This window comes from Arthrobacter sp. Soil761 (assembly GCF_001428325.1).
In the GTDB taxonomy this organism is placed as follows: Bacteria; Actinomycetota; Actinomycetes; order Actinomycetales; family Micrococcaceae; genus Arthrobacter.
This window is the reverse complement of sequence record NZ_LMSF01000023.1, coordinates 396,796-454,466: the sequence shown is the minus strand read 5'-3', so window position 1 is coordinate 454,466 and position 57,671 is coordinate 396,796. Positions and strand designations below refer to the sequence as shown.

Genomic DNA, 57,671 nt, shown 5'->3' with positions numbered 1-57,671 from the left:
TCGGCCAAAGGAGCCCGCATGACCGAATTATCCCGTCGCACTTTCGTACAGGCCGCCTCAGCGGCCTTGGCCACAGCGACCATCTGGACTTTGACCGATGCGGGAGCAGCCAAGGCTGCACCCGGTGGGTCTCTTCCCTTGGACCGTCTCGGATTGGGCAACCCCGCTTCGGAAACTGCCCACGGTGTGGGCAGCTCCCTGTCGTCCTCTTTGACCGGTGCTTTGTCTCAGCCGGCACGGGTCCTCAACCCGACCGAACCGGCGGGTTCCTGGGGTGGCACGCTGCGTTTCCGCATGATGGTGGATCCGGAGAAAACCACGTACCTTTCGCTCAAGCTTTGGGGCGAGGACTTTGCTGCACAGGAGCAGGAGTGGCGCCTCCAGCTCTTCATTGACGGGAAGTCTGCCGGATGGCTGGATCAGGGACCTGTGGATGGTTTGGATCAGATGAGCCTGGCACCTCGGACAGCCGGGATGTTCTATCTCCACACCATCCCGCTGCCCGAAAAGCTCACCAGCGGTCGGACGGAACTGGAGGTGGAGATCCGCTCCCTGGGCAGGATTTGGGCCTACGGCGACGGAACAAGCTTCTACAAGCCCATGACCAGTCCGTCCCGTCCCATCTACGCCGCTTATACGCATACCGATCCCTTCTTCGTTCCGGCGCCCGATGACCCTTTCGGGACACCGTCGCAACGCGGTGTCCGCCCGGACGATTCGGAAGATGCCATCCAACGTGTCCGCGAGCGGGTGCTGGCAGACCAGAACGCCCTGTTTTACGCCAAGCCACCGGCGTCCCTCGATCCCTGGGCGTGGATGACACTCGTCCATGGGTACCAGTGGAAAGAGAGCCCCGCCTTCAACTCGCCGCTGACGCTCACCAAGATCTGTGAAGCAATTGACGCCACCTACTTGGCGTGGAAAGCGAATAATGCTGTCCTCACTGCGTCCGGCCAGCAGTGGCTTGGGTTCGGACGCGTCGCGCTTGCACTGGACACACTCTGGGGAGACATCCAACCGTTGTTGGACAAACAGGTCACGCCGGGAAGCACCTTGGTCCCGAACCCCGGATTCGAGGCCGGAACAGCAGGCTGGACTGTCACCACATGGCGGGGGAGTGGCTCCGTCGTTGCGGACCCTTCCGTTGGAAGGTCCGGCAAGAGCTCGCTCAAGGCCACAGCGAACCCGAACGGCTCAACCGGCAGCGTCGTGGGCGTCACCCTTGCCGGTAACAGCCGGCCCCTTGTAGGAAGCGGAACCTACCGTATCTCTGCCTGGTGCAAGACAGCAGACGCCACCGCCCCCGGCGCCTACATGAATGTCCTCTTCTACAACTCTGCCGGCGCCGTGGTGCAGTCCGACCGTAAGTTCTTCGCAACCACCGGCACTCACGACTGGGAACAGATCACGGCGGAGCTACCCACCCCGGCAGGGGCAGCCCGCATCCGCATCGACCTTAGGGTCGAGGGAACCGGAACAGCGTGGTTCGATGACGTCGCCCTTGAGTTGGTCAACGGTACGCCCCCAACGTCGGGCACACTCCCGCTGAGGAAGGCTGCGTACCGCGAGATGCTCGTCGAAAGCCGGGAGTACTGGCGGCAAAACCAGCGGCATTACACCAACCAGGTCCAGTTCACGAGCTTGGGAGTCTATCTCTGCAACAAGGGCCTGGAACTGCTCTCACCGGCGGACGCGTGGCCGGAGCAACGCGCCCGCGAGTGGATCTATGAGGCCGTTGGGCTGCTTCCCTTGTCCAGTGGAGAAAACGCCGACGGCAGCAAGAAGTGGAAGTTGGGAAGGCAGTATTACATCTACAGCGAGCAGGGCCTGAGTCGCGAGCTTGGCTATGTTGGGGGCTACGGCGAGATCACTGCCGATCTGCTCGTGGCCATGTATGAAGCCGTCACCACGGGCGCCATCAAGCGGGACGATGAAAAGCTGCGGGCCCGGGTGGAGCAGCTCTTCCTTGCCCGTGGATGGTTCAGGCACGAAGGTTTCGATGAGGAAGGCCACCGGGTCATGCGGCTCGAATCCATCATCGGCTGGCGCAACGAACACTACCCCGGTGAAGTGGTTTATGTGACTCCTACAGACAAGGATGTCACCCCGCTACAGGCAACGGCCGCGTTCCCAAGCGCCAAACTAGTCGGCTGGGCCCAGCAAATGGTCAAAGATGGACAACTTGGGCCTGCACTCGCCCTCCTGCACACCGATACATCGGCGAGGATCGGGCTCACGGCCGCCCGGTTCGTCATGCACGACCTTCCCGCTTTCCAGGCTGCAGCCCCGAGCAGTGAGCGGCTCCCCGCGGGATGGGGACGTCCCGATTTTGCTTTCGCCGACCCAACCACGGGTGTGATTGCAGTGAAGCGCGGCGACGAGGTTCTGTACGCATCACTCTATTGGCGGGCGCGGCAGGCGGTGAACCGGTGGTCACGGGTCCACCTGTTGCGGCCTGATACCGAGAAAAGTGCAACCGTCCGTTGCGACGTTGAGTTTGGGTCCGCAAATCCGGTGGGGACGTTCACCATCCAGGATTGGGTCTGCTGGGACTACACCATCAACGACAGCGACGGTAACGGTATCCGGCCCGGTGGGTTCGCCCCTCCCGGTCCTGCCCTCCACCAGGCGTACGCCGGCGAGGAGCTTCCGATCGCCCGGACGCCGGAAGGCATGGACCCGAAACTCGGCGCCACCGCCCTCGGTGTGGAGGCCATCGAATCGGGGCGTGCCCCCTTCTATCGGCTCTCCTACGCCGGTTACCACGTTGCTATGAACACCACCAGCGACCAGAGCTTCGACTATAAGTGCCCAGCAACAGGAACCGGAATCGACTGCATCACCGGACAAAAGACAGCACTCCCGAAGATGCGACGGATTGGTCCCGGGGAAACCGTCGTATTGTTCGATCCGGCGTCCCGCCCATGACCTGCACCGAAGCGGCCCAACCAATGCAGGCCAGACGAATATCAGCAACAGACGTAGCAGAACTCGAAGCTGCGCTGACCGCTGCCGTCGACGCCACCATCCCTGAGGCCCTGGCAACGCGTCAAGGTATCAGAATCAGACGGTTGGCCCCCGGCGAGTTCGCGGTACAGGCCGATCCGGAAGTCCCCTGTGGGTACACCATATGTGAGTCCTAATTAGTCGATCATCCGGTCACATTCACCAGGGACAGCCCCGACTCGAAGGGGCACGCGCCAGTGGAACCAGATGGGTGCCCCCCGTTTGCATGGGTGGGCACCCATCAAGCCACGCCAGACCGCCTCATGCGGAGGCAGGCCGCAACCCGTGTTATTCACAGACCCATAGAGCTTTCTGTACCGGAAGGCCCGCAACAGCGCAGTTCTTCCACGGCTGCGTGACGAGCTCGACGTCACGCTTGTACGTTCCCGAGGGCTGATACCGCGCCCCGGTACCGGAATCGCATCCAAACTAGAGACCGAAAGACTGAGATGCCAACAGCCCCCACCCCGAGCCCGTTCATCAGCATGTGGTTTGGAAACTTCTTCGAGCCCTTCTACTCCGACGCGGACGCAGTTCGTAAGGGTATCGCAGACGTCGCGGGTCTCGGGTTCAACTCCGTGAACCTCGACTCTAAGCCGTGGGAGGACTTCTTCGCGCGGTACAAAGGCGACCCACCCAGCCAGTACGTAGCCACGCAGGAACTCATGATGAGCGAGGCCGCAAAGCACGGCCTGGACTACACGTGCCTCGCACTCTACCTTTGCGGCGACAACCTCTACCCCAATATCCGCGACGTGCCCCCCGTACGGGGAGAACAAGCAGTTCTACCCAACGGTCAACCGATGGGTACATACAAGTACTGGTCACCCGTCGCTCAAGCAACGATGGTGGACCACGTTGCCGGACTCCTGCGCCTCTATGGAGCGGGCATGCGTCGCAGGAGCGACGGCCGGATCGCGATGCAGACGATGTTCGACCCGATCGCCAAGCCAAGCTTCGACGAAGAAGGCAGAAAGCACTACCTGGATTGGCTCAGCCAGCGTTACAACGGTGACCTGGCCGAGCTGTCTCGCCGCTATGACGTGATCGCCGGGAGTTTCGACGGCTTGCTTCCCGCGGACTACTGGCTCCGACCAGACGAACTGAACTGGGTTGGGTGCGCCCTGCCGACGGCCAACGATTTCCTCGCGCAAACCCCGGACTACTATCGCTGGGTCGATAACCAGACATATCTAGGTGACGTGATGGTCAACTACTTCGCGACGATGCGCGAGCACTGGCGGGGCATGGATCCGCAGCTATTCGTCGAACCCGTGCTGCACCAGTGGGGATACTTCTTCAACCCTCCTTCGCAACCAGACTGGCAAACTGGACAACGTGCTCTGGACGTCTACCGGCTGGCTCGGCACGTTGACAGCGTACTGTTCATTGCAGCGCCGCTGAATGCCGAAAACCGTCCCGACGCCAGCGTTCTCAGTGTCGAGGGCGCAATTGCCCGTACAGCCAATGAGGGGCGTCCGTTCACTGGCGGGCTTTACATGGGCCGCCACATCAACGAGGACGTCTACCGAACCGTGCCGCCGGCAGAAGCGATCGCTACACAGGTCGCTGCCGGTGCGAAGCGGTTGCACGTATACGGCTACAGTGGCCTCGACGATGGCGGCGTCTTGTTCCGCATGGACGACGTTTTCAAGGACTCCCTATGCAATGGCACACGCTGGGCGGCTGAAGTGATACCCCTTCTGGAAGAGCCCCGGCCACAAGAGGTGGCAGTTCTCTTTCCGGCGGCGATGAGCTTTTACGAACCTCTAGAGCTCGACGACGGTGGACGTCACCGAATGGACATCCTCGGTTGGTACCAGCAAATGACCGACCTGGGCTGGCACGTCGATATCGTCCATCCCGACCAAGTAGCCGCCGGCGCCCTGCAGAACTACCAACATCTGGTCGTCCCGACCGACTCGCTGTACGGCCTCACAGACACCGGCGCCGCAGAAGCGGCGATTCGCGCCTTTGTGGAAGCGGGCGGAACAATGATGCACGGAGCTGGATGCGCACTCGCCAATCGCGTGTTCGGAATCACTGAGGAGGCCGTGGACTTCGACTGCATACGCTGGCAAGAAGATCTCATCCCGCACGGGTGGTCGACCTCGGCCTTTACATCCGCAGGTGAGAATATCGGCTCGTACATAGGCTCGGATCGACCGGGCATCTTGCGCACATCCATCGGTCGTGGCCGGGTGTTGTCATTCGGGTTCGAGTACGGCTACGCGTACTCCCGCCGCACAATGCCGATCGTCCCTCCCGCCTACGGGCGGAGCGAGATGCATCCCTTAGCGCTGCTTAAGCGCACACCCATCGATGACGAGATCGGTATCTCCCCATCCGCCCTCATGCATCCCACTCGAGGGGTTGAGACCGCAATTTTCGGAAGCCGGGCAGTGATCGTGAACCATCGCGCATCGCCGATAGATATCAGCGGAATCCACGCGCGACGCCTAATCCCGCTGACTCCTTCCGCGCCCGGATGGCTTGCTGCCCACTCGGCGGTTTATGTCGAACTCTAAAGCCCCTATACGCTTTACCTGATCCAAGACGGCGGCTTCGTGCGACAATAGCCCGCTACCCACAGACAAGGACCCGGACCGCCAACGGTCCGGGTCCTTCCATCGCCAAGCAGAGCGGATTTTCTATTGCTGCATAGCTTTGCGGCACAGAGCGAGGCCCAGCGAACCCTCTTATTCCTGCAGCTCGGCCCGTCATTCTAGAACGCCGATAATGAAGTTTCGTAAAGCTGCGGAAGTGCGGCCCGGAGAGGAGCCCCTTCTTGCGGACGGTGCACTTTATGGAAACGCGCCTAGTCCTCCATCACCGCAGCAGTTGCCGGCCGCCAGCTGATGATCATCTGAGTGCTCAGAGTCGCAAGCAAATCCCTCTTCTATTGTCAGCTCAGGTCGAACGCCGAGAACTATGGCATCAATCGGCCACGTCTCTTGGTTCTTCGCCCCGAGAGGCAAATGCCCGCAGCGCCTCAGGCATCAATGAGTCGTCCGCCCCGTGTAGTATCACCGTGAACAGCTCGCTGATGGCGGCCATCCTTATCGGAGTGGGTTCCATTTTCGGCAGGGTTTTCTCTGGCGGAAAGATTCGCTTCAGTCCGACTCGAGCAACGGCTTGGTCAAGGCGCCGGTCATGATCATCTCCAGAGCTGTAGCTTGAGCCAACGAGCATCACTACCCGGCCCAGCCTGATTGATTCTGAAGCGTTGATTGGACCCTCACGGAGACTAAACCCGATGGGTACGCCATTCTCATTGAGCAGGACCCTGGAATCCCCCTTCAGAGCAAGAACGTAGGGGGTGCCTTCTGAATCCATAGGCTCGACCGAGTCGTCGACAAGCGCAGCGTAAACCCGGACACCTTTCGGTGTGCCGGCGTGGTGCGTGTCGAAGCGGCGAAGGAGCAGTCGTCGACTTGCCTCTACACCTAGAACCCCCCTGCCGCGTGCAAGGCTAAGCAGCAACGTTATCCAAACGATCCAGTCACCGAGATGCTGCAGGGTCTTTTTGGTGACGGGAGAACCTGTCTCGATGAGATCCATCATCTCCGATCGTTGATGGAGAACGCTGGTGGCCTGGTTGTGTGTCAAGCAAAGATCGGTCCGGAAACGCGCGAGGTCATCGTGATCCGGATCGAGTCCAAAGCGACTCCAGAGGGCCTGAGGAATGATGTGCTCGACGGTGGGCTCTTCAAGACTTCCACACAGCAGGCACGGCCTGCCCTCGTCGTTCCCAGCCTGGGAAATTTCAGCCACTCGTCATCCTCCGCCGTGCTTGCGAGGCCATCTGGCCAACCGGAAACCAATACCTGATATTCAAGCACGGCCAGCCCGGACGACAGGGAGTCCGAGCCGCGGGTATCTCGGACTGCTAGTAGTGCGTCTGACTTAAATGTCGCACCCTTCCGGTCTACTATCAGAAGACATAAGGAGGAGAACGCATGGCACCCACAATTGCTCTGACACGACACGATCTGAAAGCGCAACGCCGGCACGTTCTGCGGGACCTGGGGGTCTCCATTGACGAGTTTACGAACACTGTTCGGACCAACACCCTGAGCGGGGCCGAATGGGAAGCTAAGGACCGGTTAGAGGAGATCTACTTCTTGCTAGACGAACGCGCGCCTTGGTCAGTTGAGTGACCTAACGCTTGAGCAGCGTTCAGCACTGTTCGCATCAGAAATTCAAGAAACGCTAGACGGTTCCCTCCCTGGGGACCGTCTAGTTGCGTCATACAAGGCACCCTCGGGAAACAAGTTCGTTGTCAGGCTTGAAGAGGCAAAGATGCCGCTTACGGTCGCTGGAAAGACGGTTGCCTATCTCGGGTGCTCGATGGATCAGGAGCTGGATAGGGCCGGGAGGTATCTGAAAACCACGGGATCGAAAGTAACGGTTTGGTCGAAAATCGATAGAACACCACTAATTCGGCTTGAGTACGACGCGACGATGAGGGGAGCGCCCATCTCCCATTGGCAGATACACGCTGAGCGCGGTGCGATGAGCCATCTGCTGGGCCATGCATATGGCCTTCCCGGAGCGGCTGTCAGCCGTCCGCATGATTTCAGTTCGCTTCATTTTCCGCTGGGCGGCGAAAGATTCGGTCCTTGTTTGGAGGATGTAATCCAATTTCTCATCGAAGAGTGCGGAATTGATTCCAAGGACAACTGGCGGACTGTGATCGAAGCGGGACGTGAAAAATGGCGCCGCATACAGCTTAGGTCAGCCGTCAGGGATGCCCCAGAGGAAGCCGCATCCGTGCTGCGCCACCTCGGATACACCGTTGAATCGCCCTCAGAAGAAGTGGCAGATCGGCTGACGCCCCTGCGGAAATGGTAACCGGTCGCGTGATCACCGGGCGAACGCCACGAGATCTCGAGCAAACACGGCAGGTCATATTGCCCCGGCAAGTCGACCATGAGGTCCGCTAGCCGAATCTAGGCGATTTACCTGACCGGCCCGCTGGCCGACGTAACCAGGGCCCAGACAGCATCATCCTGAGCATGATGCCAACGCAACCTCTGATCTGGGCTACGAAAGCGCCCCATTTCGTCCAAGGGCGCCACTTCTACTCGTCCCACTCGAAGGCCGATAATCGGCATTTTGTTTGGGGGTAGCTCAGCTAAAGGAGTTGGGTAGGAGGAACGGACTTTGAGTTCGCTCCGTTGGCGATGCGAATGTATTGGTAAACCGTTTCTCGGCTGATTCCGTAGTCGCGGGCGAGGACGACTTTCGGGATTCCGCTGCCGGCGCGTTGGACCAGTTCGGCAGCCCGTTCCGGCGTCAGGGTCTTCTTGCGTCCCTTGTATGCGCCGCGTTGCTGGGCAAGGGCAATACCTTCCCGTTGGCGTTCCCTTATGAGAGAGCGTTCGAACTCAGCGAAGGCGCCCATGACCGAGAGCATGAGATTGGCCATGGGGGAGTCCTCTCCGGTGAAGACGAGCTGCTCTTTGATGAACTCGACCCGTACCCCTCGTCGGGTGAGTCCTTGGACGAGTGCACGCAGGTCATCGAGGTTTCGGGCTAGGCGGTCCATGCTGTGCACAACGACGGTGTCGCCATCGCGGGCGAACCTCAGCAGTTCTGTCAGTTGCGGCCGAGCCATGTCTTTGCCCGAGGCCTTGTCCGTGAAGACCCGGTCCAGTATCTGGCCTTCGAGCTGGCGCTTCTCGTTCTGGTCGAGTGTGCTGACCCGTACGTACCCTATCCGCTGACCAACCATGGCCGCCTCCAACCCTTGATGCGTGGAATTGAGTGTCCGGGCATCCGGGAGGATCGTCAAGACCGTTTCTGTTCTGGTGGCTAGGTGCGGTGAGTTCTCTGACTTTCCGCCATCAAGGAATCAATTCTCACGTTGCGCGTTGCAGTTCCTCCAAGAGGAACAACCGCTCGAAGTGATGCATCTGATGCAAAACGCAGACCTCGGCTTTACATAACCTCGGTTACCGGCATGGATGACTCGTTGCTCTCTGGGAGTATTGGGGGAGTAGCTGCCCTTCCGATCCAAGTCGGGAAAGGCAATAGATGAGGCCCTCCACGCTTGGTGGCGACACCGAGTGAGCGTGGGCGCGTTGCTGCTGCACAAGAACGTCCGCCCGCCAGCGGTGGCCCAGCAGGCGGGACCTCCGGCTGGCAATTACGACCTGGATCGAAGGACCTACCACCGGCGGCGACGGCAAAGACGGGTGGGAAAACTCACGCCCATCGAATATGAAACAATCAACCGGACAGCGCTCACAATGGCCTAAGACCCCGAGTCAACAAAAGCCAGGGGAGTCTCGCGAGGGAATAGTCGAGGGTAGGGCAATCAGTAGGTGACCCGGTCACCGGTAGGGGGTTTCCACCAAGTGATGTCACCAAGTCTGGGCGTGACACGTCGTCACTACGGCAGGGGTTGGCGCTGTCGGTTCCGTGCGGAGTGTTGAGGTGTGGCTACGGCGAAGAGCGCTTCCACTGGGACAGAGCGAGTACGAGCCTCACGTGACGGTGACCGATTCCACTACACCTGGGCTGCAGCTCGCCTGCTAGAGCTCCTGAGCCCCGCGTCCGATCTCCAGCAGGTATCGATCGAGGGACTAGGATCCGCTCCTTCGGAAGAAGAGCCAGACGGTGCTGAGGTCATAGACCTTGTTGAGTTCTATGGGCTTCCAAACGAAGGGTTCACGTCCCTAGAAGTGCGTCAATTCAAGCACTCGACCCTGCGCTCAAACGAGAATGTCACCCTTGGTGAGATCCGCAAGATCGTCAGCAAGTTCGCTCAGCTCGACGACACCTTGCGTATGCAGTACCCGCAGGCCAAGATTCGCTTCTCTATAGTCACCAACAAGCCGATTTCCTCTGACGCTGTCAGTGCAGTGCGCGATTTGGCGGAAGGTCAGCCGGCGCCCGTGGGATCGTCAGCCGCCAAGCTGATGGACGCCGCGAATCTCAGCGCCGATGATGCGGCGTCCCTATGCTCGCGGCTCGACCTCCGAGGCCGTGAGTCCGGGGTTACCGTTCTTCGACGCGGGCTTGACCGAGAAGTCGGCGGACTCACTGCTGACACCGATCTCCGCGTGTCCGCCTCTCTTGTTGACCTTGTCGCATCGAGAGCGAGCACTGAGTCTAGCGGCCCAATCCTGAAGGCAGATGTCCTCACTGCTTTTGGCTGCCGGGAGGACGAGCTTGCTCCAGCGCCGTGCCAGCTTGAAACTGCACCGTTCTTTGTACGAGACGCATATGTGGAACTCGCGGATCGGATTCTTGGAACTTCTGGTTCGATAGTCGTAACGGCCGAGGGCGGAGCTGGAAAGAGCACGTTCGCTCGGGCGCTACCGGGTCTTTTAGAAGGTCAAGCCGACGTCATCATCTATGACTGCTTCGGAAATGGGTCCTACCGCAGACCAGACCGTCCTAGGCATCGTCACCGCGATGGCCTAGTTCAGCTTGCAACTGAGATCGCAGGGTTAGGGCTAGGTCTCCCGATAGTTCACACCGGTAACCTCGCTCCCGAGGAATACACGAAAGCTTTCATTCGTCGCCTGGATGCTGCGAGCGAGATTCTCATGCAGAGTGGAAGTCGCCAGTTGGTGATAGTGGTGGACGCCGCCGATAACGCAGTGATGGCTGCTGAGGACAACGCGGATTACAGAGCCTTTGTGAGGGACTTGCTGAGGCTAGACGACGCTATTCCAACGAACGTTCACATTGTGCTGACTTGTCGACCAGAGCGTGTCCATTTCCTTGAACCTCCGGCGGGTATGGTCGCGTTCGAGTTGCCGACCTTCACACTTGAAGAGACGGCGAAGGTCGTTCTAAGTTCACATCCATCGGCGACGACCCTGGACGTTGCAGAGATTCACGATCGAACCGCGGGCAATCCGCGAGTCGTGTCGACTGTGTTGTCTGAAACGAAAACGATTCAAGTGGCTCTTGGTCGACTCGCTGGTTTTACGAGCAGCACTTCTCCGCTTGATGCTCTCATGCGAGAGCAGGTCACCAAGGCTTTCAACAATGCTGGTAGATCGCGATTAGAACTCGAACGTGCTGCGCAGCTCCTCACATTATTACGTCCAAGTGTTCCATTGGACGTGCTTGCGGAACTTGCGGGCACGCAGGCTGCTAACGTTCGCAGTTTCATATCCGACCTGGGTCGAGGCTTGATCCTGAGCGGGCAAAGCGTCCAGTTTCTCGATGAGCCGACGGAAACTTATTTCCGCACCCGGCACCGTGCAACACCTGATGTCGCGGCCCACGTCGCGTCTCAGCTTCGAACGCTCAGTGGCTCATCTGCTTACGCCGCATCTTCTCTCCCTGAGGTCCTCTGGAGCGCTAATCTCCACGACGAACTCCTGGCCCTCGTTGCCACGGACGATGCCTTGCCCTCAACGAGCGACGTCGAGCGTACGCAGGTCGAGCACTTACGCGTAGAGTTCGGTCTTCGCGCAGCTGTCCAGCTGCGACGTCCGGATTCGATCGTCCAGCTGGCTCTGCGCGCTGGAGCTGGACGCGCTGGGAAGGGCCGGCAGTTCACGATCATCAGAGACAACCCTGACCTGGCGGGTTCGCGGATGGACGCTCGGGTTCTTAATGAGCTGATTGCGTCGCGAGAGCTCCCACAGAGTTGGCCCGGGTCTACGATCGGCGCCGAGGCGGCGATGCTTGCTCATTCCTCCGGAGAGACGAGTACAGCCAGGAGCAGGTCTCGGCAAGCAGCTTCCGCCATCAGTGCCTGGGTACGCGCACCGAGAGAGCGGTACTCGCGCGACGAGAATGTCACCCCGGAACAAGTGGCACACATCGCACTTGCGATTCTACGAACCGATGGATCTGCTACGGCTGTCCAATACCTGACGCGTTGGCGCCCAGCTCGATTCGTCCTCGAATCGAGCGCAGCGCTTACGCGGATGCTCCTTTCGTGTGCCACAGAGGAGGACGTAACCGGCCTGATCGTGAGTTCCACTCATCCTGCAGTACTGCTCGGCGTCTTTGGCGAGATGCAGCACGTTGGCATGGCAGTGGGTGCTGATGTCGTCGGCGGCGCGTGGACCACAATGAAGCAATTCCGGGCTCGCCTCCTTGCCGAAGAATACGATCACCGGAAAGCCGAAGATATCGCACTCCGTGGAGCCTCGTGGCTCTGCGCACTTGCGGTACGTCACTCAGTCACCAGTGCAACGGTAGCCGCAGAGCGACTTCTCGATTGCCTTCCGGCGTCGCTGCCCACCGGTCTTGGTGACCGGCATGGCTCAGGCCGGCCAGGCGTCCTCCTAGCTGTCGCGTTGCGCGTGGAGCTCACGGGCGAGGTCCTCGATGTGGGTCATTACCGGCCCGTTGAAGTCGTGGCGAAGCGTGGAAAGTACGATCCTATAAAGTCCAACGACGAGGATCTAGATCGATATCTGCGCCCCGCCCTTAGCTGGCTTAGCGCCTGGGCAAAGTACGCTCGCGGTGACCTTAATCCGCAGGCCGCTGTTGAAGTAATCGCGAGTTATCCCGGACGCCACTCACGAGATGACACGTGGTCGATGAGCCTCCGGATTGCCCGACAGGTCTTGCCATTGCTCGGCTCTGCCTTTGAAGAAGAGTCGGTCACGGCCGCTTGCGTTCAAACGATCCAGACGATCGCTGTTGATACGCCGATTCCCGGGGCATTAGATCTGATACCGGGTCTTCATGGCGATACCCGTTTCGGATCGGCAGTTCTCGAACTTTCCAACGCGGCACGTCTTGCCCTTGCCCATACCGCCGAGCCAGCCGATAGCAAGGCCGAAACGCTTGTGCGCATTGCTCGGGGACTACACCCTTTTAGCCAGGCTGAAGCTGGAAGCTATTTCGACCAGGCTGTGAAGGCCGCCGCCGGGGTAGGCGATGACGCGATCCATCGATGGGATGCAATAGTCGCGCTGACGCGAGCGGCTGCTGGAGTAGATCTCACCGACGCGATCGCCCTCGTCGAACGCGTCGCTCGCCTGGGCGAGGCCGTGGAACCGATCCTGTATGACGGATTCAACCAACACCAGCTCGTCGCTGCACTCGCACTGGTCTCGGGCACGGAGGTTCTCCGAATTCTCGGGCAGTGGCGGGATCGTCGGTTCGGGACGCTCGACTGGCAATTCAGTGGACTAGTTGAGGGGGATGATGCCTTGTTCGCAGGACGGCCGGACCTCATGACAGTTCTGGCGCCTTTCTCAAGAAATTTCGACCTAAACACAGCGCTCCGTAGACTTGACACGTCCGGCGGCCGCAGCGCAATGGCCTTGTCCGCCGCAATCAGACTTGCGGCCCGACTTGGATACTCCCTCGATGCTGAGTTCTCGCAATCATCACTTCCTGACCCCCATCGTGCCAAGGACCCTGAGGAGTTCCGGAGCACCACCTTCGATCTCACCCCGGACGAACAAGCAGAACGCTTGGTTCAACTAGAGAAGTGTAAAGCACAGATCGCGGCACTTAACCTGGCTCAGGCAAGTGGCGTGGACGCGGCGGTTCGACTTCAGAAGGAGGCTCGTACGTCCAGCGACAGTCTCTTCGTCGCTGAAGTCTTTACGCGTCCACAGCTTCAGTGGGGTCCGATCCTGGACGCCGCGTTGACTTCGGACGCCCTCAGCCATTACGAGCTAGCCAAGCTCTTGAACGCGGCCCTTGTGCGTCCTCGAACGGCTCAGTCGTTCGTCGACTCGCTGAAGAAAGCGGTCAGCACCTACGTCGATCGACACGGTGCCCAGCTGCTTCACCACAACTGGATGTCTTTTGACCTCCCTGCGGCGGCCGACCTTTTGGGGGTGCGCACGACCGATCTCCTTCAACGCGCCCTCGACCATTTGAATCTTGAGGAAGCGTTGACCGACTCAGACCACTGTTACATGCTCGCAGCTGGAGCTGCAGCAGTGCTCGGCCCTTCCACGGCTGCGCGCGTGCTCGGCGAAGCGGTCGCCTCCTTCGAGGAAGAACTTGGTATTGACCCGAGAACAGCTACCGGGCGGACGGAAGCGGATCCAATCGAAGTCGCCGTCGCAAACTTCCTTTGGGCTGCGCTCGGCGACCCGCGCTCGGCAGTTCGTTGGCAGGCTGCCCACGCGGTGCGTACCGCCATCGAAATTGGCGTGCGCGATGTGATCGCCGCACTTGGCGCGGCAGTCCTTCGCAGTGATACAGCTGGGTATAGCGATGAAAGATTCCCTTTCTACCAGATGAGCGCTGCAGAGTGGTTTCTGGTGGCTGTCGAGCGAGTGGCACGCGACGATCCCTCTGCCATCGACGCGCTCATTCCTGCAGTGACCGAACTAAGTGATCGCTATCCAGATCACGCCGCGATTCAACGGCATTGCTCTTCAGTTGCACGACTAGCCGCCGCTCCGGCTTACCGTTCAATGGGGACAGAGTGGGAGGCCACACTCGCGAAGCCTGTGGTGCTCGAAAGCTGGCGTCGCCCCACCCGCCCCGACCCCATGATGAAGGGAGCACCGCAAGCTGAGTACCGATTCCATTCCGACTTCGACGAGTACGTCCTCGGGATGCTAACGAAAACACTTGTCGTCACACACCAAGAGGTGCTCGATGCTGCTAGCGCTCTTATCCTCGACGAATGGGGATGGCGAGGCAACGGTAAGCGCCTAGAGGACCCGAGGCGGACGGCTGCTGTATACGAGGACGGCGAAACCTACGGATACAAGTGGGAGGTACCCAAAGCCGAGGATCTCGATTACTATCTGGAACGTCATTCGGCACTGACTATCGCAGGAAGGCTCATGCGGACTGCTGCTCCGTACCGCGACCCGGATTCAGAGCAGCCGGACGTGTTGGGTTGGCTCGCCCAATTTGACATCGCACGCCACGACGGGAGATGGATTACTGATCAGCGAAGCCTGGTTCCTGGTTCATTGGCTACTGTCGGACCGCAGGGGAAAAGCGGAGTCGACGAGTCCGAGTTCCTGGCCGCCCTCAAACCCGCCGACGGCTGGGTAACAGTCTGGCAGTCAGCCTCTGTCACTGAATACGACCGATCCCTGAGCATCGACATCGCGTCAGCTCTGGTCAATCGGGAAGCCAGCGGAGCGCTTGTACGTGCCCTCCAGACTGGTGGCGGCTATTGGAGCTTCCGAATCCCATCAGCTGACCTCGATGATGAGGATTTCCAGTTCTCCTCACCACCGTTCCAGCTTCGAGGTTGGGTGTCTATGCCGCATGCTGAGGATGGTGTTGATCGGCTGGATTCCCTCGCGACTGAACTGACGTCCGAACTCCCTCGCCCTTCCGTAGAGATTGCAGAAGCCCTCAACATCACGCCGGGGGACGGCGGTGTCCGCTGGGAGAATGACGATGGCGATGTCGTTTTGACGTCTGAGAACTGGGCAGAGATCAGCGCCGGCCGTGAACCATACGGCCCATCAGGTAATCGGCTCCGGATCACGACCGGAGCGCTCGACCAGCTGCTGGGACGCCTTGATGTAGCGCTCATTGTGGAGGTACGCGTGAGGCGCAAGGATCGTCGTGCTCTCTATGCTGACGTCTCAGACAACGACGATGAGGGAGGTGACCGCGATCGTGGCAACGACTTCCGGGTCTTTTCCTACGAACCAGGGGCAGGATGGAGCGATTTCTACGGCCGTGTTGGAACTAGGAACGATGCTGGCGTCTGAGCTTGAGGTGACCGACACGCTCGGACGCTGGATGGCTCACTATATTGCGGAGCGTATGGCCCGCCTTGAACAGAAGTCTGGATCTGAAAGAGCCATTGCCGAGGCAGAGGTTGCCGACCTGATCCTTCGCCTCTGGTCGCTTCGCCGCCAGCTTCCCGGCAGTCGGTTACCCCTTGCTGAAGTGGATGAGGTGGAGGCGGCAATCGAAAGGTTGGCACCCGGACGACGACCATGGGCATACTTCGGCGCGTTCTCCGCTGACACTGAGCCAAGCATGGAGGAGACTGAGGCAAGCACCACTCTGAAAGCCGCACTGCTCGTCGATCGACTCTCCGGAGATCTCGTTCACGGGCTGATCCGCCTCGCTGCCGAAATTGCCGAGGAAGACGACGCGGTTTGGGTCAAGCAAGCGGAGAAGATCGGGGATGGGGCGCTGCGGACAGTCCGTCGCATTCAGTTTGCCGATAATGACAGCGAAGAGGCTGATGAGAGTCCGGGCTGCAACAGTGACGTTAAGAGGAGAGCAACAGCGCTGTCATCGGTGGTGTCGGCCTTGGTCGCTGCGCTTGAAGCAGAGGAATCGGAGCTTTCGGACGAGAGCCGCGGATGACCTTTCGCCCGCCGGCCTACCTTGGGGCTGGAGAGGATGTTCCTGGAAGCCTTTGGGAGCCACTCTCAGCAGTAGCTTTACATAAGGTCCATTATCGGCCCCGAATTAGGGCGGGGAAAGGCTCGGAGAAGGACGCGCCTGGGTCTTCTCGCACTTGCCAGCGCGTGACAGCTTCATCCCTGCGCAATGCCGACGTTTTGCCCTCAGCCGCTGGCGCCTGCCATCACCCTTGGCGGAGTGGTGCATCAGGGGTAGCCCACGGCGGCCATCCGGAGCCATGATGGCACCATGACTGATCCTCAACGGAAGCTGTCCGCCGCCGAGCTCGCCGAGGCGGGGCTTAGCGGCTGGCGCGTTACCGGCGAGGTCCTCGCCGCCACCTTCGGGACCCGGAATTTCTCCACCGGGCTGGAGCTCGTGAACCGAATTGGCGCCTCCGCCGAGGAGGCCAACCACCACCCCGACCTCACGCTCACCTACCGCGAGGTCGGCGTCACGCTCACGAGCCACGATGTCAGCGGGATCACCATCCGTGACATCGACCTGGCCCGCACCATCAGCGGCCACGCCGCGGACCTCGGGGTCGCCGCCGAGGAGTGAGTCCGCGCCGTCGGGCACGGCGCGAACGGATCGTCGAGGCGCTAAGCGGATACGCCAAGACCCGCGGTCGGTGTAAGCGCCATCGGGGCCGCTGACACCCCGATGCCCCTGTGCACGCGGGTGCCAAATTCTTGGAAGTCTCGGAGTCACCGTCGCCCTGCTCACTCATATGCTGTCGCTGGCCGTTCCGGCACTTCCGTGCGTGTATTTCTTCAACCTGCTGTAGCCGGAATGATGGCTACTTTGGCCTCAGCGCCTAGGCAGCCACGAATGTTGAAGATGTGACTCCTGCCTTGGGGGGCCCTACGGTAGCGCCAAGACTGCCAGTTCCGCGCCTCGGCGGACTGGCAGAATCTTCATTATCGGGAGCAGTTAAACCTGCTATCACTTGCTCGTTAGACGGCGACCGCGATGCCGTGGACAAGCCGATGCATAGCCGCACGGAGCCCCCCGTCGTAGCACACTGACATACGAAGCAATGTTTCGGCGTGTCGCACGTAACCTGTTTAGATGCCTCGTTTTGCGCTTGATATTGAGTCCGTGCCCCGCCCTGCCCGTTCGCAGGAGCTCCTGGACGCCGTGAACCACCGCGTGGTCATTGCCGACGGCGCCATGGGCACCATGCTTCAGGGCCGGGACCTGCAGCTCGAAACGGACTTCCAAAACCTCGAGGGCTGCAACGAGATCCTCAACGACACCCGCCCGGACGTCATCGCGGACATCCACGACGCCTACTTCGCCACCGGCATCGACGCCGTCGAAACCAACACCTTCGGCGCCAACTGGTCCAACCTCTCCGACTACGGCATCGATGACCGCATCGAGGAACTGGCGAGAAAAGGCGCCCGCATCGCCCGCGAACGCGCCGAGGCGGCAGAGCAGACAGACGGCCGCATGCGCTGGGTCCTCGGCTCGATGGGACCCGGCACGAAGCTTCCCAGCCTCGGCCACACCAGCTACGACTACCTCAAGCAGACCTTCGCCCTGCAGGCCGAGGGCCTGATCGACGGCGGCGCGGACGCCTTCCTCATCGAAACCAGCCAGGACCTCCTGCAGACCAAGGCCGCCGTCAACGGTTGCAAGCAGGCCATCGTCTCCCGCGGCGTCCGGCTCCCCATCTTCGTGGAGGTGACGGTGGAAACCACCGGAACCATGCTCATGGGCTCCGAAATCGGCGCCGCGCTCACTGCCCTCGAACCGCTCGGCGTGGACGCCATCGGCCTGAACTGCGCCACCGGCCCGGACGAGATGAGCGAGCACCTGCGCCACCTCTCCAAGCAGTCCTCCGTCGCCATCGCCTGCATGCCCAACGCCGGCCTGCCTGTCCTCGGCGCCAACGGCGCCCACTACCCGCTCTCACCCTCCGAACTCGCCACCGCGCACGAGCAGTTCGTGCGCGAATTCGGCCTGGGCCTGGTGGGCGGCTGCTGCGGTACGACGCCGGAGCACATGGCCGCCGTCGTCGAACGTCTTGCCCCCTTCCGCACCAAAGCCGTGGAGACCAAGGAAGACAACGCGCCGGCGAGAATCCCCGAAGAACGCGAGGCCGGCGTCGCCTCCCTCTACCAGCACGTGAACTTCGACCAGGAGTCCGCGTACCTGGCCATCGGCGAACGTACCAACGCGAACGGCTCCAAGGCCTTCCGCCAGGCCATGCTCGAGGAACGCTGGGACGACTGCGTGGATATCGCCCGCGAACAGATCCGCGTCGGCGCCCACCTGCTGGACGTCTGCGTCGACTACGTGGGCCGCGACGGCGTCGCGGACATCAAAGAGGTCGTCAGCCGCTTCGCCTCCGCCTCCACCCTCCCGCTGGTCATCGACTCCACGGAGCCGCCCGTCCTGCAGGCCGGCCTGGAACTCATCGGCGGCCGCCCCGTGGTCAACTCCGTCAACTACGAGGACGGCGACGGCCCCAACAGCCGCTTCGCCCGCATCATGCCCCTGGTCAAGGAACACGGCACCGCCGTCATCGCCCTGACCATCAACGAAGAGGGCCAGGCCCGCACCACCGAGGGCAAGGTGGCCATCGCCTCCCGCCTGGTGGACGCCCTGGTGGGCGAATGGGGCATGCGCGTCGAGGACATCATCGTCGACTGCCTCACCTTCCCCGTGGCCACCGGCCAGGAGGAAACCCGCCGGGACGGCATCGAAACCATCGAGGCCATCCGCCAGATCACCGCCAAGTACCCCGGCATCAACACCACGCTCGGCGTCTCCAACGTCTCCTTCGGCCTGAACCCCGCAGCGCGCATCGTCCTGAACTCCGTGTTCCTGCACGAGGCCGTCCAGGCCGGCCTGACCAGCGGCATCATCGACGCCGCCAAGATCGTCCCGCTCGCCTCCCTCCCGGAAGAGCAGCGCAAGGTGGCCCTGGACCTGGTCTGGGACCGCCGCGAATACGACGCCGACGGCAACGTCACGTACGACCCCCTGGCCAGCATGCTGGACCTCTTCGCCGGCGTCGACACCGCAGCGCTCAAGGACCAGCGCGCCGCCGAACTCGCGGCGCTGCCCACCGGCGCGCGCCTGGAGCGGCGCATCATCGACGGAGAAGGCAAGGGCCTCGAAGAGGACCTGGACCTGGCCCGCAGCGAGGGCATGACCCCGCTGGGCATCATCAACGACCACCTGCTCGAGGGCATGAAGGTGGTGGGCGAGCGCTTCGGCGCCGGCGAGATGCAGTTGCCGTTCGTGCTGCAGTCCGCCGAGGTGATGAAGAATGCCGTCGCCCTGCTGGAGCCGCACATGGAGAAGTCGGATTCGTCCGGCAAGGGCACCATGGTGATCGCCACCGTCCGCGGTGACGTACACGACATCGGCAAGAACCTGGTGGACATCATCCTCACCAACAACGGCTACAAGGTCATCAACATCGGCATCAAGCAGGGCATCGCCGAGATCATCGCCGCAGCCGAGCAGCACAACGCCGACGTGATCGGCATGTCCGGCCTGCTGGTGAAGTCCACCGTGGTGATGAAGGAAAACCTCGCGGAGCTGCAGTCCCGCGGCCTGGCCAAGAAATGGCCGGTCATCCTGGGCGGTGCAGCCCTCACCCGTGCCTACGTGGAGCAGGACCTGGCGGAGCAGTTCGACGGCGTGGTCCGCTACGCCAAGGACGCCTTCGAGGGCCTCTCCCTCATGGAGCCGCTGGTGCGCGTGGCCCGTGGCGAGTCGCCGGACGACGTCGGCCTGCCGCCGTTGAAGAAGCGCATCCACAAGGGCGGCGCGAAGTTCACGGTGACCGAGCCCGAGGCCATGCCCGGCCGGTCCGACGTCGCCACCGACAACCCCGTTCCCGTGCCGCCGTTCTGGGGCACCCGCATTGTCCGCGGCGTCTCGCTCCACGAGTACGCCGCGTTCCTCGACGAGCGCGCCACCTTCATGGGGCAGTGGGGCCTCAAGCCCGGCCGCGGCGAGGACGGTGCCTCCTACGAGGAACTGGTGGAACGCGAGGGCCGGCCGCGCCTGCGGTACTGGCTGGACCGCATCCTGGGCGAGGGCATGCTGGACGCGTCCGTCGCCTACGGCTACTTCCCCGTGGTCTCCGAAGGGGAGCAGGTAGTGGTGCTTCACCACGGCGAGGATCCCGACGGCGTCCTGGGCCAGGCCGGTCTGCTCGCCCCGGACGGCGGTTCAGGCGGCCCGATCGGCACCGACCGCCTGCGGTTCGACTTCCCGCGTCAGCGCCGCGACCGGCACCTGTGCCTGGCCGACTTCGTGAAGTCCCGCGAGTCCGGGCAGATCGACGTGCTGCCCGTGCAGCTGGTCACCGCCGGCTCCAAGATCGAAGAGTTCACGTCCAAGATGTTCGCGGCCAACCAGTACCGCGACTATTACGAGCTCAACGGCCTGGTCATGCAGCTCACCGAGGCGCTTGCCGAGTTCTGGCATGCCCGGATCCGGAAGGAGCTGGGCTTCGCGTCCGAGGAGCCCAAGGACACGGCAGGGTACTTCAGGCTGGACTACCGCGGTGCCCGGTTCTCGCTGGGCTACCCCGCCTGCCCGGACATGGAGGACCGCCGCAAGGTCACCGAGCTGCTGAAGCCCGAGCGGATGGGCGTGGTCCTGAGCGATGAGCTGATGCTGCACCCCGAACAGTCCACCGACGCGTTCGTGTTCCACCACCCGGAGGCGAAGTACTTCAAGGTGTGAGGTGAAGCCGGTCGTTGGCCGGGCATGGGATCGCCCTCGACCAGGTCTCGGTCGAGGGCGATCCCCGAAGTGCGGGGCGTTGCATGGTTACGAGGGCACCAGAAGGACGCCTATGGCTTGGAATTGTGCGCCTGGATCCCGCCGTGTGGAGTCTCGAAGAGCAGGTGCTCTCCCTCCAGCACTTCGCGGTCTGCCGGGGCGACGGTGGCACGCGGGCCCTTGCTGCCAGTTTCCGGAAGCGTGAAGTAGGCGATGAGGGAGAGGGCGACAATGGCGATCATGTAGTACGCGACGAACATGGGCTGTCCGGCGCCGACGAATGCAGCGGCAATCAGTGGTGCAGTGCCTCCGAAGACGGCGATCACGATCTGGTGTGCAAAGCCGATTCCGGAGACCCGGACAGAAGCCGGGAACAGCTCGGCCTGGATTGTCGGATAGACCGACTGCCAGATTCCAAGAACCACCCATCCCGACGCTGAGACCAGAACGTACACGCCGAAGCCTGGCTGGTTCAGCAGCAGAAGCAGTGGGTAGAAGAGCACGATCATGCCGATGGCACCGATGATGGGGAAGATCTTTCGTCGGCCGAGGCGGTCGGAAAGGTATCCGCAGACCGGCACGATGACCACCAGCAAGGCAAGGCCGATAACGCTTCCGGCAAGAGTGGAGGACAGGTCGCGGCCGGTGGTCAGCTTGGCATAGGTGGGAAGGAAGGTGGCCCAGGTGTAGTAGGCCACGGCCGGAGCAGACAGCGCAGCTGCCTGCAGCAGAGCCTTCGGGTGTTCGCGCAGCAGGTCCATCAGGCGCGCCGCCGCGGACTTTTGGTCGACAAGGGCAGTCGCCTCAAACTCAGGGGTCTCGTCAGAGCGAGCCCGCAGGATAAGCCCGACTACGCCAAGGACACCGCCTATGAGGAACGGGATGCGCCATCCCCAGGCGGCGAGGTCGCCGGGAGCAAAAGAGGAGGTCACGATCGCGGCGGCACCGGTCGCGGCGAGGGTCGCCAGGCCGCTTGCCATATTGGAGAACGAGCCAAACAGGCCCCTCCGGTTCGCGGGAGCGTGTTCGACCATGAAAGCGATTGCGCTCTGCTGCTCGCTGCCGGCCGAGATGCCTTGAAGAATGCGTGCAACCAGGAAAAGAACTGGCGCTGCGTACCCGATTGTCGCAAATGACGGCGTGAGACCGATGATCAAGGCGCCGAGCGCCATTCCGGAGATGGAGAGCGTCAGGACGAGCCTGCGGCCGAAACGGTCGGCCAGTGGTGAAATGATGATTCCGCTGAGCGGGCGGACGACAAACCCGATTGCGTAGGTCAGCAGTGCTGCGACCAGGGACGCAAACGGGGAGTCGCCGGGGAAAATCTGCGATGAGAATACTGCTGCCAGCAGCCCGTAGATGTACCAGTCGTACCACTCCACGAAGTGGCCGATCGTGCCTGCCACCATGTTGACGGAGCGCCTGCGTGGCTCCGGCACTTCCGGAAATCCCGAAGGGCCCGAGCTGTCGAGCGCATCTTTTGAGGTCTTCATTGAACTCTCCATACTTCCACGTTTGCTGAGGAGGGGTTAGGGGTTGAGCCGGGGCGGTCAATGCTCCGGCTGCAGCTGCCGTTACCGCCTTGGCGGATCAGCAAAACCAATAAGATCGGTTGCTGAGATCGGTTGCTGAGATCGGTTGCAATCAGATTACGGACGACAGAACAGACTTGTCAACGTTTTTTGTGAGCCTCGTCGCAGATTCTGGTGTCGCCCCTCTAGGAGGGGCAACCGCTTTGCGGCAGTGGGTGCAGCGGTGGGGCCATTACCCCTCTGCCGGAAGGGGTGTCTCGTTGTTGAAGTCCAGGTACTGCACGCCGGACCAGGCGCATTCCAGGTCTCCGTAGACCGACCAATACTCATTCCAGTGGGTGAGCTTCCATTGGTCCCGTTCCAGGCCGCGGAGGGTGAGCCGTTCGCGTAGAAGGTCCTGCGGGACCCTCACCCGGACCACCGTGGTTTGGGAAGGTGGCCAATCGAACTTCTTCGCAGCGTTGGTCAGAAAATCCGGGTCTTCGAAGTAGGCCCCGAAGGGGGCGTCGAGCACGACGGACCGGCCCAGGCGCAGGTTAGCCCCGGCCACGTCCATGAGGGTCTCGTACTCGAGGGGAAGCAGGTTTTCGCGGTAGTACTCGTTGGACTCCCGGTCGGTGGGGTCGTGTCCGGTTGCCTTCAGTGCGAACTCGACAAAGCGTCCGCATACCCGGTCCTTGTCCAGGTAGGCCGCGTTGTTTTCTCTTGCTGTTTTCTGTGCGACCGTTGTTTTCCCCGAGCCGGCCGGTCCGATCACGACAAAGACGCTAGGGGTCGTCATCGGCGGGCCTCTGCCACTGCTGACAGGAACTCCTTGGCGGCTTTGGTGACGCGGTTGAAGTCGCCGTCGGGCTGCCATGCTTTGGTGACGTAACTGCCGACGCCGACGCCGGCTACGCCCGCGGCGAACCATTCGCCTACGTTCTCCAGGGTGACGCCGCCGGCCGGCATGATCGGCAGGTGGGCGAGTGGAGCGAGAACGGATTTTGCGTAGGGGATACCGCCGGCTTCGGTGGGGAAGAGCTTGAGGATGTCAGCGCCTGCCTCGGCGGAGTTAACAAGCTCGGTCGGCGTGTAGGCTCCGCTAACGGTGGGCACCTGGTACCGGTTTGCTGTCCGGATCATCGCCGGGTTGAGCTGGGGACTGACCAGGAATTCAGCCCCGGCCCGGATGCACTCATAGGCTGCGTGCTCGTCCAGCACCGTTCCGGCGCCGATCGCGACTCCATTGGCAGCATGTTTGGCGGCGAGGCGGCGGATTACCTCGACGGCGCCTGGGATCGAAAGTGTGATTTCAAGGGCGCGGAAGCCTCCGGCGATGGCAGCTTCGGCAACACGTTCTGCGACGTCGGCGTTCTCGAGACGGACGATGAGGACGGCGCCTGATTCGTCGATGGTCTGCAGGGTGCGGAGTTTCTTGTACATGGTGGCCTTTCTTGGGGCCGAGGCTTGGGATGATCCTTTGTTGCCTGGGCCACTGTTGAAGTGTCGTTGACAAACTTTCCCACCATCCATACTGTTATTGCAACCGATCTCAGCAACCGATCTCATGCTGAGTGGACAGCAAGACCCATACCTAGCAAAGGAGCTGTGAGGGTGAGCAAAACACGCACGATCATTCTTGGTGCTTCACACTGGCACGTTCCGTTGTATGCCCGGGCAATCGGCGAAGAACACCAGGTCGTCGGCATCAGTGACGAGGACGTGTCACTCGTTCAGGGACTGGCAAAGACTTGGGCCGCTCCCGTTGAGGCGGACTGGCGGAGCCTGCTCGATCTGCCCGGGGTGGGGCTCGCCTATGTTTTCGGCCCGCACGATGGAATGGCCGAAAAGTGTCTTGCCCTGATCGAGCGTGGCATCCCCATTGTGGTGGAGAAGCCGCTGGGAACGTCCTTGACGGAACTTTCGCAGGTGCGCAAGGCGGCTGAGGCAGCCGGCGTCCCGGTCACCGTCCCGCTGGTCCAGCGGGGTGGTCCGACGGACCGTTGGCTGGCCAAGGCTGGCCGGCCTACGTACCAGAGGATCTCCTTTATTGCCGGTCCGCCTTCGCGTTACCTGGCTAACGGCAACCCTTGGATGCTGGACCCTTCCACCGCCGGGGGAGGGTGCCTGGCAAACCTGGGACCGCATTTCGTGGACCTGTTCCTGCAGGCCTGTGACGAGTCAGCGGCGAGTGTCGAGTCGCGGCTGTCGGCGGCGCTGCATGGCGGGGCTGTTGAGGACCATGCCAGTCTCATCATCACCACCCCGAGCGGGTGTGAAGCCATTGTGGAGGTGGGGTACGCCTTCCCGGGTTCGCCGTTGAAGCGGTACTGCAGCTACACGTCGGCGGGCGGGGCAGGATTCGCCTCCGTCAACTCGGATGGTTCTGCCACGTTCACCGCGTTGGACGGGACAACGGAGTCTGCCGTGATCGACGTGGACAGTGACCCTCTCTATGATCCGTTCGTGCGCCGTGTCGCCCAGACACTGGAAGATGGATTCAAGGGGCTGCCAACATTGGCCCAGCTCGAAGATGTGATGCGCCCGATCTGGCAGGCGTATGACGACCAGCGCGGAGGAAAAGAAGATGGCTGACCTAAGTATTGACGTTGTCGCGAAGGCGGCCGGTGTCCACCGCTCAACGGTTTCCCGGGCATTCTCCCGGCCGGAAGCGGTGAAGAGCGAAACCCGCGAGCACATCCTCCGGGTTGCCGAGGGCCTTGGCTACACAATGAGTCCACTCGCCCAGGCACTCCGCCGAAAGACCAGCACCTTCATCCCGCTGATCGTCCCTGACATCACCAACCCGTTCTTTGCAGAACTGGCCAAGACGATGACGCAGGCGGCGGATGAGCGCGGCTACCAGCTGCTGCTCTGCGTCACCAATGGGGACCCCGCTAAAACTGAGGGATACTTCGTCGCCATGCAGGCCATGTATGCCCCCTTTGGTATCGTCGCGCCCTCCACGAAGGTCGATACCGAGGCGTTGAAGCGCTTCGATTTCGGCCACAAGGTGGTGGTGATCGACCGGGTGGAAGGCGATGATACGGTTCCCACTGTCACCGTCGACAGCCGCCGCGGAATTAAGCTTGCGCTGGACCACCTGCACTCACTGGGGCACACTTCCATTGGCTATGTTTCCGGCATCGCCGGTACGCACACCGCCCAGGACCGGATGGACGCGTATCTGGAGCTGTCCGCCGAGAGCGGCAGTGCACCTGTTGTGCTGGACAGCGGGTCGGATCTGGATGCGGGTACGCGTGGGGCAGAGCATTTCCTAGAGATGGAGAATCCGCCGACGGCCATCATCGCCGCGAATGACATGGTGGCCTTTGCGGTCATCTCGGCCCTAGGTAGAAGCGGCGTGCGTGTACCGGAGGACGTGTCGGTCATCGGTTTCGACGGTCTGGCTTTGGGGGCCCGGTTCAACCCGGCCCTGACCACCATCCGGCAGCCTATCTCCGACATGGGACACCTCGCCATCGAACTGGCCGAGAAGCAGAACGCGGACGGTTCCGTGGACCACATCGTGCTCGAACCTGAGCTTCTTGTCCGTGCCTCCACTGCAGGACCGCGCAAATGACCGCGCAAAGGTACGATGCCACAGCAGGCTCACTGCGGCGTTTGCCGGGGCTCCAGCATGCGGACCACATCGGCCTGACCGTTCCCAACCTCGAGGAGGGCGTCCGGTTCTTCGTCGACGTGCTCGGGGCCGAGGAACTGTACCGCTCCGAACGTGGGCCTGACGAAGAATTCATGCCCACAAACTTCGACGTCCCGGCCGATGCGAAACTCACGCTCGCCATGCTTCGCCTGCCCCCGAATCTGAACATTGAGCTGTTCGAATGGAGCAGCGCCGAGCGGCGCGAGACCCCGCCACGGCATTGCGACTCGGGCGGACACCACCTGTGCTTTGTCGTGGACGACGTTGACGAAGCGATCGCCGTACTGCAGGAAACCCCGGGAGTCCGCGTGCTCGGGGAGCGCAAAGAAGTCGCCGGCGACAGCCCGCGCGTGGCCGGCAACCGCTGGACCTACTTCATCACCCCTTGGGGCCTGCTGATGGAGATCGTCGACCGATCCCGGGTCGCGTCCCCACCCAGGCTCGTCGGTCCAGCGGACTGGACGGCAACACAACACACTTCCAGGAAGGACAATCAACAATGAGGTTTGCAGGTCACACACTAGGCACTCCGCACCATACGGTCCCCCAAGCGCTAAAGCTCTTCCGGGACGCAGGGCTTGATGCCGCGGAAGTCATCTACCAAAACGGCTACACCTCAGGGTTGCCGCTGGGGGACCGCCGCGCCGCCATGGAGGCACTGACGGCGGCAGACGGCGAGGGCCTTCCGATCCTTGGCCTCACGCCCTACACCACGGCCATCAACTCCCTTGACGAGAGTCAGTGGCGCGGGGGAGTTGACGAATTCCGCGGCGCAATTGAGACCGCCCACCTGCTTGGCGCCGACCGGGTGCGTGTATACGCGGGAGCGTGGCATCCCGGTGACACCGATCGTGACCGGCGATGGGCGAAACTGCGGGAGGCCCTGCAGACCCTGGCACCCGAGGCTGAACAGGCCGGCGTGCGGCTGTGTGTGGAGAACCACTTCGGCACCATGACCCAGACCGCGGCAGAAACCGCTGCGCTCGTCCGGGAGGTTGCCCACCCGGCCGTTCGTGTTCTTTACGACCAGGCCAACCTCACCTTCACCCATGACGAGACGTTCGAGGAAGCCTTTGCCGTCCAGGGCGACCTGATCGGTCACGTGCACGTGAAGGACCTCGTGTTCACCGATCCGAACGCAGCTTTCCGTGCCACGGAAACAGCGCGCGTCGACGCGTCCGAGCGCGCCGTCCGATCAAGGGTCATCGGTACCGGTGTTCTTCCCTGGCCCCAGATCCTCGCTGCGCTGCTGCGCCACGGCTACGATGACCTGCTGAGTATCGAGTATGAGTACCGCTGGCACCCGCAAGACCTCCCCACCCCTGAGGACGGATTCCGGGAATCCGTGACCGCACTGCGCGGAATGCTCACTGATCTGGCTGAAATGGAGAACGCCCGATGACCGGGCAGCGCCTCCGCGTCGGCGTCATCGGCGCAGGCAATATCGCCACCATCGCCCAACTACCCACACTCGTCCAGCGCGATGATGTGGAGCTGGCAGCCCTGGTATCCCGCCGCGAGGACCCGGGCAACCTGGTTCGGCGCTGGGGATTCGGCGCCGCCTACCGGTCAGTGGAGGACATGCTGGACGCGCAGGACCTGGATGCCGTCTTCGTCCTCACACCCCGATCCGAACACGCGCACGCGGTCCAGTTGTGCCTCAACAACGACGTCGATGTGTTCTGCGAAAAACCTCTTGCCCCGGCAACCGAGGAAGCAGAACGTTTGGCGGACCTGGCCGACGAGCGCGGCCGCATCCTCATGGTGGATTTCAACCGCCGCTACGCACCCGTCTATGCCGCCGGCCGTGAGCTGTTCGGCGCAAAAGGCGCTACCTTCTGCGTCGCGCAGAAGAACCGCCCCGGATCCGAATACCGTGCAACGTTCGAGAACGCCATTCACATGGTTGACCTGCTCCGCTGGTATTGCGGCGGCGATCCCGTGGACGTTGCCGCACACGCAGCCGGTGACGACCCCTGGGAAGAAGACGGCGTCGCAGCCATGATCCGCTTCAGCACCGGCAACACTGGAGTGCTGATGGCTGCCCGGACAGCAGGTGCCTGGAATGAGAAACTCGACGCCTACGGCGATGGCAAGACCGTGGAAGTCAGGGCGCCGGAGACCGTGTCGACCACCGTCAAGGGAGTCACAACCTCACGGGAGCTCAGCTCTGAGGCGTATGGCTGGGCAACGGCGACCGACACACTCGGATTCTCCGCCGCCGTCCACCACTTCCTGGACCGGGTGGCCGACAGGGAACAGCCACTGACCTCCGGTCGCGAAGCCGTCCATACCCAGCGGCTGCTTGACCAGGTCCTCGCCGCCTCCGGACTGCCCACACAAGAACAAGAAGGCCGGCAATGGGCAAGCCACGCCGTTAGCGGCAACAGCTAGGCAGCACGGGCAGGTGCACCACCCTGGTCCGCGCCCGGAGTGACGGCTCACCCCCATAGAACCTCAAGTAAGGAGCTGGAAAGATGAAACGAGCAGCCCACCAGCCAGCCGCAGGGCAGCAACAGATAAGCGGAGAAATCAGATGAGCCTCAAAGACCAAGTCGTTCTGGTGACCGGATCAAGCGGCGGAATCGGTAATGCAGTCGTCGAGGCACTCACAGCCGAAGGGGCACTCGTCATAGGTGCCGACCGCGGCCCGAAGGATGGCCAGGAACTGGCCGGCTTCTTCCCGCTGGACATCACCTCCGAAGAACAATGCGCCACAGTCGTCCGTGATGTCACAACCACGCACGGGCGCATCGACGCTCTCGTCCACGCAGCTGGAGTCCTGGGTGCCACGCCGGACATCATGAAAACAACGACCGAAGAATTCGACTCCATCATGCGGATCAACGGTTCCGGAACCTTCACGATGGTCCGCGAAACCGCACAATCAATGATTGGGACCGGCACTGCCGGCGCCATCGTGATCCTGTCCTCCGTTGCAGCCAAAGAAGCCCGCCTCAACTACTTGCCCTACAACGCAAGCAAACTCGCAGTACTCCACATCATGTGGTCCTTCGCCGAGCTGCTCGGCCCCAACGGCATCTCGGTCAACGCCATCGCGCCCGGCCCGGTAAACACTCCCATGTGGGCGCAATTCGCCAAAGACTCTGGCCCTGATGCAGCCGCAAACCGCGCCAAGCGCGCCGCCCAGCTTCCAATGCGCCGGTTCGCCGAACCAGAGGAAGTCGCCCGCGCCATCCTTTTCCTTGCCGACCCGGACAACCGCTACATCACGGGCGTATCCCTCGATGTGGCAGGCGGAGCCCACCTGGGAATAGGAACCTGATCCGGGGCTTAGGGCTTAGGGCTGGTGCCGGATGGCCTGTGCAGTCACTGGCATGGGACAGCTCTTCATGCCTCTCATGATCGAAGAGCTTGTAGTGATGAGATCAGGGTCACAGGAGCTGCAACAAAAGCGCGAGATTTTGAAGATAACCATGCGGAAGGATGCATGATTCATCCACAGCTCATGCCAACGCAACTATCTTTCGGCGGGTCCTCAGGCCCTGAGTTGTAGCGGGTCCACGACGTGGGTGGGCCGGGGCCGCGCGGCCTGCCCACCCTCGCTGGAGACCGGCTTTACCCGCCGCAGCGCGGCGAGGATGGCGCGGCCCACCACGGCGATCCCGAGCACTGTGGTGACGGCGCGCAGGGTGTCCCAGCCCGCCGTCGACGTCAACAGCGAGTAGAGCAGGAAGCTGCTGAGGTTGGTGGCCAGCGGCGCGCCTGGAACGTAGGAGATGCCGGTGCCGGCGCCCACGGCGAAGGGCCAGAACCACAGGTTGGTCAGCAGCCCGAACAGGTACGATGCCACCACGCCGTAGCCTGCCAGCATCCACAGCTCGGCCCTGCCCCGCACCCGGCGGGGGAGCAGCCCGGCACCGGCGCCCACCCAGGCGCAGGCGAACATCTGGAACGGCGTCCACGGCCCGATCCCACCCCACAGCACGCTGGAGACGGCGATGGTGGCGGCGCCGAGGAGCAGGCCAAACCGTGGACCGAACGCCCGGCCCGCCAGGATCAGCAGGATGAAGACCGCCTCCACGCCGCCGACGCCGGTGCTCGCCACCCGGACAGCGGAACCGACGGCCGCCAGCACGCCCAGCAGTGCCACCGTGTGTGCCGAGCGGACCGACCCGTCCAGGGACACCACGACGGCGACCGCGGCCACGGGTGCGATGGCCAGCGCAGCGTAGGGGAGGGCAGCGGTGGCATCCTGCGGCACGGCGGCGGCGAGCAGCGGCCAGGAGAAGGCCGCGAGGGCCAGCAGGTTTGCGGCCGCGAGGACTGCCAGTTCGAGCGCCCGCGGCATCCGGGGGCGCCGGGGCTTTGCAGCGTCCCGTGGGCCTGCCTGCTCGTTGAGGGTCGCTGGCTGTGGCCTCGTTGCTGCTGGCCGCGATGGGAGGACAAGCGGTTCGGGGCTGATGGCTGCTTTGGCTGCAGGCGCCACGCCGTCCCGCATCGGCAGGATCCGGGCGCCCAGGCCGCGGGCAAACTCAAGGTCGTGGGTGGCAATCAGGACTGCGGCGCCGTCATCCGCCGCCGCCCGCAAAGCCGCCGAGACAGCCGTCCGCGCCGCGGGATCCAGGCCGCGCGTGGGCTCATCGATCAGGAGGACCTGCGGGCTGTCCATGGTCTGCAGCGCGATGGCGAGGATCCTGCGCTCACCGGCAGAGAGGTCCCGGGGATGCTCGTGGCCAATGGGAATCTGCACGCCTCCCCGCAGCCGGGCCAGGCGTGCCGCCGCAAAGCCGGGGGCGGGCTGTCCGCCCTTCTTCCCACGGGCACCACTCTTCCCACGAGCGCCACTCTTTCCACGGGCCAGGCGCCGCTCGGCCGCACGGAGCTCTCCGGACACGGTGTCGCTGGTGAAGAGGTCGTCCGACGCGTCCGGCACCAGGGCCACCCGGCCGCCGTCGAGCACTCCTTCGTCAGCAGCTCCCTCACCCAGGGCCAGCGCCACCAGGAGGGAGGACTTGCCGGCTCCGTTCGGCCCCACCAGTGCCACCACTTCACCGGGGTGGAGGGCCAGGGACGCGTCGCGCACCAGCGGCGTACCTTTGTGGTGCACGGCGAGGTGGGCCGCCGTCAGCACCGGCACGGAGCCGGCCACCTCCCGCGCCGGACTGTCACCGGAAGGCACCGGCGCCGCGGGCGGCGCAGAACCCTGCACCAGCGCGCCACCATCAATGGTCCACCATGCATCGGCGACGGGGGCGAGTGCTGACGCCCGGTGCTCCGCCACGATGACGCAGACGCCGTCGCCGGCGAGTGCGTTGAGCACTGCGATGACGCGTGCGCGGGCTGCCGTATCAAGATCCGCCAGGGGCTCGTCCGCCAGGAGAAGCTTTGGATGGTCCACGACGGCGGCGGCGATGGCCACCAGCGTCGCCTCACCGGCCGAGAGGGTGCTGACATTCCGGTCCAGCAGTGCCGGGATTCCGATCCGCCCGGCCACCTCCAGCACCCGCGCCTGCGCAGCGGCGGTCGGCACGCCGCGCAGCTCAAGGGCCAGGGCAATTTCATCCCGGACCCGGGTGGTGGCGAAGGCAGCCCGGGGATTCTGGAGCACGGTGCCGATGAGGCGGGCGGTGTCCCGCGGCGGTGTGGCGGCGCGGTCCAGTCCGCCGGCGAGAACGGTGCCGGAAACCGCTCCGCCGTCAACGTGGGAGAGCAGGCCGGCGATGCCCCGCAGGATGGTGGACTTTCCGGAACCCGTGGGCCCGGTGATCACGGTGACGGAGCCGGGCATCGGCGCGAACCCGTCAACCCTTACGCAGGTGTCCCCAATCCGGAACTGTGCGTTCCGGACGATAAGCGGCAGGCCGCCGTCGAGCCCTGGCTGGTGCGCTGCCCGGCTCCCGAAACCGCGCAGCTCCAAAGCTGCGGCAACCCGCCCGGCGTGCTCCAGGGTGCGCTCCAGTATGGGGACCAGGGCGCGGGGGCCGAAGCGTTCGCCCCGCAGCCGGAACGCCAGGCGCACGGAGGCGACGGCGTCGGACAGGGCGGGGAGGGCCGCCCATGCCACCACCAGCATCCGGGCCACGCCCTGCAGCGGGCCGCCGCGGGCCAGCCGCACGAAGCCGCGGGACACATCAACCCACGCGTTGAGCAGGCCGAAGCCGAGGATGGTCGCCGCAATGGGCAGGGCGGACAGCACCGCCTGCCAGAGGCCCGGCGCGGTGACCGGACCGAGGAAGACTACATGGGCATACGGGGCGGGAAGCCGCAGCGGCGGCAGGTCGAGCAGGACCGGGCTGCCGGTGCCCGCCCCATTGAAAAGGACGCGGTAAATGACCCGCGCCGCGATGAACACAGCGGCGAGGACTGCCGCTGCGCGCAACGGCGCGGGCCGGAAGGTCATGCCGCGGGCGCGGCCGGCTCGCCGTCGACCGTGAAGAGCAGTTCCAGGCTCTCACCGGGGCTCACCTTCAAGGTGGCGAGGCCTTCCTGTGCGTAGGCCCATTCACCGGAGGCGGGCTTGACCCAGAGACCCCAGTAGGCGAAAGCGGCGGGCATGCCCTTGCACTCTTCGCGGTAGGTGCCGTCCTTGTGCTTGATGTCGAAGTCGGCGGCGGGCACGCCGTTCACGCGGCACACGATTTCGTTGGGGTACTGGGTGGTGCCCTCGGTCTTGACCTTTGCCTCGTCGAGCACCTTGGACGCCACGGTGGGTCCGTCCACGGACACGCAGGTGGAGGTGTCCGCAGCGGCCTGCTTCAGGGCGCCGGAATCGACGATGACCTTAACCCCGGCGCAGGGGCCGGCTGTGGTGGACGCGGCGCTGGCAGAAGCTGAGGAAGCGGGCGCAGAGGCGCTTGGCTGGGTGGCGGCCGGGGTGGAACAGCCGGCGAGGGTCAACAGGAGACCGGCGGCGGCGAGGGAGCCCGCGGCGGCGGTACGAATCTTAGTCAAAGTCACCTGTCAAGGGTAGGGCGTTGCCGCTCCGGATCAGGAGGCCGCTTCCTTGTGTGACGACGGGCCTCAACATGGCGGTGGCCGGAGGCGCAGAAAAGGCCGACGACGGCACTCACGTGAGTGCCGCCGTCGGCCCCTTCCTTTGTATGCGCTGCTGCAGCGGACCCTGCTGCAGCAGCAGCCCTATGGCACCTGCACGTCCACCAGGTGGTGCTCCCCGGAAGCGGCGCGTGTGGCGCTCGACGACGGGTGGGCAGCCACGGCTGCGGCGTGCTCGGCCAGTACCCCTGTCTGGTGGCGGATCTTCAGGCGGTAGAGGAGGGTCCCGCCAATGATGACGGCGGCCACGAACATCACGCCGCCCCACTGCAGGTACCACTCGAACGGCGGCACCGAGTTGTAGATTTCCGGGCGGGGCCACACCAGGTTCACCGTCATGGCAGCGCCCCACAGGACGGCCAGGATGTTCACGGGAACGCCCCACTTGCCCATGCAGAACCCGGGCTCGGAAACGTCATCGGCCAGCGGCCATTTCCTCAGGAACCGCTTGCGCAGCAGGGGAACCGTGACCAGGAGGTAGGACAGGTAGATCAGCACGATGCTGATGCTGGACAGGATGGTGAAGATGGCCGGCTGCATCACGTTGACCAGCAGCGGGATGACGGCCATGATTCCGATGACGATGGCGGCGACAGTGGGGGTCCGGCGGACCGGATCCACCTTGCTGAGCTGCCGGCTGAAGGGCAGGTTGTTGTCGCGGGCCATGGCGAACATCATGCGGATGGCGGCGGCGTGGACGGCCAGGGTGCAGACCACCACGGCCACCACGATGCAGGCCAGGAAGGCCTTGCCGAACGGGCCGCCCAGGACGGAGAGCACGATGTGCTGCAGCCCGCCGTCGGCCGCTCCCACCTGGGGGTCGCCGAGGTCCGGCGCGGCCAGGATGCCGAAGAGCAGGATTCCCCCGCCCAGCAGGAACGATGCCGTAACGGCGCGCAGGATGGCCTTGGGAGCGGTCTTCTTGGGATCCTTGGTTTCCTCGCCCAGCGAACTGGCAGTATCGAAGCCGTACATGACGTAGCCGGAGGCCATGGCGCCGATCAGGAAGACGCCGAAGAAGCCCAGGTCGTGGCCTTCGCCGAAGCCGTTGGTCTGGAAGAAGACCTCCGGGCCGCGCACCACATGCCAGCCCAGCGCGAGGATCAGCAGCACGGCCGCGATCAGCTCCACGAAGACACCGATGCTGTTGATCCTGGTCATCAGCTTCACGCCGAACGCGTTGATGAGGGTGGAGATGGTGATCATGATGGTGGCCAGCACCACGCCGTTCATGGCGAAGTCGTAGGGGCCTGTGCCGTCACCCACGAACTGGAAGCCGGACCAGAGCTGGGGCAGGGTGATCTGCAGGGCCAGTGCCACGGAGCCCAGCGCCATGATGGAGGACAACAGCAGCAGCCAGCCGGCCAGCCAGGACGAGGTCCCGGACGCCAGGCGCTTGGCCCAGTTGTAGACCGAACCCGCCACGGGGTAGCGGCCGGCCAGTTCGGCAAAACACAGGGCCACCATCAGCTGGCCGACGAACACGATGGGCCAGGACCAGGCGTACGCCGGGCCGGCCATGGAAAAACCAAAGTAGAACAGTTGGAAAACACCGGTGAGGATGGAGATATAGCTGACACCTGCGGCGAAGCTGGCAAACTTGCCGATGCTCCGGTCAAGGGTCTGGGTGTAGCCGAATTCATCCATGCCGCTTGAATCAATACTCTTGCTGGGTTCCAATATGGACTCCTAGATCAGAAAAGCACGATGGGACCGGCCGCCCTGGGGTGCGGCGGAATAACGAGGGTGGGGGCCGCCGCTGTTGGGGAAGTGCGGCCCCCTAAGACCTGCCGCTCAGGCGAGGGATGTGGTGAGCTCCTTTTCTTCCATGGCGTCTTCGACCGTGCGGTCCGCGCGGATCAGATCGGCACAGCGCTCGCCGATCATCATGACGGTGATGTTGGGGTTGACGGTGACGTGTTCGGGCATGACGGACGCATCGGCGACGCGGAGGCCGGTGACGCCCTTGACCCGCAGCCCGGGATCCAGCGGCGACATGTCGTCGTCGGCCGGGCCCATGCGGACGGTGCCCACCGGGTGGTAGACGGTGTTGTGGGTCTTGCGGATGTAGTCCTGCAGCTCTTCATCCGTCTGCGCCTCGATGCCGGGCGACAGTTCCCGGCCGGTCCATTCCGCCATGGCGGGCTGGCCGGCGATTTCACGGGCCTTGCGGATGCCGGCCACCATGACGCGCATGTCGTGGCCGTCGGGGTCCGTGAAGTAGCGGGGGTCCACCATCGGCTTGTCGCGGAAGTCGCGGCTGCGCAGCCGGACGGTGCCGCGGGAGCGGGCGTGCGTGACGTTGGGGGTGAGGCTGAAGCCGTTCTCCGTGGTGGGGTAGCCGTGCCGCAGCGTGTTCATGTCGAACGGGACGGAACCGTAGTGCATCATCAGGTCGGGGCGGTCCAGGCCGTCCTCGGTGGGGGTGAAGATTCCGATCTCCCACCACTGCGTTGAGGTCTGCACCATGGGCTGTTTTGCCTCGAACTGGACCACGCCCTCGGGGTGGTCCTGCAGGTGCTCGCCCACGCCGGGGGAGTCCACCAGGACGTCGATGCCGTGCTGTTCAAGGTGTGCTGCCGGTCCGATGCCGGAGAGCATGAGCAGTTTGGGGGAGTCGATGGCGCCGGTGGACAGGACCACCTCGCGGTGTGCGGAGAGCCGGTGGGTGCGGCCGAAGGCCGAGTCCACCACGTCCACGCCGGTGCAGCGCTTGGCCGCATCGAACACCAGCTGGCGGGCGCGGAGGCCGGTCAGCAGGGTGAAGTTGGGCCGGTCGATGATGGGGTGGATGTAGGAGACGGAACTGGAGGCGCGCGTGCCGTCCGCCCGGCGGTTGATCTGGAAGAAGTTGGCGCCGTTGACCACGGTGGTGCCGGTGTTGAACTTCGCACGGGGAATTCCCGCCTGCTCGCAGGCGTCCAGAAGAGCGACGCCGGCAGGATCCGCCGGGGGCACGTTCATCAGGTGCACGGGGCCGGAGTCCCCGTGGTGGGGTGCGTCCGGGCCGGCGTCCTCGTTGGTTTCCAGCCGCTTGTACAGCGGCCAGGCCGCGTCGGCATTCCAGCCGGCGGCGCCGTACTTGGACTCCCATTCGTCCAGGTCCTCCCGTGGCGCCCAGAAGGCGATGCACGAGTTGTGGCTGGAACAGCCGCCCATCACCTTGGCACGGGCGTGGCGCATGAAGGAGTTGCCGTTTTCCTGCGGTTCCACCGGGTAGTCCCAGTCGTAGCCGGATTCCAGCAGCTCCATCCAGCGGTCCAGCTGCAGGATCTCGGGGATGTTGCGGTCGTCCGGACCGGCCTCCACCAGGGCCACGGTCACGTCCGGGTCCTCGCTCAGGCGGGCGGCAACCGCGGCGCCGGCGGATCCGCCGCCGATGACGATGTAATCGAACGAGCGCTCGCTGAGGTCCTCGATGTTGTCGAAGTGCATCTAGTTCTCCTTGCCGTGGTCAGCGAACCAGCCGGTGACCTGCGGGCTTGTGTTCTGGTAGATGTGCTTGGCTTCCTGGTACTCCGCCAGGCCCGTGGGGCCCAGCTCGCGGCCGACGCCGGACTGGCCGAAGCCGCCCCACTCGGCCTGGGGGAGGTAGGGGTGGTAGTCGTTGATCCAGATGGTGCCGTGCCGCAGCCGGGACGCCACGCGCTGCGCCTTGCCGGCGTCCTGGGTCCATACCGCCCCGGCCAGCCCGTAGATGGTGTCGTTGGCGGTGGCCACGGCCTCGTCCTCGGTGCGGAAGGTTTCCACTGTCACCACGGGGCCGAACGCCTCGTCGGTGACCACGGACATGCCGCGCTGCACCTGGTCCAGGATGGTCGGCTGGTAGTAGAACCCGCCGTCGTACTTCTCCCCGGAAGGTGCCGCGCCGCCGGTGCGGAGCCGCGCGCCCTCCTGGATTCCGCGCTGGACGTACGCGTGCACCTTGTCCCGGTGGGCGGCGGAGATCAGCGGGCCGGTCTCGGCGGCGTCGTCAAAGGGGCCGCCGAGCCGGATGCCCCGGGCGCGGCGGACCAGCTCGTCCACGAAGCGTTCGGCGATGGATTCCTCCACCAGCAGCCGGGCGCCTGCCGAGCAGACCTGCCCCGAGTGGACGAAGGCACCGTTGAGGGCGTTGTCCACGGCGGCGTCGAAGTCCGCGTCGGCAAAGATCACGTTGGGGTTCTTGCCGCCCAGCTCCAGCGCCACCTTCTTGACGGTGGCTGCGGCGGCGGCGGCGATCCGCTTGCCGGTTTCCAGGCCGCCGGTGAAGGAAACGAGGTCGACGGCGGGATGTTCCGAGAGCGGTGCACCCGCCTCCGCGCCGGGCCCGGTGACGAGGTTGGCGACCCCATCCGGCAGGCCAAGGTCCTTCAACAGCTGCATGGCCATGATGCTGGTGGAAGGGGTCAGCTCGGACGGCTTAAGTACGAAGGTGCAGCCGGCGGCCAGCGCGGGGGCGATCTTCCACGCCGCCTGGAGCAGGGGGTAGTTCCATGGTGTGATCAGGCCGCAGACGCCAACGGGTTCGTAGACGATCCTGCTCACGACGCCGGGGTCCCCGGCGTCCACCACCCGGCCGGCCTGCTGCCCGGCCAGCCTGCCGAAGTATTCAAAGCAGGCGGCGATGTCGTCCATGTCGATGCGACTCTCGACCATGCGCTTTCCGGTGTCAAGGGACTCGGTCCGGGCGAACTCTTCCCGCCGTTCGCGCAGCCCGGCAGCGACCTTGAGGAGGAAGGCCCCGCGCTCGGGTGCCGGGACGGAGGACCAGGCGCCGGAGTCGAAGGCTGCGCGGGCCGCGGCAATGGCGCGTTCGGCGTCTTCCCGGCCGGCCTCGGAGACCGTGGCCACCAGCTCGCCGTCTGCCGGGTTGCGGATCTGGCGCACGGCGCCGGATGCCGCCGGCTCCCACGCGCCGTTGATGAACAGGGAGGACGCTGCGTCCGTTGTGGTGCTCTCGACGGCGTCCAGGGTTGGTGTGGCGTATGTCATAGGAAGGACAGTAATGCACGTTGAACGAGTGTTCAATACTTTTTTGAACACTCGTTCAATGTTACTTTTGGGCTGTCTGCGCCCGGGAGCAGGCGGGTTAGCGCGGGCTGGGCTCCTGCCCGCCGGCCCCTTCATCCTGGACCGGCGCGAAGGCAATCTGTTCCGTGCGCTGGATACTTCGCTGGATGGCGGCCTTGTCCACCCCGAGCAGTGCGGTCAGCCACATGCCGTTCTGGATGACCACGATGTCCGATGCGCGCTCCCGGCATGCCTCCCAGGAGAGCCCTGGCCTGGCGCTGGATACCAGTGCTGCGAGCCCGTCGATGTAGCGGTCGAAGGCGGCGGCGTTGATCTGGGCGTAGTCCTCGTCGGCCTGGGCGAGGGCCCAAAGGTGGAGGCGCAGGGACAGGTAGCGCGTGGTCAGCAGGTCGGCGCCGGCAACCCGCCGCAGGGCCTTGCGCAGCTGTTCATCCGGGGGAGTGGACGGATCGGGGGCGACGAGCAGAAGGTCATGCTCATCCACCCGGCGCAGGGCTGCCCGGATCAGGGTGGTTTTGTCGTCGTAGTAGTAGTTGACCAGGCCCAGCGCCACGCCGGCTTCCCGCGCCACGGACCGCATGCTCACTCCGGAAATGCCGTGCCGGGACAGCAGGTCCATGGCCGCCTCGAGTATGCGCGTCTGCCTGTCCACTTGTTCGCCGGAGTTAACGGCACTGGTCCCCATCTGGCCAGACTATTGCCTAACCGGCCGGGAGCGCACTTTCGCGGATCCGCACTCAAACAGAAGAATCCCCGCCCTGCTGCCGGCAGGGCGGGGATTCCTTCGTCGGCAGGCTGCCTTATTTCTTGGGCAGGCCCGCCGGGTTCAGCTCGGACTTCTGGATGGCCTCGGAGGAGAGGCCCCAGCGGTCCAGGATTTTCGCGTAGGTGCCGTCCTCGATCAGGTGGTTCAGCGCAGCCTGGGCGGCCACCGCCAGGCCGTTGCCCTTCTTGGTGGTGAAGGCGATCTGTGCCGTCAGCGGCCAGCCGCCGTTCAATGTGCCCACCTGCTTCGTCTTTCCGTCCTGCGCTGCCTTGTAGGCGGCAGCCGCGTTGGGGCCGAACGTCAGGTCCGCACGTCCTGACTGAAGGGCCAGGCTCGAGGCGGAGTCGTCGTCGTAATACTGGAACTGGACCGGCGCCAAACCGTTCTTCTTGTTCTCCTCGTCCCAGCGCACCAGGATGGCTTCCTGGTTGGTGCCGGATCCAACGATGATCTTCTTGCTGGCCACGTCCTTGGCTTCCTTAATTTCACCGATGCCGGAGTCGTTCTTGGCGTAGAAGCCCAGCAGGTCATTTCGGTAGGTGGCGAAATCGAACTTCTCCTTCCGCGCCTCGGTGACGGTCACGTTGGAAAGCACGGCCTCGTACTTGGCAGACTCCACGCCCAGCGGCCAGTCGGCCCACGCCACGGGCAGGACCTCCACGTCCAGGCCCAGCGCCTCGCCCACGGCGTAGGCGATGTCCACCTCGCTGCCGATCAGGGTCTTGTTGTCCGTGGCGAACAGGCTGAGCGGCGCCGCCCCGCCGGTGGTCACTACGGTCAGCTTGCCGTCCGCTTTGATGGCCTCCGGGACCAGTGCGGCAGCGGCGGGGTCGGCAGAGACTTTGAAGCGGTCCTGCTCCGGGGACAGGTTGAAGGTCTTGCCGCTGGCGTTGGTGGTGGACGACGACGGTGCTGTCGCCGCCGCGGCACCGGGATCGGAGCAGGCAGCCAGTCCCAGCAGCGCTGAGACGGCCAGGGCAACGACGGCGGCCGGCTTGGGCTTGATGGCCATGTTTCCTCCTGGAAGGGTGGCAGGGATGCAACGGAATGTGCGCGTTGCAGCAACTATCCGGCAGCCGCCGACAGCGAATCAAAGCCCCCGAAACCCGGGGATACAGGGAGTAACGGCGGTTAACCGGAGGACCGCGGCAGTCATATTCAGCCCGGCCCGGGCCACTACCCCCAATGGCGCGTCACAGATCCATCAGAAAACGAGTACCCGGCCGGAAAAGACAGGTGGTGACTACGCGTGTTCTCCGCCCGTGCCCCAACTTACGGTGAGATACGCTGCGGCCCGGATGGCTGCGGGCAAATGAGGGAGGCACAAACATGAATCATTCGCCGGGTGGGAAGACTACTGCTGGGGGGACGGGCCTGCTTAGGCGAACCAGCACCAGGACAGCGGCGGCAGTAGCTGCGGGAAGCATGCTGCTTGCGGGCGGTGGGGTGGCTTACGCCGATGACATTTTCAACAACCTTGACGGCACGGTTGACTCAGTGGCAGAGCTGATGCCGCTCAACGTCGGCGGTGCCAACGGCAGCACTACGCTGGCAGTGGCGCCTACGGGCAGCGATGGCAAGAGCGGCTGCAACCTGACAGGTGCAACCACGCTCACGCTGAACCTCAGCTCCAGCAACCCTGCCGTCGCCACGGTGTCCCCGTCGTCGGTGACCTTCACGTCATGCGGTGACACGAAGTCCTTGACCGTCACCCCGGTCAGCGCCGGTTCTGCCACCGTGAGTGCAAGCCAGGCAAGCAACAACAGTGGCGGAACCTTCAACCTTGCCCCAGCCACGTTCACGGTGAACGTGGTTGCCCCCGCGCCGTCCAACACGGCGCCCAAGCTCAATATCACCGGCGTCACCGCTGGCGCCTCGTACCCGAAGGGCGCCGTTCCTGCCGCAACCTGCAGCGTGACTGACGTTGAGGACGGCAACAGCTCCTTCCCGGCAACCTTCGGTGCCGTCTCGGGCGCCGACGGAGCCGGCGGTGTCGGCACGCAGGAAGCCAGCTGCAGCTACACGGACAAGGGCGGACTCACCGTAGCCAGCTCCGTTACCTACGGGATCACTGACGGGTCGGCTCCCGTCATTTCCTATACCCTGTCGCCCACTACGCCGGATGGCTCGAACGACTGGTACAAGAACGCTGTCGCCCTGCATTGGACGGTGACAGAAAGCGATTCTTTGAGCACCCTCAGCAAGACGGGGTGCCAGGACCAGACCATCGCCGCGGACCAGGTGGCTACCGACTTCAGCTGTTCCGCCTCCAGCTCCGGTGGGACTGCGGCCACTCAAACCGTCAACCTGAAGAAGGACGGCACCGCCCCCACGGTTGGTTTCACAGACGCAACGGGAACCGCCGGCACCAACGGCTGGTACACGTCCGACGTGGATGCCACATTTACCGGATCGGATACCACTTCGGGATTGCTGACCTCATCACAGAAGGTGACCTCCTCCGGCGAAGGACCGGCAGTCCAGGTAAACAGCCCGTCTTTCACTGACATTGCGGGCAACACCGCCGCGGAGGGCGCGGCTTCACACACCTTCAAGATCGACAAGACGGCTCCGGAGGTAAGCTACGCCGATGAAACCGGAACCGCCGGCACCAACGGCTGGTACACCTCCGATGTCCAGACGGACTTCAGCGCCACGGACCTGATCTCCGGACCGCTCACCGCAACGCAAACTGTAACCTCTGCCGGGGAAGGCGAGGCGGTGACGGTCCAGAGTCCTGCGTTCACCGACAACGCGGGCAATACCACCGCCGCTGGTGCCGTTTCCCGGTCATACAAAATCGACAAGACCGCACCGGATGTCAGCTACGCCGACGTTGCGTTCGGCACCCTGGGCCTGAACGACTGGTACGTATCGGACGTCGAGGCCCGCTTTACAGCCACGGACAAGACATCGGGGCTGGCTGCCTCCTCCCAGACGGCAACCTCCAGCGGTGAGGGCTTGGACGTGTTGGTACCGAGCCCTGCCTTCGTCGACAACGCCGGCAACACCACACCCACCGGGGCCACCACCAAGTCGTTCAGGATTGACAAGACCGCGCCGAAGGTCGCCTACAGCGGGGCCACGACGCAGGCCAACAGCAACGGCTGGTACAACACAGACGTCACTGCCACCTTTACAGGAACTGACGACGTGTCAGGTCCTGCCTCCGCAACCCAGTCACGGACCACCACCGGCGAGGGTGGGACGGTGACCGTGAACAGCCCCGCCTTCACGGATGGCGCCGGCAACACCACTCCTGAAGGCGCCACCTCGGCCACCTTCAAGGTCGACAAAACGGCGCCCGCCGTTTCCTTCGACTCGGTCGTGGGGGACAGCTTCTTTGGCTCCACCGCCGCCAAACCCACCTGCACGGCAACGGACAGCGGCGGTTCGGGCCTCTCGGGCAGCTGCGCGGTCACCGGCTATGACACCAAGAACGGGACGCACACGCTCAAGGCAACGGCAACCGACCTGGCCGGCAACACCACAACGGTGGAGCAGACCTACACGGTCAAGGCCTGGACGCTGAAGGGGTTCTACCAGCCGGTGGACATGAACGGTGTCCTGAACACGGTGAAGAACGGCAGCACGGTTCCGGCGAAGTTCGAGATCTTCGCCGGTGCTACCGAGCTGACTGATCCGGCACTTGCCAAGTTCACCACCAAGCAAGTGGCCTGCTCGCTCCTGAGCCCGATCGACGACATCGAAACCACAGCCACCGGCAACACCTCGCTGCGGTACGACGCCACGTCAGGACAGTTCATCTACAACTGGAAGACGCCCGCCACGGCCGGCAGCTGCTACACGCTGACCATGACGGCGAACGACGGCAGCTTCATCAGTGCGAACTTCAAGCTGAAGTAGCACTGCCGGGCCGGCGCCCAATGACGCGCGCCGCAAGGAGGGGACCAGTTCATTGCGAACTGGTCCCCTCTTTTATGGCCGTTTGTGCTTGCTGAACTAGCTCAGTGCAGCCAGGACTTCCTTGGCCACGTCCTCGCTGGACTGCGGGTTCTGCCCGGTGATGAGGTTGCCGTCGCGGACTACGTTGGAGGACCAGGCGGCACCGTTTTCGATCACCGCGCCCTTCTCCTTCAGCGCATCCTCCACCAGCCACGGGGTGTTCTCCCCGGTCCCGCCGCCCAGCTCCTCCTCGTTGGTGAAGACCGTGAGGCGCCGGCCCTTGAAAGCGAACCCGCCGTTGTCGTCCGTTGCACTCAGCAGCCCCGCCGGACCGTGGCAGAACGGCGCAATGATCTTGCCGTCCCTGTTGGCTGACACCAGCAGGCGTCCCAGGTCGGCGTCCTTGTAGAGGTCCGCCATGGGGCCGTGGCCGCCGGGCATCACCACGGCGTCATACGCTGCGGCGTCGACGTCGGCCAGCACCAGCGGGTGCGCCAGCTCGCCGTCGATCTTTTCCAGGTAGTCCCGGAAGCCCTGTGCCCGGTCCTCGCCACCGGCCGATTCGGCAGCCAGGCTGACTTGGTCCACGGTGGGCTTCCGGCCGCCGGGGGTTGCGATGTGGACGGTGTTGCCGGCCTGCGTCAGGGTCTGGTGGGCCACCACCAGTTCCTCTGCCCAGTAGCCGGTGGGGTGCTCGCTGCCGTCCTTCATGGTGAGGGAATCCGCGGCCGAGACGACCATCAAAATGTTTGCCATCGTGTAGCTCCTGTCCAGGTTTCTTTACGTACCGAGTTCTCTACTTGCCGGCCGCTTCTAGCTCCGCGTACGTATCGTCGTCGAGCGTGATGCCTGCGGCGCCCATGTTCTCTTCGAGGTGCTGCACGGAGCCGGTGCCGGGGATGGGCATCATCACGGGGGAGCGGCGCAGCAGCCAGGCCAGGGCCACCTGGGAGGTGGTGGCGCCAAGGCGCTTGGCGGCCTCATCCAGCGGTCCGCCCGGCCGGGCGAGCTCGCCGGCGGAGATCGGCGCCCACGGGATGAAGCCGATTCCGTTCTCCTCGGAGTAGCGCAGCACGTCCTCGGAGCTGCGGTCCGTCAGGTTGTAGCGGTTCTGGACGGTGGACACCGTGAAGTGCTTTCCGGCGGCTTCGAGTTCGGCCACGCCCACCTGGGACAGGCCCAGGGCGCGGACCTTGCCTTCGTCCTGGAGCTCACGCAGCACACCGAACTGCTCCTCGGCGTCCACCTTGGGATCGATGCGGTGCAGCTGCAGCAGGTCCAGCGTGTCCACCTTCAGCTTGCGCAGGCTCAGTTCCGTCTGCTGGCGCAGGTATTCCGGCCGGCCAACGGGAACCCATTTGTTGGGCCCCGTGCGTGTGAAGCCCACCTTGGTGGCGATCTTCAGCCCCTCCTTGTAGGGGTGGAGGGCCTCGGCAATGATTTCCTCGCTGATGTTGGGGCCGTACGAGTCGGCGGTGTCAATGAAATCCACGCCGAGTTCGACGGCGCGGCGCACCACGGCCACGGCGGCCTGCCGGTCTGCGGGCTCACCCCAGACGCCGTCACCCACAATGCGCATGGCACCAAAACCCAGCCGGTGCACGGTTCCCAGGTCCTTGAGGTCGATCGTTGCGGACAGTTCCAGCTGCTTCGTTGAATCATGGCTCATAGGAGCGGCAACCTCATCAGTATGCTGAGTATTCCCCAGCTCACAGAAATAAGGCGGGGCCCGCCGTCGTTATGCATCACGTGCCCGCCGCCATCCGGCCGGCACCCCCCCTACGAAACATTTTGAAAGGCCGGCACCTGACGTGACTCTTCCCCTCTCCATCCTTGACCTGGCAACCATCGGCAAAGGCCAGACGGCGGCGGAGAGTTTCGCAGGTAGCGTGGCCATGGCGCAGGACGCCGAGAAGCTGGGCTACCGGCGCGTCTGGTACGCCGAGCACCACAACATGTCCTCCATCGCCTCCTCCGCCACCAGCGTGCTGATCGCCCACGTGGCGGCGCACACCGAAAGCATCCGGCTGGGCGCCGGCGGCGTCATGCTGCCCAACCATTCCCCGCTGACCATCGCAGAGCAGTTCGGCACCCTGGAAACGCTGCACCCCGGACGGATCGACCTGGGCCTGGGCCGGGCCCCGGGCAGTGACCAGAACACCATGCGCGCCCTGCGCCGGGACCCGATGTCCGCCGACAGCTTCCCGCAGGACGTCCTTGAACTGCAGGGCTACCTGACCGGCCCCACCCGCATCGAGGGCGTCGAGGCCACCCCGGGCAAGGGGACCAACGTGCCGCTGTACATCCTGGGGTCGTCCCTGTTCGGCGCCCGCCTGGCCGCGCAGCTGGGCCTGCCCTACGCCTTCGCCTCGCACTTCGCCCCCGCCGCTTTGCAGGACGCGGTGGCCATCTACCGCAGCGAGTTCAAACCGTCCGCCCAGCTGGACGCGCCGCACGTGATCGCCGGCGTCAACGTCATCGCCGCCGACTCCGCGTCCGAGGCGCAGGCCATGTTCCAGGCCACCAAGCGCGCCCGCGTCTCCCTGTTCTTCGGCGGCGGCCGCGAATTCACCGACGACGAGGCGGACATGATCCTGGACTCGCCGCAGGGACGCCACATGGCACAAATGATGACGTACTCCGCAGTGGGGACGCCCCACGTCGTCATTGACTACCTGGACAGCTTTGGAAAGCACGCCGATGCAGACGAACTCATCGTGGCGCACCAGAGCCCGGGGACGGAGGCGCGCCTGCGGTCCGTGGAACTCCTGGCCGAGGCGGCCGGGCTGGTCCGGGTGTAGCCGCTGTGGTTTGCCGGCCGGTGCGCAACATGCAACGCCACTCGGTCGGTCGGACTTTTACACATACGCAATGAAGGGGACTTCCGGGGGTAACTGCCCGGGCTGAGGATGGGATGTGCCCCGGGTCATCCACCCGGAACCCCGGGGCGCCAACCGGTAGCCCGCGGACCGTCCGTGCGGCTGTGTTCCCGGCCTGGCCCTGCCTCAAAGGGGTTTTGGATGCCGACGCCATTGAACCAGAGCGTGGCGGATTCCGCGCTGCTCACACGGTCCCTTCCGCTGGACATGCTGCGCGCCTTCATCCAGTCCGATGCGGCGGACAACGGGCTGACCCCCGCCCTGCTCACGGAACTCAAGGTGCTGGCCCGCGTCCCCAGCCTCCTGGTGGCCTGCAATTACGGCGGAACGCTGTGCGACGCCGAAGGCATCTCCACCGAGACGCTCCCGCTGGGCAGCGCGGCCATTGCGCTTCGTGCGCTGGCAGCGCTGCCCAATACCCATGCGGCGATCATCTCGGGCCGCTCACTGCGTGACCTGGCAGCGGTGTCACGGCTGCCCGCGGAGGTGCACCTCATCGGTTCGCACGGCGCCGAAGCGGACATGGGGTTCGCCCACGCGCAGACCCTGGCCACCGAGTCCGTCCTGCAAAAGGTCAATGCCGCCCTCAACGAGGCCGTCGGCTTCCACGAGGGCATCTGGATCGAACGCAAACCGGTGGCAGTTTCGGTGCACACCCGGCCGGCCCGGCCGGACGTGGTGGCGACCGTGACGGAAATTTCCCGGCAGATCGCTGCTGCCCACGGGCTGTTCTTCATTGTGGACGGCTCCGTGCTGGACCTGTCCGTGGTGGAACCGTCCAAGGGCGAGGCCTTGGAGACCCTCAGGTCCCGGCTGGGGGCCAGCGCGGCCATGTTCGCCGGGGACGCCGCCAGCGACGAACTGGCCATCGCCACCCTGCGCGGGCCCGACCTCGGGCTGCACGTGGGCCCGGGCGAGACGGCAGCCCCGCACCGCCTCCGCGACCCCCAATCCTTCGCCCGCGTCCTGGCGTTCCTCTTCGAACTGCGGCGGGCGTGGCTGTTCGGGGAGGACGCGGTTGGCCTTGAACGCCACTCGATGATCGGCAACGGCTCCTCCACCGCGCTGCTGACGCCCGACGCGAAGATCTGCTGGATGAGCCACCCTCTGCCGGACTCCGGTTCACTGTTCGCCCACATTTTGGGCGGCGATGCCGCCGGGCACTTCTCGGTGGAACCGGTCAAAGCCTCCCAGGTGCTGGGACAGCGCTACGTGGACAGCACCATGATTGTCGAAACCCGCTGGGCGGACGTCACGGTCACCGACTACCTGGAGCCCGCACCGGAAGGCATCACCAGCCTGGTCCGGGTGCTGACGGGCCACGGCGCAGCCAGGATCACGTTTGCTCCGCGGCCGGACTACGCCAACGCCCCGTTCAGCATGGAGGCGCGGGGCGGGGAACTGCATGTGCTGGGCACCTCGGAGCCCATCATCCTGTTCGCGCCGGGCGCCGCGTTCAGCATCACCTCGGACGGCCGCCATGCCACGGCAACGGCATCCGTCAACCTCCAGGACGGGCCCGTGGTACTCAACCTCCGCTGCGGGGACACCGAACCGCAGTCCGCGGACCCCGGCGGGGAGACGGAACGGCGGGCCCGGGTGGCGCTCCATGCCCGGCAGTGGGTGCAGAACCTTTCCCTGCCATCGGTCAAGCCCTCGCTGGTACGGCGGTCGGCGCTGGTGCTCCGCGCCCTGGTGCATGAACCCACGGGCGCCGTACTCGCGGCCCCCACCACTTCCCTGCCCGAGGGAATCGGCGGGACCAGGAACTGGGATTACCGGTACTGCTGGCTGCGGGATGCCTCCATGACCGTCAATGCGCTGGTGGACCTGGGCTCCACGGCGGAGGCAGCCGGATTCCTGGGCTGGCTGGGCCGGATCCTCGAACACGCACCCGGCCCCGAATGGCTGCACCCCCTTTACTCGGTGACGGGCGCGCCGCTGTCCACGGAAGCCGTGGTCGACAGCCTTCCCGGGTACGCGGGCTCCCGTCCGGTGCGGATCGGAAACGCGGCGGACCACCAGGTCCAGCTGGACGTCTTTGGGCCGGTGGCCGAACTCATCCACTCGCTGAGTGAACGCGAGGGCGCGCTCGCCGACGACCACTGGGAGCTGATGATCCAGATGGCCTCGGCGGTCCTGGCCCGCTGGCATGAGCCGGACCACGGGATCTGGGAAGCCCGGCGGGCGGCACGGCATCACGTGTATTCAAAGGTGATGTGCTGGGTGACCCTGGACCGCGCGCTGCGGACCGCGGCGCGGCACGGCCGGGAGCCGGACCCGGCCTGGGCGCCGGCGGCAGCCACGATCCGTGCGGAAGTGCTCCGTGAGGGCTGGGACGAGTCCGCGAAGTCCTACACTGTTGCCTACGACAGCCCGGACCTGGATGCCGCCGTCCTTCACATCGGTCTCTCCGGCCTGCTGGACGTCACGGACCAGCGTTTCCTGGACACCGTCACCGCTGTGGAGCGGGAGCTGCGGGTGGGGCCAACGGTCTTCCGCTACAGGTACGACGACGGGCTGCCGGGCCTGGAGGGCGGGTTCCACATCTGCACCACCTGGCTGATCGAGGCGTACGTGGCCGTGGGCCGCATCGATGAGGCCTGGGACCTTTTTGACCAGCTGGTGAACCTTTTCGGCCCCACCGGGCTGCTCCCCGAGGAATACGACCCCGGCACCGAGACCCACCTGGGCAACCATCCGCAGGCCTACTCGCACCTGGGTTTCATCCGCTGTGCCCGGCTGCTGGACGAACACCAGGACAGGAGATAGTCGGCTCCCGTCGTGGGTACGTAGAGTGGAGGTAACAGGGACCCACATTACTGAAACGAGACTGATGACGACCGCCCGCGCCCAGGGAGTGGGGTTCCGGTCCGAACGCGGACCCATCCTCATCGCACTGATGCTGTCCACGGGACTCGTGGCCATCGACTCCACCATCGTGGCCACGGCTGTGCCGTCGATCGTCCGTGACGTGGGCGGCTTTTCGTCCTTCCCCTGGCTGTTCTCCGCCTACCTGCTGGCGCAGGCAGTCACGGTACCCATCTACGGGAAACTTTCGGACATGGCGGGCCGTAAGCCCATCATCCTGACCGGCATTGGCCTGTTCCTGCTGGGCTCCGTGCTGTGCGGCTTCGCCTGGAGCATGCCGTCGCTGATCGCCTTCCGGGCCCTGCAGGGACTGGGCGCCGGCGCGGTGCTTCCGGTGTCCATCACCATCGCGGGCGACATCTACACCCTGCAGGAGCGCGCCAAAGTCCAGGGCTACCTGGCCAGCGTGTGGGCTGTTTCCTCGGTGGTTGGCCCCAGCCTGGGCGGCATTTTCTCCGCGCTGGGCATCTGGCGCGGCATCTTCCTGGTCAACGTCCCGCTCTGCCTGCTGGCCGGGTGGATGCTGGTCCGCACGCTCCACGAAAACGTGGAACGCGCCAAGCACAAGGTGGACTACGCCGGCGCCGTGCTCCTGGCCGGCTCCCTTGGCCTGCTGATCCTCGGCGCCCTCCAGGGCGGCCAGGCCTGGGCCTGGAATTCGCCCATCGGCATTGGCGTCTTCGTGGTGGGCGCAGTCCTGCTGGCCGCGTTCCTCCTGGTGGAGCGGCGCGCGGCCGAACCCATCCTGCCCTCCTGGGTGGTATCGCGGCGCCTGCTGGCCACTACCGCCCTGGTGTCCTTCGGGGTTGGCACGGTGATGATCGGCCTCACCTCCTACGTGCCCACCTTCCTGGAGGGAGCACTGTCTTCCTCGCCCCTGGTGGCCGGCCTGGCCCTGGCAGCCCTGACCCTCGGCTGGCCGCTCAGCGCTTCGCAGGCCGGCAGGTTCTACCTGCGCATCGGCTTCAAGTCCACGGCCCTGATCGGCATCGCCATTTCCGTGGCGGGCCTGCTGATCCTGTCGCTGACCGCCCGCGCCCCCAACGTTGCGCTGATCGCCGTCAGCTGCTTCGTCGTCGGGCTCGGCCTGGGCCTGCTGGCCACGCCAACCCTGATCGCCGCCCAGTCCAGCGTCCCCTGGCATGAACGCGGCGTGGTGACCAGCACCAACATGTTTGCCCGCTCCATCGGCAGTGCGCTGGGCGTGGCCGTGTTCGGTGCCGTGGCCAACGCCATCTACGGCCGCAGCAGCGGCGGCGAGGGGGACCCCGCCACCGTGGTGGCCGCGTCCGGGGCTGTGTTCCTGGCCGCGCTGGTGGCTGGGTTGCTGACCGTCGCGGCGGTGCTGGCCATGCCCGCCGTCAAGGCCGAAACAGCGGATCCTGCCGCAGAACCTGTGAAGGAACCTGTCGATCCGGAACCCGTGTCCAGCCCCGAAGGCGGCTCCAGCCATGGCCGCGCCGTCTAGCGGAATGCCGGCTGGCGCGATGCCCGCCGGGGGATGACTACCGGGAGGCTCGGAAGATCGACGGCGCGGGCCGGGCCCCGGTGGCAAGGTCGGCCAGGATCCGTCCGATGACGGGGGTGAACTTGAAGCCGTGCCCGGAGAAGCCGGCGCCGATCACCACAGGCCCCACCCGGTCCAGGATGAAGTCCTCGTCCGGGGTGGTGGTGTACGTGCAGCTGATGGCCTCGAGGTCATCGGGGTCTACGCCGGGCAGCCACTGCCGCGCGTAGTCCTGCAGCGCTGCCAGCTGCGTTGGTTCGGGCTGGAAGTCGCGGTGGTCCGGGTCCACCACGGGTCCCACCCCATGCCAGCCGGCCTTGATGCCCTCGCCCGGAGTCTGCATGCCATAGACAGGGGAGTACCAGCCCCGGTAGTCCGGACCCGGATAGTGGTTGAAGCCGGGCCACACGGCGCCGGCGTCCGCCACCCGGAAATGCGCAGGCTGCTCCTGCGTCACCCGGAGCCGGGGTAGGCGGATCCTGCCAGCGTCCGCGTCTGACGCGTTGCCGGAGAGAATATCCAGCAGCTTCCCGGTCCAGCCGCCTGCCGTCACCACTGCCTGCGCTGCCGTAACCACCTCGGTGCCCGCAGCCGATTCGAGCGTCAGCCGCACGCCGTCGTCGAGCACCACAAAGTCCACCACCTTGGTGTGGTGCCTGATCTCGGCGCCCCGGGCGGTGGCCAGCCGCTGGAAGGCGGGCAACGCGGCTTCCGGGTTGAGCTGGCCGCCGTCGGGCATGTGCAGGACCTGCTGGTCGAAGCGGATGCCGCGCCACCGTTCATGCGCCGCGGCAGGGTCCAGGAACTCGGCACGGATCCCGGCAGCGGTGAGGGCAGCCGAAACCTTTTGGAGGTCCCCGCCGGGGCCGTGGTTGACGATCCCGGTGCGCGCCAGCAGCTGTGTGCCGCTTTCCTGCTCCAGCTCGTCCCACAGGGCCAGCCCCTCGGCCAGCATGTCCACGTACTCGGGCCGGTGGTAGCCCGGGTTCAGGTTCCGTGTTGCCCCGTGGGATGCGCCGATCCTGTGCCCGGGACCGAACTGCTCCACCAGCGTTACCTGCCGGCCGCGCCGGGACAACGCCCACGCGGCGGCGGAGCCCATGGCGCCGCCGCCGATCACCACGGTGTCAAGAACAGTGTTCATCAGCCCTCCAAGCTGGGTGTGCGGTTCAACAGATTTACAGGCTTATGCCAACAAAAGCGCGACGCCGATCATCGCCGGCACTGCCACCACGGTGGTGATCAGCACGGTGTCCTTCGCCACGGTGAGCCCCGTCTGGTACCGGCTGGCGGCCACGAACACGTTCTGCGCGGTGGGCAGGGCCGACGTGACCACCACCGCGAACAAGGCATGGCCGTCCATCCCCAGCGCGAAGCGCGCGAAAACATAGGCAAGGGCCGGCTGGACCACCAGCTTGAAGCCGCTCGCCAGCAGGGTGTCCACGCGCCGCCCGGCCGAGGCCTGCAGCGGGCGGGTGCCGTTCAGGCTCATCCCGAAAGCGATCAGCATGGCGGGAATCGCCGCGCCGCCAATGAGGTGGATGGGTTCCATCACCAGCGCCGGAACCTGGAATCCGGTGCCGGCCACCAGCAGCCCCAGGCCGGAGCCCACAATCATGGGGTTCCGCAGGATCATCAGGAAGAAGCCCAGGGCAGTGGTGCGGTGCGTGCTGGTGCTCGAGTCAAGGATCATCAGGAACATCGGGGTGAAGAACGCCAGCTGGAAGATCAGCAGCGGGGCCACGTAGCTGGCGTCGCCCAAGACATATACCGCGATGGGAATACCCAGGTTCGCCGAGTTGGCCAGCGATGCTGACATGGCTGACATCAGCGATTCGGGGAGCGCCCGCTTCAGCCATAACCTGGCGACGGCGAAGAAGATGGCGGCGGTGGTGATGGCCGCCGCCGCGGTAACCAGCAGCGGTTCGGCGAACACTTCCTGCAGCCGGGCCTTGCTGAGGGTTTCGAAGAGCAGCGCCGGGCTGGCGACGAAGAAGGTGAGGCCGCTGAGTACGGGCCGGGCGTTGTCGCCCAGGATCCTCCGCCGGCCCACGAACCATCCCACCAGGATGATGCACCAGACCACGAAGAACCCGGCCAGCACCCCTAGCAAGGATCAGCCTTTTGGGCGCACTGGAGTAAAGGACCGGGTTGCACGCTCCGGTTACAGGGTGGCGTTGTTAAGCGCGAAAGGGGGGCGCATCATCCCGGGGGTGAGGCCCTCTGCGGGATCGTTGCCCAGCTGGATCATCCGGTTGTTTTCATCCACATGGACCACGCGGGGCTCGTAGGCCTTGGCCTCTTCGGTGGTCATCTGGGCATAGGTGATGAGGATGACAATGTCGTTCTCGTGCATGAGATGCGCCGCTGCACCATTGATGCCGATCACGCCGGAGCCGCGCTCGCCGGCGATGGTGTAGGTCTCAAGCCGCGCGCCGTTGGTGACATCCACAATGGACACCAGCTCGCCGGGGAGGATGTCGGCGGCCTCGAGCAGGTCAAGGTCCACGGTGACCGACCCAACGTAGTGCAGGTCGGCGTGCGTGACGGTGGCCCGGTGGATTTTGGACTTGAACATTGTTCGATTCATAACGGCTCCAGTCTAGACCTGCGGCCTTCTGCCCGCAGTGACGCAGGAAACACAAGAGTCACGTACGCTGCTGCGCAGTGATGCCGGGGATCGCTGCGCAAGGGGGGGCGCACCTGCGCAACGACGTGCTGTGTGGCGGCGCAGGGAAGGGTGCGTACGACGGCGGCCGGTCACCCGGCGTCGTCCCTTGCCACTGCGGCGGCGGCCGCAGCCAGGGTCTCCCGGGCGGCCAGGATGGCCGGGCGCTGGGCGCTGGAGCGGCGGACCGAGGTGAAGATGGTGCGGTGCGGCTTGCCGGGAAGCTCCAGCAGCTGGGCCGTGGTGCCGCGGCCGGTCCACACCAGGTCCGGCATCAGGGCCACGGCATTGCCGGACTCGATCAGGCGTGCCTGGGCCTGCAGGTCTGCGGTCTCAAAGCGGACATCGGGCTCGAAGCCGGCGCTGCGGCAGGCCTGTTCCGCCCAATGGCGCGACGCGGCACCCCTCGGTTCCATGACCCAGGCGAGGTGCGCCGTGTCCTCGATTCCGCGAATGGCCGGGCCGCCGTCGGACGCCGGGGGGACCGCCAGCCGGATGGCGTCGGTGGTCAGCTTTACCCGGTCCAGCTCCGGATAGCGCGGGGCGGCGTGCCCGGGGTATTGCTCGGCGATGACCAGGTCGAAGTCGCGCGCCCATGTCTCATGCAGCGCGGTCTCGGGCTCGCGCTGGATCATCTCGATCCGGACCTCGGGGTAGGCGGTGGCCATGCGGGTGAGGGTGTCCGGCATCAGGGCCAGCGCCGCGGACTGGAACACGGCGATCCGCACCGTCCCCGTGACTGTGGTCAGGGACGCGGCCAGGTCCGCTTCGGCCTGCTCCATGGTTTCCAGCAGCTGCGCCGTGTGCGCCACGAGCACCTCCGCCTGGGGTGTGAGCTGCACCCGCCGCCCGGTCTTCCGGAGCAGTTCCACGCCCACTTCCTTCTCCAGCAGGGCCAGCTGCTGGGATACCGACGACGGGCTGTACTGCAGTGCCTCAGCCACCTCTGCCAGCGTCCCCCGGATGCTTAACTCGCGGAGCAGCCGAAGCCTGCGGACGTCAAGCATGATGGATTCCTAACTGAAACTAATGAATATAGGTTAGAAGTAGTCACTTTATCTAACGCAACCGCGCACGCATACTGTTGAAACCGAGTTACCCCCGTCACAGCCAGTTTCCTTGGCGTGCCGCGGCGGGGTCGCACCCCAAGCAGGAGTTCCTGATGAGCAGTAAAGATATGAGCCAATCGATCATGCGGCGCAAGCCAATTGATGACATCGAAGAAGAAAACAAGCACAGCGGACTGTTCAAGTCCCTTGGCCTGTGGCAGCTCACCGCCATCGGCGTTGGCGGAATCATCGGCGTCGGCATCTTTTCCCTCGCGGGACTGGTGGCCGCCGGCAGCGAAGGAACACCCGGGGTGGGGCCCGCGGTACTGATTTCCTTCCTGATCGCAGGCCTGGCCTCAGCGGCCGCAGCCCTGTCCTACGCGGAGTTCGCGGGCATGATCCCGCGCGCCGGCTCCGCCTACACCTATGGCTACGTAGCGCTCGGCGAGGTGATCGGCTGGTTCATCGGCTGGGACCTGCTGCTGGAATACATTGCCATTGTGGCGGTGGTGGCCATCGGCATCTCCGGCTACCTTGACGCCTTCCTCGCCGGCATCGGCATCCATTTGCCCACCTGGATGACCTCCACCGCAGACGAGGGCAAGGGCGGCATCGTCAACATTCCCGCCATCCTGGTCTGCCTGCTGGTGACCTGGATCCTCTCCCGCGGCACCAAGGCGTTCGGCCGGTTCGAACTCGTGGCCGTGGCCATCAAGGTCATCCTGATCCTCTTCATCATCGGGCTGGGCATCTTCTACATCGACACCAACAACTACAACCCGTTCATGCCCAGCGGCTTCGGTCCCGTGGTGGCAGGCTCCGCCACAGTCTTCTTCGCCGTGTTCGGCTACGACGCCATGAGCACCGCGGCAGAGGAAGCCAAGGACGGCAAGAAGCACATGCCCAAGGCCATCGTGCTTTCGCTCATCATCGCCATGCTGCTTTACGTTGCCGCCACCCTGGTCCTCACCGGCATGCAGAACTACAAGGACATCGACCCCAAGGCGGGCTTCGCCTCGGCCTTCACCTCCGTGGGGCTCCCGGTCATCGCCACCATCATCTCTGTGTTCGCCGTGCTGTCCATCCTCACCGTGATGCTGACGTTCCTCCTGGGCGTTACCCGCGTCTGGTTCTCCATGAGCCGCGACGGCCTGCTCCCCGGCTGGTTCTCCAAGACCGACCGCCACGGCACCCCGCAGCGCGTCACCTGGATCGGCGGCATCGCGTCCGCTTTCCTTGCCGGCGTGTTCCCCATCAAGGCGGTCGCTGACCTGACCAACATCGGCATCCTGGCCGCGTTCGTCGTCGTCTGCCTGTCCGTGATCATCTTCCGCTACAAGCGCCCCGACGCCCCACGCACGTTCCGCCTGCCGCTGATGCCCCTGGTTCCGGCCTTCGGCGTCCTTGCCTCGGCCTTCCTGATGCTGCAGCTGCACTGGGAGACCTGGCTGCGGTTCGTGGTGTGGCTGATCATCGGCCTGGCCATCTACTTCGGCTACGGCCGCAAGCACTCGCTGATGAACCCCAACAGCCCGCGCCATGAGGAGCTCGTGGAGCTGCACCGCCCCCTCGCCTAGCCCACCTCCGGGACGCCCGCTCACATCCGGCGGGTTTTCCGGGAACCCCCGCTCACTTATGGGCGTCCCGCAGCGAACCCCCGCTCACCCAGTGAGCGGGGGTTCGCTGTTTGTTGCCGGAAGTGAGCGGGCGTTGAGGTTTCGGGCGTCAAAGGTGAGCGGGCGTGCGGGGGCGGAACCAGGGCGGCAAATCATCGGTTTTCCTAACCTGTATTGGTTGGAAAAGATCGCTTTATCTTATGTGAGCAGAAGCTCATACTGGTGGAAAGACCTTCTCCCACGGCAAGAAAGATCGGGAAAAATCATGACCCACGTTGCAATGGAACCAGCAACTTCAGCCGGTACCGCACCGCAGACCGTCGACGTCGACGTCCCCCAGGCAAAGGCCCTCGCCAATGAGTCAGTCGCCTTGGTCCGCCGCTGGCTCACCGAGGCCTCCAAGGTCCCCGTGGACGCCTCCGCCGAGCAGCTGGCCGGCGTGCTGAAGGACCCCAACGGCCTGGACTTCACCGTGGGCTTCGTGGACGGCGTGGTCCGTCCCGAGGACCTGAACGTGGCGGCCCGCAACCTGGCCAAGCTCGCCCCCAAGGTCCCGGCCTTCCTGCCCTGGTACATGCGCAGCGCCGTGGCCCTCGGCGGCACCATGGCCCCCGTCATGCCGCAGGTGGTCATCCCCATCGCCCGCAGGGTGCTCCGTGAAATGGTGGGCCACCTGATCGTTGACGCCACCGACGCCAAGCTGGGCCCGGCCATCGCCAAGATCCGCAAGGACGGCATCAAGCTCAACGTCAACCTCCTCGGCGAGGCAGTCCTGGGGGAGCACGAGGCGTCCCGCCGGCTCGAGGGCACGCACACGCTGCTGGCCCGTCCCGACGTCGACTACGTTTCCATCAAGGTCTCCTCCACCGTGGCCCCGCACTCTGCCTGGGCGTTCGATGAAGCCGTGGAACACGTCGTCGAAAAGCTCACCCCGCTCTTCCAGCGCGCAAACTCCTTCGCCGGTGCGGGGAAGAAGGCCAAGTTCATCAACCTGGACATGGAGGAGTACAAGGACCTGGACATGACCATCGCGGTCTTCACCAGGATCCTGGACAAGCCCGAGTTCAAGTACCTCGAAGCCGGCATCGTGCTCCAGGCCTACCTCCCGGACGCACTCTCCGCCATGATCCGCCTGCAGGACTGGGCCGCCGAGCGCCGCGCCAAGGGCGGCGCGGGCATCAAGGTCCGCGTGGTCAAGGGTGCCAACCTGCCCATGGAGCAGGTGGAGGCCTCCCTGCATGACTGGCCGCTGGCCACCTGGGGCACCAAGCAGGACTCGGACACGAGCTACAAGCGGGTCATCAACTACGCGCTGCACCCGGACCGGATCCAGAACATCCGGATCGGCGTGGCCGGCCACAACCTGTTCGACATCGCCTTCGCCTGGCTCCTGGCCAAGCAGCGCGGCGTGGAGTCCGGCATCGAGTTCGAGATGCTGCTGGGCATGGCGCAGGGCCAGGCAGAGGCCGTCAAGAAGGACGTGGGCTCCCTGCTGCTCTACACCCCCGTGGTGCACCCCTCCGAGTTTGACGTCGCCATCGCCTACCTGATCCGCCGCCTGGAAGAAGGCGCCAGCCAGGAAAACTTCATGTCCGCCGTCTTCGAACTCAGCGAGAACGAAGGCCTCTTCGAGCGCGAAAAGCAGCGCTTCCTGTCCTCGCTCGACGCCCTGGACAACAGCGTGCCGCTGCCCAACCGGCGCCAGGACCGCAACCTTCCGCCGGAGCCCATGCCGCACGCCGGTTTCAAGAACACCCCGGACACCGATCCCGCGCTGCCGGCCAACCGCACTTGGGGCCGCGCCATCCTGGAACGCGTCCCAGCCTCCACCCTGGGCAACGGGTCGGTCAAGGCCGCGTTCATCAACGACGAAGCAACCCTCAACACGGCCATCTCCAACGCCGTGGAAAAGGGCAAGGCCTGGGGTGAACTCTCCGGCAACGAACGCGCCGAGATCCTGCACCGGGCCGGAGAGATCCTGGAAGCCCGCCGGGCCGACCTCCTGGAGGTCATGGCCAGCGAGACCGGCAAGACGATCGACCAGGGCGACCCCGAAGTCAGCGAAGCCGTGGACTTCGCCCACTACTACGCCGAGTCCGCGCGGAAGCTGGACACCGTCGACGGCGCCACGTTCGTCCCAGCCAAGCTCACCGTTG

General features: G+C 64.6%; 37 protein-coding genes and 1 pseudogene (1 of these 38 running past the window's edge). 20 read left to right on the top strand and 18 right to left on the bottom strand.

What is annotated here, in order from left to right; translation table 11 throughout:
- Window positions 1–18: 18 nt before the first annotated feature.
- A complete protein-coding gene (locus ASG79_RS14145) occupies window positions 19–2,928 on the top strand; it encodes a Tat pathway signal sequence domain protein (RefSeq protein ID WP_156400208.1) in 2,910 nt (969 codons plus the stop codon).
- Window positions 2,929–3,455: 527 nt separating this feature from the next.
- The gene (locus ASG79_RS14140) at window positions 3,456–5,534 is read left to right on the top strand and encodes a beta-galactosidase trimerization domain-containing protein (protein ID WP_056391987.1); all 2,079 of its coding nucleotides are present in this window, start codon (window positions 3,456–3,458) and stop codon (window positions 5,532–5,534) included.
- Window positions 5,535–5,943: 409 nt separating this feature from the next.
- Here ASG79_RS14140 and ASG79_RS14135 read toward each other — a convergent pair whose 3' ends face one another.
- Complete coding sequence (locus ASG79_RS14135; RefSeq protein ID WP_056391986.1) at window positions 5,944–6,780, bottom strand: hypothetical protein; 837 nt, start codon at window positions 6,778–6,780, stop codon at window positions 5,944–5,946.
- A 528-nt stretch (window positions 6,781–7,308) separates the two neighbouring features.
- Here ASG79_RS14135 and ASG79_RS23535 point away from each other — a divergent pair.
- On the top strand, window positions 7,309–7,860 hold the full coding sequence (locus ASG79_RS23535; RefSeq protein ID WP_156400207.1) for a hypothetical protein: 552 nt from the start codon (window positions 7,309–7,311) through the stop codon (window positions 7,858–7,860).
- Window positions 7,861–8,143: 283 nt separating this feature from the next.
- Here ASG79_RS23535 and ASG79_RS14125 read toward each other — a convergent pair whose 3' ends face one another.
- A complete protein-coding gene (locus ASG79_RS14125; protein WP_056392103.1) occupies window positions 8,144–8,743 on the bottom strand; it encodes a recombinase family protein in 600 nt (199 codons plus the stop codon).
- A 374-nt stretch (window positions 8,744–9,117) separates the two neighbouring features.
- On the opposite strand from ASG79_RS14125, the pseudogene ASG79_RS23100 reads away from it, so the two are divergent.
- The 5 genes and pseudogenes from ASG79_RS23100 to metH form a co-directional block, all read left to right on the top strand.
- Window positions 9,118–9,269: pseudogene (locus tag ASG79_RS23100) on the top strand (IS3 family transposase); the annotation flags it as partial.
- A gap of 426 nt (window positions 9,270–9,695) precedes the next feature.
- Window positions 9,696–15,641 (top strand): ATP-binding protein, encoded by a 5,946-nt coding sequence (locus ASG79_RS14120; RefSeq protein WP_200953175.1) that lies wholly within the window; start codon window positions 9,696–9,698, stop codon window positions 15,639–15,641.
- The gene (locus tag ASG79_RS14115) at window positions 15,628–16,251 is read left to right on the top strand and encodes a hypothetical protein (RefSeq protein ID WP_200953174.1); all 624 of its coding nucleotides are present in this window, start codon (window positions 15,628–15,630) and stop codon (window positions 16,249–16,251) included. Before ASG79_RS14120 ends, ASG79_RS14115 begins: the two co-directional genes overlap by 14 nt.
- A 288-nt stretch (window positions 16,252–16,539) precedes the next feature.
- Entirely contained in the window at window positions 16,540–16,851 is a 312-nt protein-coding gene (locus ASG79_RS14110; RefSeq protein ID WP_056391981.1) for a 4a-hydroxytetrahydrobiopterin dehydratase, read from the top strand.
- 510 nt (window positions 16,852–17,361) lie between these two features.
- Window positions 17,362–21,006: a methionine synthase gene (gene metH / locus ASG79_RS14105; protein WP_056391979.1), complete on the top strand. Its 3,645-nt coding sequence runs from the start codon at window positions 17,362–17,364 to the stop codon at window positions 21,004–21,006.
- Between the two features lie 110 nt (window positions 21,007–21,116).
- On the opposite strand, the gene ASG79_RS14100 is transcribed toward metH, so the two are convergent.
- From ASG79_RS14100 to ASG79_RS14090, 3 genes are all read right to left on the bottom strand, one after another.
- Window positions 21,117–22,538: an MFS transporter gene (locus ASG79_RS14100; protein ID WP_056391977.1), complete on the bottom strand. Its 1,422-nt coding sequence runs from the start codon at window positions 22,536–22,538 to the stop codon at window positions 21,117–21,119.
- Between the two features lie 271 nt (window positions 22,539–22,809).
- Window positions 22,810–23,358, bottom strand: coding sequence for an AAA family ATPase (locus tag ASG79_RS14095; protein WP_056391975.1), 549 nt, complete (start codon window positions 23,356–23,358; stop codon window positions 22,810–22,812).
- Window positions 23,355–24,002, bottom strand: coding sequence for a bifunctional 4-hydroxy-2-oxoglutarate aldolase/2-dehydro-3-deoxy-phosphogluconate aldolase (locus ASG79_RS14090; protein WP_018769934.1), 648 nt, complete (start codon window positions 24,000–24,002; stop codon window positions 23,355–23,357). Before ASG79_RS14090 ends, ASG79_RS14095 begins: the two co-directional genes overlap by 4 nt.
- A 171-nt stretch (window positions 24,003–24,173) precedes the next feature.
- Here ASG79_RS14090 and ASG79_RS14085 point away from each other — a divergent pair, with 171 nt between their 5' ends.
- From ASG79_RS14085 to ASG79_RS14060, 6 genes are all read left to right on the top strand, one after another.
- Window positions 24,174–25,154 (top strand): Gfo/Idh/MocA family protein, encoded by a 981-nt coding sequence (locus ASG79_RS14085; protein ID WP_056391973.1) that lies wholly within the window; start codon window positions 24,174–24,176, stop codon window positions 25,152–25,154.
- Window positions 25,147–26,142, top strand: coding sequence for a LacI family DNA-binding transcriptional regulator (locus tag ASG79_RS14080; RefSeq protein WP_018769936.1), 996 nt, complete (start codon window positions 25,147–25,149; stop codon window positions 26,140–26,142). The genes ASG79_RS14085 and ASG79_RS14080 overlap by 8 nt, the downstream gene beginning before the upstream one ends.
- Window positions 26,139–26,726: a VOC family protein gene (locus tag ASG79_RS14075; protein WP_056391971.1), complete on the top strand. Its 588-nt coding sequence runs from the start codon at window positions 26,139–26,141 to the stop codon at window positions 26,724–26,726. Before ASG79_RS14080 ends, ASG79_RS14075 begins: the two co-directional genes overlap by 4 nt.
- Window positions 26,723–27,625, top strand: coding sequence for a sugar phosphate isomerase/epimerase family protein (locus ASG79_RS14070; RefSeq protein WP_056391970.1), 903 nt, complete (start codon window positions 26,723–26,725; stop codon window positions 27,623–27,625). Before ASG79_RS14075 ends, ASG79_RS14070 begins: the two co-directional genes overlap by 4 nt.
- Window positions 27,622–28,617 (top strand): Gfo/Idh/MocA family protein, encoded by a 996-nt coding sequence (locus ASG79_RS14065; protein ID WP_056391968.1) that lies wholly within the window; start codon window positions 27,622–27,624, stop codon window positions 28,615–28,617. The genes ASG79_RS14070 and ASG79_RS14065 overlap by 4 nt, the downstream gene beginning before the upstream one ends.
- 142 nt (window positions 28,618–28,759) lie before the next feature.
- Window positions 28,760–29,509: an SDR family NAD(P)-dependent oxidoreductase gene (locus tag ASG79_RS14060; RefSeq protein WP_056391966.1), complete on the top strand. Its 750-nt coding sequence runs from the start codon at window positions 28,760–28,762 to the stop codon at window positions 29,507–29,509.
- A gap of 213 nt (window positions 29,510–29,722) precedes the next feature.
- On the opposite strand, the gene ASG79_RS14055 is transcribed toward ASG79_RS14060, so the two are convergent.
- From ASG79_RS14055 to ASG79_RS14025, 7 genes are all read right to left on the bottom strand, one after another.
- Entirely contained in the window at window positions 29,723–32,587 is a 2,865-nt protein-coding gene (locus tag ASG79_RS14055) for an ATP-binding cassette domain-containing protein (protein WP_056391964.1), read from the bottom strand.
- Window positions 32,584–33,144, bottom strand: a complete 561-nt coding sequence (locus ASG79_RS14050; protein ID WP_056391962.1) for a hypothetical protein — start codon at window positions 33,142–33,144, stop codon at window positions 32,584–32,586. The genes ASG79_RS14055 and ASG79_RS14050 overlap by 4 nt, the downstream gene beginning before the upstream one ends.
- Before the next feature lie 180 nt (window positions 33,145–33,324).
- Entirely contained in the window at window positions 33,325–34,887 is a 1,563-nt protein-coding gene (locus tag ASG79_RS14045; RefSeq protein ID WP_018769944.1) for an APC family permease, read from the bottom strand.
- A 147-nt stretch (window positions 34,888–35,034) separates the two neighbouring features.
- Window positions 35,035–36,675, bottom strand: a complete 1,641-nt coding sequence (locus tag ASG79_RS14040) for a GMC family oxidoreductase (protein ID WP_018769945.1) — start codon at window positions 36,673–36,675, stop codon at window positions 35,035–35,037.
- Entirely contained in the window at window positions 36,676–38,214 is a 1,539-nt protein-coding gene (locus tag ASG79_RS14035; protein WP_056391960.1) for an aldehyde dehydrogenase family protein, read from the bottom strand.
- Between the two features lie 97 nt (window positions 38,215–38,311).
- Entirely contained in the window at window positions 38,312–38,938 is a 627-nt protein-coding gene (locus ASG79_RS14030) for a TetR/AcrR family transcriptional regulator (RefSeq protein ID WP_056391959.1), read from the bottom strand.
- A gap of 115 nt (window positions 38,939–39,053) precedes the next feature.
- Window positions 39,054–40,031: an ABC transporter substrate-binding protein gene (locus ASG79_RS14025; RefSeq protein ID WP_056391958.1), complete on the bottom strand. Its 978-nt coding sequence runs from the start codon at window positions 40,029–40,031 to the stop codon at window positions 39,054–39,056.
- Window positions 40,032–40,465: 434 nt separating this feature from the next.
- Between ASG79_RS14025 and ASG79_RS14020 the strand changes: the two genes are divergently transcribed.
- On the top strand, window positions 40,466–42,886 hold the full coding sequence (locus tag ASG79_RS14020) for a PxKF domain-containing protein (protein WP_144600096.1): 2,421 nt from the start codon (window positions 40,466–40,468) through the stop codon (window positions 42,884–42,886).
- A gap of 96 nt (window positions 42,887–42,982) precedes the next feature.
- Here ASG79_RS14020 and ASG79_RS14015 read toward each other — a convergent pair whose 3' ends face one another.
- Together ASG79_RS14015 and ASG79_RS14010 are read right to left on the bottom strand one after the other, a co-directional pair.
- Complete coding sequence (locus tag ASG79_RS14015) at window positions 42,983–43,681, bottom strand: type 1 glutamine amidotransferase domain-containing protein (protein WP_056391956.1); 699 nt, start codon at window positions 43,679–43,681, stop codon at window positions 42,983–42,985.
- Window positions 43,682–43,721: 40 nt separating this feature from the next.
- Window positions 43,722–44,594, bottom strand: coding sequence for an aldo/keto reductase (locus ASG79_RS14010; protein WP_056391954.1), 873 nt, complete (start codon window positions 44,592–44,594; stop codon window positions 43,722–43,724).
- 142 nt (window positions 44,595–44,736) lie between these two features.
- Here ASG79_RS14010 and ASG79_RS14005 point away from each other — a divergent pair, with 142 nt between their 5' ends.
- From ASG79_RS14005 to ASG79_RS13995, 3 genes are all read left to right on the top strand, one after another.
- Window positions 44,737–45,726, top strand: coding sequence for an LLM class flavin-dependent oxidoreductase (locus ASG79_RS14005; protein ID WP_056391952.1), 990 nt, complete (start codon window positions 44,737–44,739; stop codon window positions 45,724–45,726).
- A gap of 219 nt (window positions 45,727–45,945) precedes the next feature.
- Entirely contained in the window at window positions 45,946–48,576 is a 2,631-nt protein-coding gene (locus tag ASG79_RS14000; protein WP_056391950.1) for a trehalase-like domain-containing protein, read from the top strand.
- 64 nt (window positions 48,577–48,640) lie between these two features.
- Window positions 48,641–50,143 carry an MFS transporter gene (locus ASG79_RS13995; RefSeq protein WP_056391949.1) on the top strand — a complete coding sequence of 501 codons (1,503 nt, stop codon included), beginning with the start codon at window positions 48,641–48,643 and terminating at the stop codon, window positions 50,141–50,143.
- 37 nt (window positions 50,144–50,180) lie between these two features.
- Here ASG79_RS13995 and ASG79_RS13990 read toward each other — a convergent pair whose 3' ends face one another.
- From ASG79_RS13990 to ASG79_RS13975, 4 genes are all read right to left on the bottom strand, one after another.
- Window positions 50,181–51,326, bottom strand: a complete 1,146-nt coding sequence (locus ASG79_RS13990; protein ID WP_056391948.1) for an FAD-dependent oxidoreductase — start codon at window positions 51,324–51,326, stop codon at window positions 50,181–50,183.
- Between the two features lie 42 nt (window positions 51,327–51,368).
- Window positions 51,369–52,295, bottom strand: a complete 927-nt coding sequence (locus tag ASG79_RS13985; RefSeq protein ID WP_056391946.1) for an AEC family transporter — start codon at window positions 52,293–52,295, stop codon at window positions 51,369–51,371.
- Between the two features lie 51 nt (window positions 52,296–52,346).
- Complete coding sequence (gene panD / locus ASG79_RS13980) at window positions 52,347–52,772, bottom strand: aspartate 1-decarboxylase (protein WP_026265878.1); 426 nt, start codon at window positions 52,770–52,772, stop codon at window positions 52,347–52,349.
- A 170-nt stretch (window positions 52,773–52,942) separates the two neighbouring features.
- Window positions 52,943–53,857: a LysR substrate-binding domain-containing protein gene (locus tag ASG79_RS13975; protein WP_018769957.1), complete on the bottom strand. Its 915-nt coding sequence runs from the start codon at window positions 53,855–53,857 to the stop codon at window positions 52,943–52,945.
- 155 nt (window positions 53,858–54,012) lie between these two features.
- Here ASG79_RS13975 and ASG79_RS13970 point away from each other — a divergent pair, with 155 nt between their 5' ends.
- Together ASG79_RS13970 and ASG79_RS13965 are read left to right on the top strand one after the other, a co-directional pair.
- The gene (locus tag ASG79_RS13970; protein ID WP_026265879.1) at window positions 54,013–55,476 is read left to right on the top strand and encodes an amino acid permease; all 1,464 of its coding nucleotides are present in this window, start codon (window positions 54,013–54,015) and stop codon (window positions 55,474–55,476) included.
- Between the two features lie 304 nt (window positions 55,477–55,780).
- Window positions 55,781–57,671, top strand: partial view of a bifunctional proline dehydrogenase/L-glutamate gamma-semialdehyde dehydrogenase gene (locus ASG79_RS13965; protein ID WP_056391944.1) — the 5' portion only. 1,616 nt of this gene lie beyond the right edge of the window; the window shows 1,891 of its 3,507 coding nt (coding positions 1–1,891); its start codon is at window positions 55,781–55,783; the stop codon falls past the right edge of the window.

Bases quoted from the DNA above. Each gene is read 5' to 3' on its own strand.
- ASG79_RS14015 (WP_056391956.1), bottom strand. From the start codon at position 43,681: ATGGCAAACATTTTGATGGTCGTCTCGGCCGCGGATTCCCTCACCATG.
- ASG79_RS14100 (WP_056391977.1), bottom strand. From the start codon at position 22,538: ATGAAGACCTCAAAAGATGCGCTCGACAGCTCGGGCCCTTCGGGATTT.
- ASG79_RS14140 (WP_056391987.1), top strand. From the start codon at position 3,456: ATGCCAACAGCCCCCACCCCGAGCCCGTTCATCAGCATGTGGTTTGGA.
- ASG79_RS14030 (WP_056391959.1), bottom strand. From the start codon at position 38,938: ATGGGGACCAGTGCCGTTAACTCCGGCGAACAAGTGGACAGGCAGACG.
- ASG79_RS14070 (WP_056391970.1), top strand. From the start codon at position 26,723: ATGAGGTTTGCAGGTCACACACTAGGCACTCCGCACCATACGGTCCCC.
- ASG79_RS14025 (WP_056391958.1), bottom strand. From the start codon at position 40,031: ATGGCCATCAAGCCCAAGCCGGCCGCCGTCGTTGCCCTGGCCGTCTCA.
- ASG79_RS14035 (WP_056391960.1), bottom strand. From the start codon at position 38,214: ATGACATACGCCACACCAACCCTGGACGCCGTCGAGAGCACCACAACG.
- ASG79_RS13970 (WP_026265879.1), top strand. From the start codon at position 54,013: ATGAGCAGTAAAGATATGAGCCAATCGATCATGCGGCGCAAGCCAATT.
- ASG79_RS13995 (WP_056391949.1), top strand. From the start codon at position 48,641: ATGACGACCGCCCGCGCCCAGGGAGTGGGGTTCCGGTCCGAACGCGGA.
- ASG79_RS14125 (WP_056392103.1), bottom strand. From the start codon at position 8,743: ATGGTTGGTCAGCGGATAGGGTACGTACGGGTCAGCACACTCGACCAG.
- ASG79_RS14090 (WP_018769934.1), bottom strand. From the start codon at position 24,002: ATGTACAAGAAACTCCGCACCCTGCAGACCATCGACGAATCAGGCGCC.
- ASG79_RS14080 (WP_018769936.1), top strand. From the start codon at position 25,147: ATGGCTGACCTAAGTATTGACGTTGTCGCGAAGGCGGCCGGTGTCCAC.
- ASG79_RS14075 (WP_056391971.1), top strand. From the start codon at position 26,139: ATGACCGCGCAAAGGTACGATGCCACAGCAGGCTCACTGCGGCGTTTG.
- ASG79_RS14010 (WP_056391954.1), bottom strand. From the start codon at position 44,594: ATGAGCCATGATTCAACGAAGCAGCTGGAACTGTCCGCAACGATCGAC.
- ASG79_RS14040 (WP_018769945.1), bottom strand. From the start codon at position 36,675: ATGCACTTCGACAACATCGAGGACCTCAGCGAGCGCTCGTTCGATTAC.
- ASG79_RS14115 (WP_200953174.1), top strand. From the start codon at position 15,628: ATGCTGGCGTCTGAGCTTGAGGTGACCGACACGCTCGGACGCTGGATG.
- ASG79_RS14000 (WP_056391950.1), top strand. From the start codon at position 45,946: ATGCCGACGCCATTGAACCAGAGCGTGGCGGATTCCGCGCTGCTCACA.
- ASG79_RS13975 (WP_018769957.1), bottom strand. From the start codon at position 53,857: ATGCTTGACGTCCGCAGGCTTCGGCTGCTCCGCGAGTTAAGCATCCGG.
- ASG79_RS23535 (WP_156400207.1), top strand. From the start codon at position 7,309: ATGCCGCTTACGGTCGCTGGAAAGACGGTTGCCTATCTCGGGTGCTCG.
- ASG79_RS14145 (WP_156400208.1), top strand. From the start codon at position 19: ATGACCGAATTATCCCGTCGCACTTTCGTACAGGCCGCCTCAGCGGCC.
- ASG79_RS14060 (WP_056391966.1), top strand. From the start codon at position 28,760: ATGAGCCTCAAAGACCAAGTCGTTCTGGTGACCGGATCAAGCGGCGGA.
- metH (WP_056391979.1), top strand. From the start codon at position 17,362: ATGCCTCGTTTTGCGCTTGATATTGAGTCCGTGCCCCGCCCTGCCCGT.
- ASG79_RS14110 (WP_056391981.1), top strand. From the start codon at position 16,540: ATGACTGATCCTCAACGGAAGCTGTCCGCCGCCGAGCTCGCCGAGGCG.
- ASG79_RS14095 (WP_056391975.1), bottom strand. From the start codon at position 23,358: ATGACGACCCCTAGCGTCTTTGTCGTGATCGGACCGGCCGGCTCGGGG.
- panD (WP_026265878.1), bottom strand. From the start codon at position 52,772: ATGAATCGAACAATGTTCAAGTCCAAAATCCACCGGGCCACCGTCACG.
- ASG79_RS13990 (WP_056391948.1), bottom strand. From the start codon at position 51,326: ATGAACACTGTTCTTGACACCGTGGTGATCGGCGGCGGCGCCATGGGC.
- ASG79_RS14065 (WP_056391968.1), top strand. From the start codon at position 27,622: ATGACCGGGCAGCGCCTCCGCGTCGGCGTCATCGGCGCAGGCAATATC.
- ASG79_RS14045 (WP_018769944.1), bottom strand. From the start codon at position 34,887: ATGGATGAATTCGGCTACACCCAGACCCTTGACCGGAGCATCGGCAAG.
- ASG79_RS14055 (WP_056391964.1), bottom strand. From the start codon at position 32,587: ATGACCTTCCGGCCCGCGCCGTTGCGCGCAGCGGCAGTCCTCGCCGCT.